This is a genomic window from Acidovorax soli (assembly GCF_900107605.1).
GTDB lineage: Bacteria > Pseudomonadota > Gammaproteobacteria > Burkholderiales > Burkholderiaceae_C > Acidovorax > Acidovorax soli.
Window position 1 is genome coordinate 1 of sequence record NZ_FNQJ01000012.1, and the last position, 55,242, is coordinate 55,242.

54 protein-coding genes and 1 tRNA gene (1 of these 55 only partly in view) are annotated in these 55,242 nt (G+C 66.6%); 28 read left to right on the top strand and 27 right to left on the bottom strand.

The features are described from left to right. Positions 1–321 precede the first annotated feature (321 nt). From BLW02_RS09900 to BLW02_RS09920, 6 genes are all read left to right on the top strand, one after another. Positions 322–3,930, top strand: a complete 3,609-nt coding sequence (locus BLW02_RS09900) for a class I SAM-dependent DNA methyltransferase (protein ID WP_092698129.1) — start codon at positions 322–324, stop codon at positions 3,928–3,930. Positions 3,931–3,992: 62 nt separating this feature from the next. Next, on the top strand, positions 3,993–4,769 hold the full coding sequence (locus BLW02_RS09905; protein ID WP_092698130.1) for a nuclease-related domain-containing protein: 777 nt from the start codon (positions 3,993–3,995) through the stop codon (positions 4,767–4,769). 129 nt (positions 4,770–4,898) lie between these two features. Further along, positions 4,899–5,201, top strand: coding sequence for a helix-turn-helix transcriptional regulator (locus BLW02_RS09910; RefSeq protein ID WP_092698131.1), 303 nt, complete (start codon positions 4,899–4,901; stop codon positions 5,199–5,201). 39 nt (positions 5,202–5,240) lie between these two features. Beyond that, complete coding sequence (locus BLW02_RS09915) at positions 5,241–6,572, top strand: type II toxin-antitoxin system HipA family toxin (protein ID WP_092698132.1); 1,332 nt, start codon at positions 5,241–5,243, stop codon at positions 6,570–6,572. Between the two features lie 19 nt (positions 6,573–6,591). After that, a complete protein-coding gene (locus tag BLW02_RS19620; RefSeq protein ID WP_139285349.1) occupies positions 6,592–6,816 on the top strand; it encodes a hypothetical protein in 225 nt (74 codons plus the stop codon). A gap of 88 nt (positions 6,817–6,904) precedes the next feature. Continuing rightward, on the top strand, positions 6,905–7,879 hold the full coding sequence (locus BLW02_RS09920; RefSeq protein WP_092698133.1) for a rhodanese-like domain-containing protein: 975 nt from the start codon (positions 6,905–6,907) through the stop codon (positions 7,877–7,879). 110 nt (positions 7,880–7,989) lie between these two features. Here the strand turns inward: BLW02_RS09920 and BLW02_RS09925 are convergent, their stop codons facing one another. Next, positions 7,990–8,700 (bottom strand): VIT1/CCC1 transporter family protein, encoded by a 711-nt coding sequence (locus BLW02_RS09925; protein ID WP_092698134.1) that lies wholly within the window; start codon positions 8,698–8,700, stop codon positions 7,990–7,992. Positions 8,701–8,929: 229 nt separating this feature from the next. Here BLW02_RS09925 and BLW02_RS09930 point away from each other — a divergent pair, with 229 nt between their 5' ends. Together BLW02_RS09930 and BLW02_RS09935 are read left to right on the top strand one after the other, a co-directional pair. Then, the gene (locus BLW02_RS09930; protein ID WP_092698249.1) at positions 8,930–9,316 is read left to right on the top strand and encodes a cupin domain-containing protein; all 387 of its coding nucleotides are present in this window, start codon (positions 8,930–8,932) and stop codon (positions 9,314–9,316) included. Between the two features lie 226 nt (positions 9,317–9,542). Further along, complete coding sequence (locus BLW02_RS09935; RefSeq protein ID WP_092698135.1) at positions 9,543–9,827, top strand: 7(1) septoil knot domain-containing protein; 285 nt, start codon at positions 9,543–9,545, stop codon at positions 9,825–9,827. 3 nt (positions 9,828–9,830) lie between these two features. Here BLW02_RS09935 and BLW02_RS09940 read toward each other — a convergent pair whose 3' ends face one another. Next, positions 9,831–10,676 carry a fumarylacetoacetate hydrolase family protein gene (locus BLW02_RS09940; RefSeq protein WP_092698136.1) on the bottom strand — a complete coding sequence of 282 codons (846 nt, stop codon included), beginning with the start codon at positions 10,674–10,676 and terminating at the stop codon, positions 9,831–9,833. 287 nt (positions 10,677–10,963) lie between these two features. Between BLW02_RS09940 and BLW02_RS09945 the strand changes: the two genes are divergently transcribed. Continuing rightward, the gene (locus tag BLW02_RS09945) at positions 10,964–11,554 is read left to right on the top strand and encodes a chromate transporter (RefSeq protein WP_092698137.1); all 591 of its coding nucleotides are present in this window, start codon (positions 10,964–10,966) and stop codon (positions 11,552–11,554) included. After that, positions 11,551–12,144: a chromate transporter gene (locus tag BLW02_RS09950; RefSeq protein WP_092698138.1), complete on the top strand. Its 594-nt coding sequence runs from the start codon at positions 11,551–11,553 to the stop codon at positions 12,142–12,144. Before BLW02_RS09945 ends, BLW02_RS09950 begins: the two co-directional genes overlap by 4 nt. Before the next feature lie 39 nt (positions 12,145–12,183). On the opposite strand, the gene BLW02_RS09955 is transcribed toward BLW02_RS09950, so the two are convergent. Together BLW02_RS09955 and BLW02_RS09960 are read right to left on the bottom strand one after the other, a co-directional pair. Then, positions 12,184–12,933 carry an SIR2 family NAD-dependent protein deacylase gene (locus BLW02_RS09955; protein WP_092698139.1) on the bottom strand — a complete coding sequence of 250 codons (750 nt, stop codon included), beginning with the start codon at positions 12,931–12,933 and terminating at the stop codon, positions 12,184–12,186. A 169-nt stretch (positions 12,934–13,102) separates the two neighbouring features. Continuing rightward, positions 13,103–13,705, bottom strand: coding sequence for a TetR/AcrR family transcriptional regulator (locus tag BLW02_RS09960; protein WP_051248663.1), 603 nt, complete (start codon positions 13,703–13,705; stop codon positions 13,103–13,105). Positions 13,706–13,912: 207 nt separating this feature from the next. Between BLW02_RS09960 and BLW02_RS09965 the strand changes: the two genes are divergently transcribed. The 6 genes from BLW02_RS09965 to BLW02_RS09990 all read left to right on the top strand — a co-directional run bounded on the left by BLW02_RS09965 (position 13,913) and on the right by BLW02_RS09990 (position 16,938). Continuing rightward, the gene (locus BLW02_RS09965; RefSeq protein WP_244273668.1) at positions 13,913–14,416 is read left to right on the top strand and encodes a VOC family protein; all 504 of its coding nucleotides are present in this window, start codon (positions 13,913–13,915) and stop codon (positions 14,414–14,416) included. Between the two features lie 37 nt (positions 14,417–14,453). Continuing rightward, entirely contained in the window at positions 14,454–14,891 is a 438-nt protein-coding gene (locus tag BLW02_RS09970) for a VOC family protein (protein WP_092698141.1), read from the top strand. A 16-nt stretch (positions 14,892–14,907) separates the two neighbouring features. After that, positions 14,908–15,354 (top strand): SRPBCC family protein, encoded by a 447-nt coding sequence (locus BLW02_RS09975; RefSeq protein ID WP_092698142.1) that lies wholly within the window; start codon positions 14,908–14,910, stop codon positions 15,352–15,354. 69 nt (positions 15,355–15,423) lie between these two features. Next, positions 15,424–16,086, top strand: coding sequence for a dihydrofolate reductase family protein (locus BLW02_RS09980; protein ID WP_092698143.1), 663 nt, complete (start codon positions 15,424–15,426; stop codon positions 16,084–16,086). Positions 16,087–16,111: 25 nt separating this feature from the next. Next, positions 16,112–16,522, top strand: coding sequence for an SRPBCC family protein (locus BLW02_RS09985; protein WP_092698253.1), 411 nt, complete (start codon positions 16,112–16,114; stop codon positions 16,520–16,522). A gap of 29 nt (positions 16,523–16,551) precedes the next feature. After that, a complete protein-coding gene (locus BLW02_RS09990; RefSeq protein ID WP_092698144.1) occupies positions 16,552–16,938 on the top strand; it encodes a VOC family protein in 387 nt (128 codons plus the stop codon). Positions 16,939–16,957: 19 nt separating this feature from the next. Here BLW02_RS09990 and rlmB read toward each other — a convergent pair whose 3' ends face one another. Continuing rightward, positions 16,958–17,707, bottom strand: coding sequence for a 23S rRNA (guanosine(2251)-2'-O)-methyltransferase RlmB (rlmB, locus tag BLW02_RS09995; protein WP_092698145.1), 750 nt, complete (start codon positions 17,705–17,707; stop codon positions 16,958–16,960). Between the two features lie 291 nt (positions 17,708–17,998). On the opposite strand from rlmB, the gene sstT reads away from it, so the two are divergent. Next, complete coding sequence (sstT, locus tag BLW02_RS10000) at positions 17,999–19,225, top strand: serine/threonine transporter SstT (RefSeq protein ID WP_092698255.1); 1,227 nt, start codon at positions 17,999–18,001, stop codon at positions 19,223–19,225. Between the two features lie 13 nt (positions 19,226–19,238). Here the strand turns inward: sstT and BLW02_RS10005 are convergent, their stop codons facing one another. Further along, complete coding sequence (locus BLW02_RS10005; RefSeq protein WP_092698146.1) at positions 19,239–19,931, bottom strand: ABC transporter ATP-binding protein; 693 nt, start codon at positions 19,929–19,931, stop codon at positions 19,239–19,241. Between the two features lie 15 nt (positions 19,932–19,946). On the opposite strand from BLW02_RS10005, the gene BLW02_RS10010 reads away from it, so the two are divergent. Continuing rightward, a complete protein-coding gene (locus BLW02_RS10010; RefSeq protein ID WP_092698148.1) occupies positions 19,947–20,627 on the top strand; it encodes an arylesterase in 681 nt (226 codons plus the stop codon). A 15-nt stretch (positions 20,628–20,642) separates the two neighbouring features. On the opposite strand, the gene BLW02_RS10015 is transcribed toward BLW02_RS10010, so the two are convergent. The 4 genes from BLW02_RS10015 to BLW02_RS10030 all read right to left on the bottom strand — a co-directional run bounded on the left by BLW02_RS10015 (position 20,643) and on the right by BLW02_RS10030 (position 23,648). Continuing rightward, a complete protein-coding gene (locus tag BLW02_RS10015) occupies positions 20,643–20,831 on the bottom strand; it encodes a hypothetical protein (protein WP_092698150.1) in 189 nt (62 codons plus the stop codon). Between the two features lie 55 nt (positions 20,832–20,886). After that, the gene (locus BLW02_RS10020; protein ID WP_092698152.1) at positions 20,887–21,684 is read right to left on the bottom strand and encodes a DUF2189 domain-containing protein; all 798 of its coding nucleotides are present in this window, start codon (positions 21,682–21,684) and stop codon (positions 20,887–20,889) included. 146 nt (positions 21,685–21,830) lie between these two features. After that, on the bottom strand, positions 21,831–23,078 hold the full coding sequence (locus BLW02_RS10025) for a PLP-dependent transferase (RefSeq protein WP_092698257.1): 1,248 nt from the start codon (positions 23,076–23,078) through the stop codon (positions 21,831–21,833). An 81-nt stretch (positions 23,079–23,159) separates the two neighbouring features. Continuing rightward, positions 23,160–23,648 carry a BON domain-containing protein gene (locus BLW02_RS10030; RefSeq protein ID WP_092698154.1) on the bottom strand — a complete coding sequence of 163 codons (489 nt, stop codon included), beginning with the start codon at positions 23,646–23,648 and terminating at the stop codon, positions 23,160–23,162. A gap of 169 nt (positions 23,649–23,817) precedes the next feature. Here BLW02_RS10030 and BLW02_RS10035 point away from each other — a divergent pair, with 169 nt between their 5' ends. Both BLW02_RS10035 and BLW02_RS10040 read left to right on the top strand, forming a co-directional pair. Next, on the top strand, positions 23,818–25,494 hold the full coding sequence (locus tag BLW02_RS10035) for a SulP family inorganic anion transporter (RefSeq protein WP_092698156.1): 1,677 nt from the start codon (positions 23,818–23,820) through the stop codon (positions 25,492–25,494). A gap of 209 nt (positions 25,495–25,703) precedes the next feature. Continuing rightward, positions 25,704–26,471 (top strand): sulfurtransferase, encoded by a 768-nt coding sequence (locus BLW02_RS10040; RefSeq protein WP_092698158.1) that lies wholly within the window; start codon positions 25,704–25,706, stop codon positions 26,469–26,471. 76 nt (positions 26,472–26,547) lie between these two features. Here BLW02_RS10040 and BLW02_RS10045 read toward each other — a convergent pair whose 3' ends face one another. From BLW02_RS10045 to BLW02_RS10065, 5 genes are all read right to left on the bottom strand, one after another. Continuing rightward, on the bottom strand, positions 26,548–27,477 hold the full coding sequence (locus BLW02_RS10045; protein ID WP_092698160.1) for a pirin family protein: 930 nt from the start codon (positions 27,475–27,477) through the stop codon (positions 26,548–26,550). Further along, positions 27,474–27,881 (bottom strand): OsmC family protein, encoded by a 408-nt coding sequence (locus tag BLW02_RS10050; protein WP_092698162.1) that lies wholly within the window; start codon positions 27,879–27,881, stop codon positions 27,474–27,476. The genes BLW02_RS10045 and BLW02_RS10050 overlap by 4 nt, the downstream gene beginning before the upstream one ends. A gap of 26 nt (positions 27,882–27,907) precedes the next feature. Further along, entirely contained in the window at positions 27,908–28,468 is a 561-nt protein-coding gene (locus tag BLW02_RS10055) for a flavodoxin family protein (protein WP_092698164.1), read from the bottom strand. A gap of 74 nt (positions 28,469–28,542) precedes the next feature. Continuing rightward, the gene (locus BLW02_RS10060) at positions 28,543–28,956 is read right to left on the bottom strand and encodes a DoxX family protein (protein ID WP_092698166.1); all 414 of its coding nucleotides are present in this window, start codon (positions 28,954–28,956) and stop codon (positions 28,543–28,545) included. A gap of 41 nt (positions 28,957–28,997) precedes the next feature. Continuing rightward, a complete protein-coding gene (locus BLW02_RS10065; RefSeq protein WP_092698168.1) occupies positions 28,998–29,699 on the bottom strand; it encodes a pirin family protein in 702 nt (233 codons plus the stop codon). Between the two features lie 105 nt (positions 29,700–29,804). Here BLW02_RS10065 and BLW02_RS10070 point away from each other — a divergent pair, with 105 nt between their 5' ends. The 4 genes from BLW02_RS10070 to trmB all read left to right on the top strand — a co-directional run bounded on the left by BLW02_RS10070 (position 29,805) and on the right by trmB (position 33,711). Beyond that, positions 29,805–30,743: a LysR family transcriptional regulator gene (locus BLW02_RS10070; RefSeq protein ID WP_092698170.1), complete on the top strand. Its 939-nt coding sequence runs from the start codon at positions 29,805–29,807 to the stop codon at positions 30,741–30,743. A 75-nt stretch (positions 30,744–30,818) separates the two neighbouring features. Next, positions 30,819–31,961 carry an NAD(P)/FAD-dependent oxidoreductase gene (locus BLW02_RS10075; RefSeq protein WP_139285350.1) on the top strand — a complete coding sequence of 381 codons (1,143 nt, stop codon included), beginning with the start codon at positions 30,819–30,821 and terminating at the stop codon, positions 31,959–31,961. Next, positions 31,958–32,956, top strand: coding sequence for a tRNA glutamyl-Q(34) synthetase GluQRS (gluQRS, locus tag BLW02_RS10080; RefSeq protein ID WP_092698174.1), 999 nt, complete (start codon positions 31,958–31,960; stop codon positions 32,954–32,956). Before BLW02_RS10075 ends, gluQRS begins: the two co-directional genes overlap by 4 nt. Further along, the gene (gene trmB, locus BLW02_RS10085; RefSeq protein WP_092698176.1) at positions 32,953–33,711 is read left to right on the top strand and encodes a tRNA (guanosine(46)-N7)-methyltransferase TrmB; all 759 of its coding nucleotides are present in this window, start codon (positions 32,953–32,955) and stop codon (positions 33,709–33,711) included. Before gluQRS ends, trmB begins: the two co-directional genes overlap by 4 nt. A 225-nt stretch (positions 33,712–33,936) precedes the next feature. On the opposite strand, the gene alaS is transcribed toward trmB, so the two are convergent. Both alaS and BLW02_RS10095 read right to left on the bottom strand, forming a co-directional pair. Continuing rightward, positions 33,937–36,558, bottom strand: a complete 2,622-nt coding sequence (gene alaS, locus BLW02_RS10090; protein ID WP_092698178.1) for an alanine--tRNA ligase — start codon at positions 36,556–36,558, stop codon at positions 33,937–33,939. A 125-nt stretch (positions 36,559–36,683) separates the two neighbouring features. Continuing rightward, positions 36,684–36,971: a PepSY domain-containing protein gene (locus BLW02_RS10095; RefSeq protein WP_026435120.1), complete on the bottom strand. Its 288-nt coding sequence runs from the start codon at positions 36,969–36,971 to the stop codon at positions 36,684–36,686. Between the two features lie 152 nt (positions 36,972–37,123). Here BLW02_RS10095 and BLW02_RS10100 point away from each other — a divergent pair, with 152 nt between their 5' ends. Both BLW02_RS10100 and BLW02_RS10105 read left to right on the top strand, forming a co-directional pair. Continuing rightward, on the top strand, positions 37,124–38,614 hold the full coding sequence (locus BLW02_RS10100) for an NAD-dependent succinate-semialdehyde dehydrogenase (RefSeq protein WP_092698180.1): 1,491 nt from the start codon (positions 37,124–37,126) through the stop codon (positions 38,612–38,614). A 178-nt stretch (positions 38,615–38,792) separates the two neighbouring features. After that, positions 38,793–38,866: transfer RNA gene (locus BLW02_RS10105), tRNA-Gly, on the top strand. A gap of 108 nt (positions 38,867–38,974) precedes the next feature. Here the strand turns inward: BLW02_RS10105 and BLW02_RS10110 are convergent. After that, the gene (locus BLW02_RS10110; RefSeq protein ID WP_092698182.1) at positions 38,975–39,889 is read right to left on the bottom strand and encodes a pseudouridine synthase; all 915 of its coding nucleotides are present in this window, start codon (positions 39,887–39,889) and stop codon (positions 38,975–38,977) included. Between the two features lie 102 nt (positions 39,890–39,991). On the opposite strand from BLW02_RS10110, the gene BLW02_RS10115 reads away from it, so the two are divergent. After that, positions 39,992–42,136 carry an AsmA family protein gene (locus BLW02_RS10115; protein ID WP_092698183.1) on the top strand — a complete coding sequence of 715 codons (2,145 nt, stop codon included), beginning with the start codon at positions 39,992–39,994 and terminating at the stop codon, positions 42,134–42,136. Positions 42,137–42,282: 146 nt separating this feature from the next. Here BLW02_RS10115 and BLW02_RS10120 read toward each other — a convergent pair whose 3' ends face one another. The 5 genes from BLW02_RS10120 to BLW02_RS10145 form a co-directional block, all read right to left on the bottom strand. Beyond that, positions 42,283–45,507 (bottom strand): error-prone DNA polymerase, encoded by a 3,225-nt coding sequence (locus BLW02_RS10120; protein ID WP_092698185.1) that lies wholly within the window; start codon positions 45,505–45,507, stop codon positions 42,283–42,285. A gap of 275 nt (positions 45,508–45,782) precedes the next feature. Next, complete coding sequence (locus tag BLW02_RS10125) at positions 45,783–47,303, bottom strand: Y-family DNA polymerase (protein WP_092698187.1); 1,521 nt, start codon at positions 47,301–47,303, stop codon at positions 45,783–45,785. After that, on the bottom strand, positions 47,266–48,123 hold the full coding sequence (gene imuA / locus BLW02_RS10130) for a translesion DNA synthesis-associated protein ImuA (protein ID WP_099049583.1): 858 nt from the start codon (positions 48,121–48,123) through the stop codon (positions 47,266–47,268). Before imuA ends, BLW02_RS10125 begins: the two co-directional genes overlap by 38 nt. Positions 48,124–48,546: 423 nt before the next feature. Beyond that, the gene (locus tag BLW02_RS10140) at positions 48,547–49,185 is read right to left on the bottom strand and encodes a 3-oxoacid CoA-transferase subunit B (RefSeq protein WP_092698189.1); all 639 of its coding nucleotides are present in this window, start codon (positions 49,183–49,185) and stop codon (positions 48,547–48,549) included. Positions 49,186–49,252: 67 nt separating this feature from the next. Further along, positions 49,253–49,954 carry a CoA transferase subunit A gene (locus BLW02_RS10145; RefSeq protein WP_092698261.1) on the bottom strand — a complete coding sequence of 234 codons (702 nt, stop codon included), beginning with the start codon at positions 49,952–49,954 and terminating at the stop codon, positions 49,253–49,255. 76 nt (positions 49,955–50,030) lie between these two features. On the opposite strand from BLW02_RS10145, the gene BLW02_RS10150 reads away from it, so the two are divergent. After that, positions 50,031–50,576, top strand: a complete 546-nt coding sequence (locus BLW02_RS10150; RefSeq protein ID WP_026435129.1) for a PAS and helix-turn-helix domain-containing protein — start codon at positions 50,031–50,033, stop codon at positions 50,574–50,576. A 109-nt stretch (positions 50,577–50,685) separates the two neighbouring features. Here BLW02_RS10150 and BLW02_RS10155 read toward each other — a convergent pair whose 3' ends face one another. The 4 genes from BLW02_RS10155 to BLW02_RS10170 form a co-directional block, all read right to left on the bottom strand. Further along, entirely contained in the window at positions 50,686–51,081 is a 396-nt protein-coding gene (locus BLW02_RS10155; protein WP_092698191.1) for a carboxymuconolactone decarboxylase family protein, read from the bottom strand. Between the two features lie 121 nt (positions 51,082–51,202). Beyond that, complete coding sequence (katG, locus tag BLW02_RS10160) at positions 51,203–53,356, bottom strand: catalase/peroxidase HPI (protein ID WP_092698193.1); 2,154 nt, start codon at positions 53,354–53,356, stop codon at positions 51,203–51,205. Between the two features lie 170 nt (positions 53,357–53,526). Then, positions 53,527–54,459: an SMP-30/gluconolactonase/LRE family protein gene (locus tag BLW02_RS10165; protein WP_092698263.1), complete on the bottom strand. Its 933-nt coding sequence runs from the start codon at positions 54,457–54,459 to the stop codon at positions 53,527–53,529. A 17-nt stretch (positions 54,460–54,476) separates the two neighbouring features. Beyond that, positions 54,477–55,242: the 3' portion of an amidohydrolase family protein gene (locus BLW02_RS10170; protein ID WP_092698195.1), read on the bottom strand. It continues 137 nt past the right edge of the window; 766 of the gene's 903 nt are visible here — the last part of the coding sequence; its start codon lies off the right edge, out of view; it ends in the stop codon at positions 54,477–54,479.

The following is a 55,242-nucleotide window of genomic DNA, read 5'->3' on the forward strand; positions in this document are numbered from 1 at the left end:
TGGAAGATGCCCTCAAGCTCGGCTGGCGTGACTGGCCCGGGAATGAGTTGCTCAAGCAGCTCGGCTGAGAATTGCGGCTGCGCCGCCTTGTCCGCCGCTGCGGTTGTCTTCGTCTTGCGTGGCATTCATGCTCCTTGTTGACATGCTATGCCTCACACACAAACTTTCTGACAGGCTCGAAGTGTACAAACAGAACGGGTCTAACGGGCTCCGCCCGGCTGCTTCTCTCCATCTGAAAGACGCCCGCACCTCTGCGTTACGACACGTATCGCATCGTTAGACTCCCCAGCGCATCCTGCCACGGCATTTGCCCCTCTACACATGACCTTTGCCCTCCCCGACGCCACCGCCGCCCAAGCCTTCATCCAGCGCTGGCAACACAACACTGCCAGCGAACTCGCCACCGCGCAGAGCTTTGTGATGGACCTGTGCGAACTGCTGGGCGTGGCCAAGCCCCACCCCACGCAGGAGCAGGACTACATGTTCGAGCGCCCCGTGATCTTTGCCCACGGCGACGGCAGCACCAGCGCCGGGCGCATCGACTGCTACCGGCGCGGTCACTTCGTGCTGGAGGCCAAAAAGCTCAAGGCCGGCAGCCACACCAAAGGCTTTGACGACGGCCTGCTGCGCGCCCGCAGCCAGGGCGAGGCCTACGCCCGCGCCCTGCCCGCTGGCGAAGGCCGCCCGCCCTTTGTGCTGGTGGTGGACGTGGGCACCGTCATCGAGGTCTATGCCGAATTCAGCCAGACCGGCGGCACCTACACCCCCTACCCCGACCCGCGCAGCCACCGCCTGGCACTCAGCGACCTGGCCCGCCCCGAGGTGCAAGACCGCCTGCGCCGCATCTGGACCGAGCCCGACAGCCTCAACCCCGCCCGCATCAGCGCGCAAGTCACCCGCGACGTGGCCGCGCTGCTGGCGCAGCTGGCCAAGTCGCTGGAGGGGGGCACAGGAGTTTCCAGGGCCGATGCGCAGATGAGCGGCCAGCGCACCAACCCACCCGTTCACCCTGAGCCTGTCGAAGGGCCGCGCACAGCCAGCGCCACGGCTTCGACAAGCTCAGCCCGAACGAACATGCCTGCAAGACCTGCAGCGCGCGCCACCCCTGAAGTGGTGGCCGCCTACCTCACCCGCTGCCTCTTTTCCATGTTTGCCGAAGACGTCGAGCTTCTGCCCAAAGGCGCCTTCCTCGGCCTGCTGCAAACCCACCGCAACGACCCCGCCACGCTGCAGCAAATGCTGCGCATTTTGTGGGCCGACATGGACCGGGGCGGCTTCAGCGCCGCGCTGGCCAAGCCTGTGCTGCACTTCAACGGCAAGCTCTTCAAGGGCGCGGGGCAAGACGGCTACAGCCTGTTGCTCACCCCCGCGCAGATTGATTTGCTGATTGCGGCCGCCCAGTCCAACTGGCGCGAGGTGGAGCCCGCCATCTTCGGCACCCTGCTGGAGCGCGCCCTCGACCCCACCGAGCGCCACGCCCTCGGCGCCCACTACACGCCCCGCGCCTATGTAGAGCGCCTGGTGCTGCCCACGGTGATAGAGCCCCTGCGCGCAGACTGGGCCAACGCCCAGGCCGCCGCCCTGGTGCTGGCCCACGAAGCCGCCGCGCTGGAGGGCAAGGCGCACGACGCCAAACTGGCCGAAGCCCGCACCGAGGTCAAAAAATTCCACCACCAGCTGTGCACCACCCGCGTGCTCGACCCCGCCTGCGGTAGCGCCAACTTCTTGTACGTAACGCTGGAACATTTGAAGCGCCTGGAGGGCGAAGTCGTCAACCAGTTGGAAGCGTTGGGCCATACGCAAGACCAGCTCGGCTTTGAAGGCGAAACCGTCACCCTGCAGCAACTGCGCGGCATCGAGCTGAACGAACGCGCCGCCGCCCTGGCCGAACTGGTGCTGTGGATTGGCTACCTGCAATGGCACATCCGCACCCGTGGCAACGCCGCCGTGGCCGAGCCCGTGGTACACAACTACGGCAACATCGAATGCCGCGACGCCGTGCTGGCCTGGGACGCGCAAGAGCTGGCCTATGACGACGCCGGCCAACTGCTCAGCCGCTGGGACGGCAGCAGCTTCAAGACGCACCCCGTGACGGGCGAACAAGTGCCCGACGAAGCCGCCCAGGTGCCCCAATGGCGCTACGTGGGCGCCCGGCAGGCGCAGTGGCCGCAGGCGGAATTCATTGTGGGGAACCCGCCGTTCATTGGCGCCGCCAGCATGCGCGCCGCCCTGGGCGACGGCTACGTGCAAGCCCTGCGCGGCGCCTGGCCCGAGGTGCCCGAAAGCGCCGACTTCGTGATGTTCTGGTGGCACCACGCCGCCGCGCAGGTGGCCGCAGGCCACACCCGGCGCATGGGCCTGATCACCACCAACAGCCTGCGCCAGACCTTTAACCGCCGCGTGGTGCAAGCCGCTTTGGACAAGGGCACACACCTGGAAATGGCCGTTGCCGACCATCCGTGGGTCGATGGCGCCAACGGTGCTGCCGTGCGGATTGCCATGACGGTGCTGGCGTCCGGTGCGGGCGAAGGCAGTGTGCAAACCGTGACCGACGAGCAGACCGGCGACTTTGGCGAAGTGGCGGTAACGCTGAATGAACGGCGCGGGCTGATACACGCGGATTTGAGCGCTGGGGCCAACGTGGCTGCAGCGAAACCCTTGCAAGCCATGGAGGACATTTCGTCGCCCGGCGTCAAGCTGCACGGAGCTGGCTTTCTGGTCACGCCCGCAGAGGCTGTTGCTCTTGGAAGCTCCGCACTTGTTCACGACTACCGCAACGGGCGTGACCTGACCGACAAGCCGAGAGGGGTTCGCATCATTGACGCCTTTGGTCTGGATGCCGAAACATTACGCGCTCAACACCCGGCGATATACCAATGGCTGCTGGAGCGGGTGAAACCAGAGCGCGACCAAAACAACCGGGCCACTTATCGCGACAACTGGTGGATTTTTGGTGAACCGCGCAGAGAACTGCGCCCTGCATTGGCTGGCCTGCCCCGCTACATCGCCACCGTCGAAACCTCCAAACACCGCACCTTCCAGTTCCTCGACGCCAGCATCCTGCCGGACAACATGCTGATCGCCATCGCCGTGGACGACGCCTTCGCCCTGGGCATCCTCTCCAGCCAGTTGCACATCGAATGGGCATTGGCAACGGGCGGCACGCTGGAAGACCGCCCGCGCTACAACAAATCCCGCTGCTTCGAAACCTTCCCCTTCCCCGACGAAGACACCGGCCTGACCCCGCCGCTGCGTGAGCGCATCGCCCACCTGGCCGAGCAGATCGACCAGCACCGCAAGCGCGTGCTGGCGCCCGAAGCGGGCCACACCGGCCTCACGCTCACCGGCATCTACAACGTGCTGGCGGCGCTGCGCGAAGGCCGCGCGCTCACCGCCAAAGAGAAAACCCAGCACACCCAGGGCCTGGTAGGGGTGCTGCGCGAGCTGCACGACGAGCTGGACGCTGCCGTGCTGGCGGCGTACGGCCTGCCCGCCACGGCCAGCACCGACGACATCCTGGCCCACCTGGTGCAGCTCAACACCCAGCGCGCGGCAGAAGAAGCCCAGGGCCGCGTGCGCTGGCTGCGGCCCGGGTTTCAAAACCCGCAAAATACGCTACCAAAACAAGAGCTTCTACCACAAGAAGAACAAGCGCCAGAGGCTGATTTTTATGGTGAAAAACCACTATCAAAACAAGAGCAAATCAAGCCCACCCAGCACCCCTGGCCCGCCACCCTGCCCGAGCAGGTGCGCGCCGTGGCCGCCGCCCTGGCCGCCAGCCCCGCGCCCCTCACATTGAGCGCCCTCGAAGCCCGCTTCAAAGGCCGCGGCCCCTGGAAGAAGGGCCTGCCCACCCTGCTGCAAACCCTGGAAGCCCTGGGCCGCGCGCAGGCGGTGTCGACCGAAAGTGGCGCGGCTTGGCGCGGTTAGCCCGCCCTGCGTTCAATCAAAGCCGGGCACCCCCTACAACAACGCACGCCACTGGAGGATCCATGAACAACGCCCTGCAACCCATCTTTGCCCTGTTGATGTCCACCCTATCGTGGTTGATCCCGCTCATGCTGGTGGTGTCGATCTTGCGCACACCATGGGCCAAGGGGCACATTGGCGAGTGGTTCGTTCGCTTCATGCTCAGGCTGCGCTTAGACAAGGCGGTGTACTTTCCGCTGCACAACGTCACCCTGGCCACGCCAGACGGCAGCACCCAAATCGACCATGTGATCGTGTCGCGCTTTGGCATCTTTGCCGTCGAAACCAAAAACATGCAGGGCTGGATCTTTGGCAGCGAACGGCAGGCCGAGTGGACGCAGAAGATCTACAAGCGGACCTTCAAGTTTCAGAACCCGCTGCGCCAGAACTACAAGCACACCAAGGCGCTGGAAGCCACGCTGCAGATGCCACCTGATACGGTTCACTCCGTCATCGTCTTTGTGGGTGGCAGCACTTTCAAGACCGAGATGCCGACCAGCGTGACCTATGGCGGCGGGTGCGCAAGGTTCATTTTGTCGTTCACGCAACCCGTGTTTGATGACCAGCAGGTGCAGGACCTGCTTCTAGCGCTACGTGCAGGCCGTATGGCACCGACCCGGGCGACGCATATGGCGCATGTGCAACAGCTCAAAGAGCGCCACACCCCAAACGCCGAGCGCAAATGCCCCCAGTGCGGCAGCGCCATGGCCCTGCGCACTGCCAAAGCAGGCGCCAATGCGGGCAAGCAGTTTTGGGGATGTTCAACGTTCCCCAAATGCCGGGTGATGCAAAAGATGTGAATGGCAGATCGCCCTAGTCGGAGGGGCGGCACGCCGGGTCGGGCAGCGCTGACAGAGCAATTGCTGGCCTCAGGGATAATAATGAGTAAAAAATTACTCTTTTTTTATAAAAAGAGTATAAATACACTCATGTCAACCGATCTCATCCCCACCCTCGCCGCTGCCCGCAAGGCCCACCAGATGACGCAGGCCCAGCTCGCCGAAAGTGCGGGCCTGAGCCGCATGACGGTGCAGCGCACCGAAGGCGGCGACCTGGACCCCCGCTACTCCACCCTGGCCGAGATGGCGCGCGTGCTGGGCATGGACATCATCGCCGTACCCAACAGCCTGCGGCCCAGCCTGGAGGCATTCATCCAGTCGGGCGGCAAGTTTCTGGGTCAGCCCGAAGGGGTGGATGCCCCGCCCTCTGTCGTAGATGGCCTGCGCCGCTGACCCTGGCGACGCCCCGCAAGTCCGACCGACCACCATGCCATGAGCACCGCCATCCGCTACCTGCGCCTGTACCTGCACCGCCCGCCGCAGGCGGACGGCAGCGCGGGCGGTCGCGAGGCCATTGGCTACCTCTCGCAATACGGCGACATCCTGCGGGTCTCGTTTGACGAGGGCTACATCCGCAACCCGCAGCGGCCCACCCTGTCGCTCAGCTACCGGGGTGCGGACGAGGCGGCCACGCAGCAGATCCTGGCGTCGGCGCGCGATGCGCGGCTGGTGCGCACCGATGGGCGCTGGCCCGTGTATTTTCAGAACCTGCTGCCTGAGGGCCACAACCGCGAGCGCCTTGCGCGCGAGCGCGGTTGTAGCCCTGATGACGAATTCGAGCTGCTGGCCGCCGCCGGTCACGACCTGATGGGCGCGCTGGAGGTGGAGCCCGTGCCCGCGCAAGACGGCATCCCCGATGTGGTGCGCCACTGGCACACCACCCAGGGCCTCGATGTGCTGGAGCCCGGTTTTGTCGAATACCCCGTGGAAGACGCAGCATCGCTGCCCGGCGTGGTCACCAAGTTCAGCGCCGTGCCGGACGGCCGCCGCTACACCGTGCACCGCCGGGGCACCGCGGGCAGTGTGATCCTCAAGCTGCCCACCACCGCCCACCCCGATCTGGTGGCCAACGAGTTCACCGGCTACCAGCTGTGCCAGGCGCTGGGCCTGAACGTAGCCGATGCGCGCGTCATCACCCGCGCCGAGGCCGACCTGCCCGACACCGTGCCCTTCAACGACATCCTGGCCGTGCAGCGCTTTGACCACCTGCCCGGCGGCGCCCGCGTGCACATGGAAGAGTTCAACCAGGTGCTGGGCTACACCCCGCGCCAGAAATACGGCAAAACCCATGGCAAAGGGGTGCTGCAAGACTGGGCCACCATGCTGCGCGTGCTCAACCGCCTGAGCAGCCAGCCCGTGCACGACACACGCGAGTTCCTGGCCCGCATGGTGGCCTTCATCCTCATGGGCAACACCGACGCCCATCTGAAGAACTGGGCCCTCATCTACCCCGACGGCCGCACGCCCCAGCTCGCCCCCGTGTACGACCCCGTCTGTGTGGCCGCCTTTTTTGACGGCCTGCCCGAGAGCCACTACGCCGTCAACCGCGCCATCGACCGCACCCTGCGCGCCTTCACCTGGCACGACATGGAAGCCCTGCTCAAAACTGCCGGCCTGCTGCGCGTGCCAAGGCACCTGGCATTGCTGCGCGATGTCGTGAGACTGGCCCGCGCCGACTGGCCGCAGCTGCTGCATACCGCCCCGCCCGCCATGCAGCGCACCGTGCTGCAACGCCTGCAAGGCGCCACCGCCCTGGGCCTCTGACCTTTGCCGCCCCCATTGCATGACCTCTAAAGTCACCGTCCCCACAGCCATCGACGCTACCGCCAGCGAGCTGGCCACTTTTCAGGGATCGCGGCAACAAGGGGTGTTCATTGGATCGATGGGCGGAACAGTAAAGCCGAAGATTGCCCACTACCGGCGCCGCTGTCCCGCGGGTAATATGATCGGCTTGGCCATTGCCAATGGTTTTCGTGCCCTACCGCGCGCGTGCACATTGCCGGCGTGAATGCCAAGGCGGTGCGACAGATCACCCGGAACAACCCTGGCATGACCGGCCGCACGGTGCGCATTGCACGCCAGCAAAAGATTTTTGAATGATCGACATCGCCGAAACCCTGCGCTCCCTGGTCGCCGAGCATGCGCTGGCCCTCCTGTTCCTCAATGTGCTGCTGGAGCAGGCCGGGCTGCCGATTCCGGCCTACCCCTCGCTGGTGGTGGCCGGAACGCTGACCGCGGTGCGCAGCGATATTCCGGTGGCCAGCGTGTTCACGCTGTCGGTGCTGGCCTGCCTGATCGCCGATACGGCCTGGTTTTGGGCCGGGCGGCGGCATGGCACCTGGCTGATGCGGGGCGTGTGCCGCGTGTCGCTGTCGCCCGACAGCTGCATCCGCAAGAGCACGCATTTCTATCGCCAGATCGGCCCGCGGGTGCTGCTGGTGGCCAAGTTTCTGCCGGGGGCGGGCGCGCTGACCACGCTGATGGCGGGTACGGCGGGCACCTCGCTGACGCGGTTTGTGCTGTTTGACGCGGCGGGCTCGGCCATCTGGGTGGCCTCGGCGCTGATGATGGGCATTTTGTTTGAAGACGCCGTGGGCGCCTTGCTGGCACTGCTGGCGGCCTATGTAGTGCCGGGCTTCATCGCCATACTGGCCTGTTTTGCGGCCTTTCTGGCCTGGAAATGGGCGCGCCGCATGCAGGTGGTGCGCCGCAGCCACCGGGTGCCGCGCCTGCGGGTGCAGGAGCTCAAGGCCATGCAGTCGCAAGGCGTGCCGCATGTGGTAGTGGACGTGCGGCCCGATCTGACGGGCAGCGAGGCCAGCATTCCGGGCGCTATCCGCCTGGGGCTGGATGCCGGGCCGCGCGAACTGGCGGCGCTGCCAACCGATGCATCGGTCATCGTTTATTGCGATTGCCCCAGCGAGGTATCGGCCGCCTACCTGGCCGAACGCATCCGCGCCGCCGGGCGCCCCCAGGTCTATGCCTTGCTGGGCGGCATCAGCGCCTGGACCGACGATGCACCGGGGCAAGCACCGGGTGATGCGGTGGCGCAGCCTGCGCGCGCGGCCTGAGTTTTCCGGGCGCTGTGCGGGGGAAATTGCTCTTTTTTTAGCAGCTTTCAGCGCTTATTCTGAAAGCGCCAGAGCCTGTCTTCATCCATATTTCGGGGCACCGCTCCGCATCACCCCACTGGTGCCCCGAACAGCGCCCCCACGCCCGCCGTGACGGCCATGGCCAGCGCACCCCAGAAAGTGACGCGCCAGGCGCCCACCAGCACGCCCGCACCGCCGGTGCGCGCTGCCAGCGCCCCCAGCAGGGCCAGAAACACCAGCGCGGTGCCGGCCACCCAATAAAGCAGGCTGCCGGCGGGCGCCACAGTGGCCACCAGCAGCGGCAAGGCGGCGCCAGCGGCAAAGGCGGCTGCCGATGTGAGCGCGGCCTGCACCGGGCGGGCCGCCATGGCGCTGGAGATTTCGAGTTCGTCGCGCGCATGGGCGCCCAGGGCGTCGTGCGCCATGAGCTGCTGCGCCACCTGCTGCGCCAGCGCGGGAGCAAGGCCCCGGCGCTCGTAGATGCTGGCCAGCTCGCGCTGCTCGGCCGGGAGGTCGGTGGCCAGCTCGTGGCGCTCACGATCGAGGTCGGCTTTTTCGGTGTCGGACTGCGAGTGCACCGAGACATATTCCCCCGCCGCCATCGACATGGCCCCGGCCACCAGCCCGGCCACCGCCGTCATCACAATGGTGGACTGGCTGGCTTGCGCCGCCGCCACGCCCACCACCAGGCTGGCGGTGGACACGATGCCGTCGTTGGCCCCCAGCACGGCGGCGCGCAGCCAGCCAATGCGATCGGTGCGGTGGCGCTCAGGGTGCAGGCGGCGTGTAGCGGAACTCATGGGGTGTCTTGGCGCGGGTGGTGAAGCTGGCAGGGTATGGGGCAATGAGGCAAAGAGTCAACCAGGCGTTGCATCGGCGATGCCCTATGCCCCTGCTGCCGCCAGCGCCATTGCGAAGCATTGCCTTTGCAGGTGCGCAAGCGTACCATGGCCATTCTCAAGGCCCCCAGCCATCCGCCGAGCTGGCTGGCGTGGCCGCGTGCCACGGCTCGGCATGGTGGAGGCTCTCATGATCCGCATTGTGTTGGGGCTGGTTTTTGCGTTACAGGTGGCTGGCGCAGGGGCGCAGAATGCCGTGGCCACCGATGGCGACAAATACAAGGTGATACTTGAAAACCCCTGCGTGCGTGTGCTCGACTACCGCGACCAGCCGGGCGATAAGACACACCAGCATCACCACCCAGGCTTCGTGCTGTATGCGCTGAGCGCTTTTGAGCGCATGCTCACGCTGCCCGACGGCAAGGTGCTCAGGCGCAGCTTCAAGGCGGGCGACGTGATGTGGTCCGACGCGCAGACGCATATCGGCGAAAACATTGGCACCACGCCCACGCATGTGGTGATCGTGGAGATGAAAAGCGCGCCAGTTGCAGGCTCCGGGGCATGTGTCGTTCGGTGATGGGCTGCGTAGTTTGCTTCGATTTTTTGTAGCTTATGGCGCTTTGTGGACAAGGGCCACAAGCACCAATGAGCCAACGCCCCTCATTGTGTGAGGGCCGCACGCACGGTGCGGGGGCGCGGGTAAACACCGCTGCGCGGCGCGGCGGGGTTGCGCACGCTGTATCCAGGTGTCCGGTCCGATAACATGCACCCGTTGGTTTTCGTCCTTTCGCAGGAGGTTGCGCATGGCAAAGATTCTGGTGGCAACGCTGGCAAGCAAGGCCGACGCGAGCGTGTTCGAAGTGCCTTTTGAGACCCAGGCCGACCTGTGCTGGTATGAGCTGCCCTACCACCAGCAGGCCGATGGCGACACCGAGTGGTGCTTCGTGAATTACGAGGCCGATGCCACGTTCAGGATCTTCCGGGTGAAATACGCCAGCCAGGCCGACCTCAAGACCTTCAAGGTCAAATACCGCGCCCAGGCGGGCTGGCGCAATGCCGGCCACAAGCTGCGCGGGCAGATCGGCTGATGTCTAGCCACCCACGCAGGTCTGGGTCTGCTCGCCCAGGCCCGTGGCCCCCAGCCGCATCACGTCGCCGGGCTTCAGAAACCATGGCGTGGGCTTCTGGCCCAGGCCCACGCCGGCGGGGGTGCCGGTCAGCACGATGTCGCCCGGCTCCAGCGCCATGAACTGGCTGATGTACGACACCACAGTGGGCACGCCAAAGATGAAGTTGCGCGTGCTGCCGTTTTGCACGCGCCGGCCGTTCACCTCCAGCCACAGGTCGATGGCGTGCGGGTCGGGCACCTCGTCGGCGGTCACCAGCCAGGGGCCGATGGGGGCAAAGCTGTCGTAGCTCTTGCCCTTGTCCCACTGGCCGCCGCGTTCTGTTTGCCAGGCGCGCTCGGACACGTCGTTGGCCAGCACATAGCCCGCCACATGCTGCAGCGCGGCGGCTTCGCTGACGTGGCTGGCGCGGGTGCCGATGACGATGCCCAGTTCGACCTCCCAGTCGGTCTTGCGCGCACCAGGGGGAATGCGCACCGCGTCATGAGGGCCGCTCAGGGCGGTGACGGCTTTCATGAACAGCACGGGCTCGGCGGGCGCCTGCATGCCGGCTTCGAGCGCGTGGTCGGCATAGTTCAGCCCCACGCAGATGATCTTGCCCACGCCCGCCACCGGGCAGCCCAGGCGGGGTGCGCCATACACGGCGGGCAGGCGCGCCACATCGAGCGCTGCCAGTGCCGACAGGGTGCGCGGGCCGAGCTGGCCGGGGCCCAGTTCGGGCAACAGCATCGACAGGTCGCGCAGCACGCCCTGTGCATCCACCACGCCGGGGCGCTCCGCGCCGGGTTGACCATAACGAACCAGTTTCATGGGGGTGTCCTTGTGTGTCGGGTTGCCGTGCCGCCGCAAGCGGACGGCACGCAACGCATCCTACTGCGCCGGCACCGACGGCCCGCTGCTGCCCGCCGCGCCAGCCATCAGCAATCATGATGCCCCTGTCGCCGTTGACGATGCCGCGGCCGCCCGGCCACCCAGGCTTGCGGCTTACCATGGAGCGTCCTGCCAAGGGCCCATTCAAGCCACCGGTAAACTCCTTATTTCATAGCTGCCAGCGATTATGGTTATTGCGCCAGAGGCATATTTCTCTACTATTCACCATGCCAGAGCCCCTGCCCTCTCCTGATGTCCCTGCATCGCGGCCGCTGCCGCGCAACCCGGCCGACCTGTTCTGGTCGTTCACTTGGCTGGCGCTGCAGGGTTTTGGCGGCGTGCTGGCGGTGGTGCAGCGCGAGCTGGTGGAAAAAAAACGCTGGATGACGAACGAGGAGTTCGTCGAAGACTGGGCCGTGGCCCAGATCATGCCGGGGCCCAACGTGGTCAATCTCGCGGTGATGATCGGTGACCGCCATTTCGGATTGCGCGGCGCGCTGGCGGCGATTGCAGGCATGCTCACCTTTCCCCTGCTGGTGGTGCTGGCGCTGGCGCTGGTGTATGCCCAATTTGCCAGCCACCCGGCGGTGGCGGGTGCGCTGCGCGGCATGGGCGCGGTGGCCGCCGGGCTGATTGCGGGCACGGGCCTCAAGCTGGCGGCGGCGCTGCGCAAACACCCTCTGGGCCCCTGGCTGTGCGCTGCCCTGGTCGCCCTCACCTTCGCCGGCATGGCGCTGCTGCGCTGGCCGCTGGCCTGGGTGCTGCCAGCGCTGGGCGGCATGGCCTGCGTGCTGACCTGGCGAAAGATGGCACCATGACCCACGCCATTGCGCTGCAGCCGCTCGACTGGCTGAACCTGTTCCTGTACTTCATCTCGATCTCGCTGCTGGCCGTGGGCGGCGCGATTGCCACCGCGCCCGACATGCACCGCTTTCTGGTGGAGCGCCAGGGCTGGCTGACCGAGCTGCAGTTCAACGCCTCCATTGCCATCGCCCAGGCGGCACCGGGGCCCAATGTGCTGTTCATTGCACTGCTGGGCTGGAACGTGGGCATCAATGCCGGTGGCGCCGGCACCGCAGGCTGGGCCAGCGGTGCCCTGGGCATGCTGCTGAGCATGGTCGGCATCATGCTGCCCAGCACCACGCTGACCTGGCTGGCCACGCGCTGGGGCCACCGCAACCGCGAGCGGCGCAGCGTGCGCGCCTTCAAGCAAGGCATGGCGCCGGTGGTGATCGGCCTGCTGCTGGCCACCGCCTGGCTGCTGGGCAGCGCCCATGGCAACCCCGCCGCCGACTGGCCCTTGTGGTTGCTCACGCTGGTGTGCACGCTGCTGGTGTGGCGCACCCGGCTGCATCTGCTGTGGCTGCTGGGGGCCGGGGCGCTGCTGGGGGCGCTGGGGCTGGTGTGATGCGGGCGGGTGCGATAGCGCCTGGATGGCAAACCCGCATCAGGCAGCCGCCAGCAAGACCGGCAACACGCTGGCGGCCGTGCCACGCAGCAGCACATGGGCCACATCGTCGAGGGCGCTGGCGGCCGGGTTGACGATAACCACGCGAGCACCCGCCTGGCGCGCCACTTGCGCCAACCCCGCCGCCGGGTACACGGCCCCCGCCGTGCCCACCACCAGCATCAGGTCGCAGGCACGGGCGGCCTGCTGAGCCGCCTCCAGCGTGGCGTACGGCAGGGCCTCGCCAAACCACACCACACCCGGGCGCAGCAGGTTGCCGCAGCGGCTGCAATACGGCGGGTGGCCGGTGGCAGCGTGGTCGATATGGCAGCAGTTGCGCGGGGTGTCGAGCCAGCGGTTGGCAAAAATGTCGCCATGCAGGCACAGCACGCCGGTGCTGCCCGCGCGCTGGTGCAGGCCGTCCACGTTCTGGGTGATGAGCGTCAGCCGGCCGGGGTAGTGGCGCTGAAAATCCGCCAGCGCCACATGCCCTGCATGGGGCTGCACACCCGCCAGCAGGTCGCGCCGGTGCTGGTACCAGTCCCACACGCGCCCCGGGTGGGCACGAAAGCCGGCCTCGGTCGCCATGTCTTCGGCGCGAAACTGCGCCCAGTAGCCGGTGGGTGTATCGCGAAAGGTGGGTACACCCGATTCGGCACTGATGCCGGCACCGGTCAGCACGGCAATGTGGCCTGCGCCCTGCAGCCATTGCCGCACCTCGCCAGCACCTGCAGGAAAAACGATGTTCATGCGCGCAGCTTATCAAGCCGGGACGGGCGGCGGCGATGGCCTCTGGCGGTGCGGGAGGGTGCCATGCGCGGACCGTTCCTTCGGATCCCTTCTCCCACGCACCGCCCGGCCATGGCTGACAGCGTTCACGCAGCGCAAGCGGTTGTTTTTCTGTCGCTGCCTGGAGCGCTCAGCCCGCCAGCCCCTGCTCCACCATCGCCACGGCGCGCTGGGCCATGGCTTCGGTCTGCGCGGCGCTCAGCGCGCGCAGCGGGCCGTCGAGCGCCAGCATGGCCAGGCCGTGCACTGCCGACCAGGCCAGAAACTCGGCGCCCGGGCGTTGTGCCGCGCCCAGTGCGCCGGCAGCCACCATGTCGTCGAGGGTGCCGCAGAGGATCTCGAACGGATCGCGCCCGCTGTCGCCGCGGAAGTCGTCGCGGCTGCCGTTGGCCACGTCGAAGGGCTGGGCTACGAATGCCGTGCGAAACAGCCCCGGCTCGGCCAGCGCAAAGCGCACGTAGCCCGTACCCACGGCCTTGAAGGCGGCACGCGCCCGAGCCACCGGTGCGCTCAGGTGGCGCGTGGCGCGGTCGATCTCGGCCTCCATGGCGCGTGCCATCAAGCCCAGTGCGGCGCCGCGCACGGCGTCAAGCAGCGCCGCGTGGCCGGCGAAGTGGCGGTAGGCGGCGTTGGGCACCACACCGGCGCGGCGTGTGGCCTCGCGCAATACCAGCGCCGCTGGCCCGCCCTCGCGCACCAGCGCAATGCCTGCGTCAAGCAGCGCGCGACGCAGGTCGCCATGGCGGTAGGTGGGCCGCCGCGCGGTCTGGCCCGCGGGTGCGGCAGGAGTGGGGGGAGTGAGAGGAACCGGAAGTGAAGCGCTCAAGATGGCATCCCTGTTCTGCGAAGGGTTTAATGTGGACTCTGTACATTTTACGGCAGAATGAAGTGGACGTCGTACACATATTGCTCCATTGGCCGTTTCACAAAGGAGACTCGCATGGATTCCAACCGCAGGATGACTCCACCCAAGAACACCATCTGCCTCTGGTACGACAACGATGCTGAAGCAGCAGCGCGGTTCTACGCCAGCACCTTTGCCGATTCGGCCGTCGGTGCCATCCACCGCGCGCCGGGTGACTATCCCGCAGGCAAGGCGGGCGACGTGCTGGTGGTCGAATTCACCGTGCTGGGCTTGCCCTGCATGGGCCTCAACGGTGGACCGGGCGTCCAGCACAGCGAGGCGTTCTCGTTCCAGGTGTCCACCGCCGACCAGGCCGAAACCGACCGCTACTGGAACGCCATCGTTGGCCACGGGGGCCAGGAAGTGGAATGCGGCTGGTGCCGCGACAAGTGGGGCATCTCCTGGCAGATTACACCGGTGGTGCTGGCCCAGGCCTGGACCCACCCCGACCGCGCGGCCGCCAAGCGCGCCTTCGACGCCATGATGACCATGAAGAAGATCGACGTCGCCGCTATCGAGGCCGCGGTGGCGGGCCGCTGACGCGCCGTACCTCAACCCTGTGCAACCCGGAGGCAGCATGCAATTCACCCCTTACCTCCATTTCGACGGCAACTGCCGCGAGGCTTTTGCCTTCTACAAGGATCTGTTCAAGGGCACCGTGGTGCACCAGAGCAGCTTCGGCGAGATGCCGCCGGACCCGCAGAACCCGCCGATCCCGCCCGAGGCGAAAGACCGCCTGATGCACGTGCACCTGCAGGTCGGCGCGCAGGCGCTGATGGGCTCCGACGCCATGCCCGGCGCCAGCGACGCGTGCGCTGGCGGCTATGCCAGACCGCAAGGCCTGTGGGTGTCGATCCAGGTGGCCGATGCAGTCGAGGGTCGGCGCGTGTTCGATGCGCTGGCGCAGGACGGCCAGGTGACCATGCCGTTCGACAAGACCTTCTGGTCGGCCGGCTTCGGCATGGTGACCGACCGCTTCGGCACGCCGTGGATGGTCAACGTGAACGCCACTTGAAACGGGAGAACCGATCATGCCCACTGGAACCATCCGCCTGCACCGCGTGCTGCGCACCACGCCCGACAAGGTCTACCGCGCCTTCACCTACGGCGCGGCCCTGGCCAAATGGCTGCCGCCCTACGGCTTCGTCTGCCACGTCCATCAGTTCGATGGCCAAGTGGGTGGCAGCTTCAGGATGTCGTTCGAGAACTTCTCCAGCGGCCACCGCCATTCGTTCGGTGGCGAATACCTGAAGCTGGTCCCCGGCGAGCTGGTGGAGTACACCGACCGCTTCGACGACCCCAACCTGCCCGGCCAGATGCACGTGACCGTGAAGCTGCGCGCCGTGTCGTGCGGCACCGAGCTGGACATCGAGCAGGCCGGAATCCCCGAGGCGATCCCGGTCGAGATGTGCTACCTGGGCTGGCAGGAATCGCTGCTGCAGCTGGCGGCGCTGGTCGAGCCGGACATTCCGGGTTGATGGCTGCCGCGCACCAGACCGAGGCTGCATGCCCGACGCCAATCAGGTGCCGAAACCGAGGAAAAAACGATGACAAGTGTTCGCGTGGAAAGCTTCACCCTCTCGCTCGACGGCTACGGCGCCGGCCCGGACCAGAGCCTTGATGATCCGCTCGGCATCGGTGGAACGGAACTGCACCAGTGGCTGCTGCCGACCCGCACGCTCCAGCGCACACTGTTCGGCCAGGACGGTGGCACCACGGGGGTGGACGATGATTTCGCCGCGCGCGGCTTTCAGAACGTCGGCGCCTGGATTCTGGGGCGCAACATGTTCGCCCCTTTCCGCGGCGACTGGCAGGACAAGACCTGGAAAGGCTGGTGGGGCGAGGACCCGCCCTACCACGTTCCGGTCTTCATCCTGACCCACCATGCACGGCCGCCGATCGAGATGGAAGGCGGCACGACTTTCCACTTCGTCACCGGCGGCATCCATGAGGCGCTCGACCGTGCGCGCGATGCCGCTGCCGGCAAGGACGTGCGGATCGGCGGCGGGGCCAACACCATCCGGCAGTACCTGCGTGAAGGCCTCATCGACGAACTGCACATCGCCATCGCGCCGGTCCTGCTCGGCCGGGGAGAGCCGCTGTTCCAGGGGCTCGACCTGCGGGCGCTGGGCTACGAATGCGTGCGGTTCGTGGCGTCGGACAAGGCCACGCATGCCGTCCTGCGGCGCCACGCTTATACAGGCGCCTGAGCAGGCGCCGTCGAAAGGCATGACCATGAAGATCACCATCGAAACCACTGTCCATGCGCCCATCGACCGCGTATGGGCCACCTGGAATGACCCGCGCGCCATCGAGCAGTGGAACGCGGCCTCGCCCGACTGGCACACGCCGCGCGCCAGCGTCGATCTGCGCGAAGGTGGCAAGTTCTGCGCGCGCATGCAGGCGCGGGACGGCAGCGTCGGCTTCGACTTCGAGGGCACCTACACCCTGGTCGCACCGCAGCGCCTGATCGAATACACCCTGGGCGACGGGCGCGCGGTGCGGGTCGAGTTCATTCCAGTGGCCAATGGCATCACGGTGCGCGAGTCCTTCGACGCCGAGGACAGCCACGGCGCCGAACAGCAGCGCCAGGGCTGGCAGGCCATTCTGGACAACTTTGCGCGGCACGTCGAGCACCGCGCCTGATTCACCCCCAGCAACGCAAGGAGCAACCCATGAAACCCAATCCCGTCGTCTGGTTCGAGATCCACGTGCAGGACATGGCCCGCGCTCGCAAGTTCTACGAAGCGGTGTTCCAGTGCCAGCTGGAGACGCTGAAATCACCCGCGGGCGAAGCCAGCGGCATGCAGATGCTGTCCTTCCCCGGCGACATGACCACCATGGGCGCCAGCGGCACGCTGGTCAAGATGGAAGGAGTGCCCTCTGGTGGTGGCGGCACGCTGGTCTACTTTGCCTGCGAGGATTGCGCTGTCGAACAAGGCCGGGCCGAGAAAGCCGGTGGCAAGGTGTTCAAGCCCAAATTTTCGATCGGTGAGTATGGCCACTGCGCCCTGGTGACCGACACCGAGGGCAACATGATCGGCCTGCATTCGATGCAATGACGCAGGCCGTACGGGCTTGCTAGCCGCCCCGCTGCCGCAGCGCTTCGTACAGGCACACGCCGCTGGCCACCGACACGTTGAGGCTCTCCACCGCGCCCTTCATGGGGATGCTGACCAGTTCGTCGCAGGTCTTGCGCGTGAGCTGGCGCATGCCGTCGCCCTCGGCGCCCAGCACCAGGGCCACGGGGCCTTTCAGATCGACCTGGTACACGGTTTTGGGCGCGTCGTCGCTGGTGCCGATGCACCAGATGTTGCGCTCCTTGAGCTCATTGAGGGTGCGCGAGAGATTGGTGACCATGAAGTACGGCATGGTCTCGGCCGCACCGCTGGCCACCTTGGCCACGGTGGCATTGATGCCCACGGCGTGGTCCTTGGGGGCAATGACGGCATGGGCACCCGCACCGTCCGCCACGCGCAGGCAGGCGCCCAGGTTGTGCGGGTCGGTCACGCCGTCGAGCACCAGCAGCAGGGGCTGCTCGATGCCGGCGGCTTCGAGGTTTTCCAGCAGTTCGTCGAGCGAGGCGACCTGGGCCACGGGCTCCACCCGCGCGGCCACGCCCTGGTGGCCGTGGCTGCCGGCCAGCTTGGCAATGCGCACGCTGTCGGCCTCGATCAGGCGCGCACCGGCCTCGCGGGCGCGGTCGAGAAACTGTCGCATGCGGGCGTCGCGCCGCGTGGCTTCGTAGTAAATCTCGATGATGGATTGCGGCGCGGTCTTCAGACGCACGCCCACGGCGTGAAAGCCGAAGAGAACTTTGGGGCTGGACATGGGGGGATTATCCGGGCATTGCCAGGTCCACAGGTTGACGCGCACCCGGTCACCGGCCAAACCACGGCATCTTGCGCTCGAAGGTCTTGCGCCAAGGGTTTGCCCTCGTGCGCCTAAAATCGCGCCTTTCCATTGCTCGATCCGCAGGCGGCGTTGCTCTCTTTTGCGCCGATTCCTGTGTGCCGGTGTGGCTTTGCGGGCTGGCATCACGCCAGCCCTTTCGATTGGGGGGCGGCTGTTTTTTGCATTTGTTGCCGCACCCACTGGCCTGTTTTACCTTTGCTCAACACCATGATTCTTCACCCGCTTCGCTGGGTACAGCGCACAAGCCTGGTCACGCAGATTGTGATAGCCCTGTTTGCAGGCATTGCTCTGGCCGTGTTCCTTCCGGCCGCCACACCCAAGGTGGCCATTCTGGGCACGCTGTTCATTTCTGCCCTCAAGGCCGTAGCCCCCGTGCTGGTGTTCAGCTTGGTGATTTCCGCCATCAGCAACCACAAGCCCGGCGAAGCCACCCACATGCGACCGGTGCTGTTTTTGTACCTGGTGGGCACGCTGGCGGCGTCCGTCGTGGGCGTCACGGCCAGCCTGTGGTTTCCGTCCACCCTGGCGCTGCAGGCGCCTGCGAATGCGGCCAATGGCCCAACGAACATCCAGGATGTGCTGCTGGCGCTGCTCATGAACGTGGTGGACAACCCCGTGCGGGCTCTGATGAATGCCAACTACATCGGCATCCTCGCCTGGGCGGTGGGCCTTGGCCTGGCCATGCGACACGCCAGCGCAGGCACGCGCGCCGTCATGCACGATGTGTCGGCCAGCATCTCCACCATCATCCAGGTCGTGATCCGCTTTGCGCCCCTGGGCATTCTGGGCCTGGTGGCCAGCACCTTCGCGGAAGCCGGCACGCAGGCGCTGTGGGGCTATGCGCACCTGCTGGCCGTGTTGCTGGGCTGCATGGTGTTTGTGGCGCTGGCGGTCAATCCGCTCATCGTCTTTCTGGCGCTGCGCGTCAATCCCTATCCGCTGGTATTCACCTGCCTGCGCGAAAGCGGCGTGACGGCGTTCTTCACGCGCAGCTCGGCGGCCAACATCCCCATCAACCTCGCGCTGGCCAAACGCCTGAACCTGAACGAAGACACCTACAGCATCGCCATTCCACTGGGCGCAACCATCAACATGGCCGGTGCGGCCATCACCATCAGCGTGCTGTCGCTGGCGGCAGCGCACACCCTGGGCATTGCGGTGGACGCACCGACCGCCCTGCTGCTGTGCGTGGTGGCGGCCGTGTGCGCCTGTGGCGCCTCGGGCGTGGCCGGCGGCTCGCTGCTGCTGATTCCGCTGGCGTGCAGCCTGTTCGGTATAAGCAACGATGTGGCCATGCAGGTCGTGGCCATCGGCTTCATCATCGGCATCCTGCAGGACTCGGCCGAGACAGCACTCAATTCATCCACCGATGTGCTGTTCACGGCCGTGGCCTGCCGCTGGGCAGATCCAGCGCACAAACACCCGGCCCCCTGAAGCGTCGGCGGGGTCAGGGACTGACCTGGCCGGCCACGATGCTGATGAGGCGGTCGCAGCGCTGGGCAATGGCACGATCGTGCGTGACCAGTACCAGCGTGGTGCCTTGCTCGCGGTTGAGGTCAAACATCAGCTGCATGATGGTCTCGCCGGTCGCGAAATCGAGGCTTCCGGTGGGCTCGTCGGCCAGCAGCACGGCCGGCCGCATCACGAAAGCGCGCGCCAGCGCCACGCGCTGTTGCTCCCCGCCGCTGAGCACCTTGGGGTAATGCCCCAGGCGCTGTCCCAGCCCGACATGCCTGAGCATCTCGGTGGCGGCCGCGCGGGCATCGCTGCGATTGGCCAGTTCGAGTGGCAGCATGACGTTTTCGAGCGCCGTGAGGTTGCCCATGAGCTGGAAACTCTGGAAAACGAAGCCCACTTTTTGCGCGCGCAGCGCGGCGCGGCCGTCTTCGCTCAGCGCAAACAGATCCTGGCCATCGAGCCGCACGGTGCCGCGCGTGGGGGTGTCAAGACCCGCAATGATGGACAGCAGGGTGCTTTTGCCCGAGCCTGACGCGCCAACAATCGCCACGGTTTCCCCAGGCGCCAGGCGGAAATCGATATCCCGCAGAATGTCCAGCGTGCCGGTGGAGTCGGTCACCGACTTGAATACATGCTCGACCGCAATAATGGGTGTGGCAGGCGTGGGGGAGGTTTCGGACATGAAAGGCTTTTTATTGTGATTTGCGATCTGCATCGACGCCACTTTATCCTGACAGCAGCAGCCGGCGCACTGGTGGGCCTTTGCACCCCTGTGGCCATGGCACAACCGGGCGGCAAGGTACAGACAGCCTCGGCGCGGCCCAAGGTCATCCTGGTGCTCGGTGACTCGCTCAGCGCCGAATACGGCCTGGCGCGCGGCACCGGCTGGGTGGCTTTGCTGGAAAAGCGCCTGGCGCAGGAAAAGATCGCAGCCACCGTGGTGAATGCCAGCGTGAGTGGAGAAACCACCTCCGGCGGGCGTTCGCGCCTGGCGGCGCTGCTGGCACAGCACCAGCCCAGCCAGGTGGTGATCGAGCTCGGCGGCAATGATGCCCTGCGGGGCCTGCCACTGAAAAATACCGAGGAAAACCTGGCGTGGATGGTGCAGGCAGCGCAGAAATCGGGAGCCAAGGTACTGCTGGTGGGAATGCAGGTGCCGCCCAACTACGGTACCGACTACGCCAACCGTTTTGCGTCCACCTTTGCGGCGGTAGCCAAGGCGCACAAGGCGGGTGTGGTGCCGTTTTTCCTCAAGGGCGTGGCCGATGGGCCCGACCCTACCCGGCTGTTCCAGCCAGACCGCATCCACCCGCGCGCCGAGGCGCATCCACAGATGCTGGCCAACGTGTGGCCGGAACTCCAGAAGCTCTTGCGTTAAGAGCCCTGGAAAAAATCAATGGCCGGCAGGCTCCGAAGGTTCGGCGGGTGCGGGAGAGGCAAACGCTGCAGGCCCGCCGACCGGCTGGTCTTGTTGCGGCTCATCGGGCCTGCGCTGGGTTTTGGCTTTGAGCTTCTCTTCCTTTTTTTGCTTTTTGGCGAGCTCGCGCTGGCGCTTTTCGTATCCGTAGTTGGGTGTTGCCAAGGTATTTGCTTCCTGAAGTAGGAGTCCACTTTAACAGTTTGCCCTCAGGGCGCCCTCAAACCGCCACGCGTGGCACAGAAGACACCGCCGCGCGATAGGCATGCCAGCTGGCATGGCCCAGCACCGGGCCAGCGAGCAGCAGGCCGCCCCCCCACAGCCACAGCGACACGGCGACGATCAGCGTGATCAACAGCCCCCACAACAGCATGACGGCGGAATTCTCCAGCACCACCCGCATGCTGGTGATGCCCGCGGTCAGCGCATCGGTGTCACGGTCCAGGATCATCGGAATGGAAACCACCGAAGTCGAGAAAACGAGCGCAGCAAAGGCACCGCCCACCACCAGATAAACGCCGACAAAGCCCCAGTTCTGGGGGTTGAAGATGGCCGCCATCACCCCGGTGGTGGAAGGCATGCCGGTATTGAAGAACACGGCAAACACCACCAGCGATGCCCTGCCCCACAGCAGCTCCAGCACCACCAGCACCAGCACCAGCATGCCCATGCTGCCCATGTGACTGTCCCAGCAGGTGATGGATTGCCCCAGATCGGACGGCTGGCCCGCCTCGCGGCGCCGGCTGGTGTCATACAGGCCCATCGCCAGAAATGGCCCCAGCAGCAGGCATCCGCTGGCCAGCGACATGGTGTATTCGGGCCGCGTGCGAAACACCCAGCCCAGCACCAGCGCCATGCCCCAGAAAAATGCGCCATAAAAAAGGGCAATGCCCGGGGCGGCGGCGACATCCTGCATGCCCTTGCGCAACCAGCGAAAAGGATCGGTCAGGCGCAGGGGGTTGAGCGTGATCGCCACGGCTGTGGCAGGCGAAACCTGGGCGGAGGGATGTGCGGACATGGCGGTAATGGCAACAAGTTGCGGAGACGGGCTGGGTCGGTGGGCGCAACGCCCGTTGATATATGTCAACACCCTAAGCCACCTGCCCGCTACGCGCCACTGAGGAAACTACCACCCCAGCGGCCAGCCCCCGTGCCATCAGGCCATCAGACCGCGCCGAAAGCCCGGGCCATGGCCTGCTGCAAATCCTGGCGGAGGTCTTCCACCTCCTCCAGCCCCACAGAAAAGCGCACCAGCGTGCCAGGCTGCAGGTGCGGCACAGGGCGGCTGCGCATGGACGCCAGCTGGTAGGGCACCACCAGGCTCATGGGGCCGCCCCAGCTGTAGCCCAGCTTGAACAGGCGCAGGCCGTCGCAGAACGCATCGACCTGGGCCTGGCTGTAGCGCGCATCGATCATCACGCTGAACAAGCCAGCCGCAGCGCCGTCGCCATGGTTGGCAGCGCCGCACAGGGCCCGCCAGTGGGCGTGGCCCGGGGCGCCGGGCAGTGCCGGGTGCAGCACCTGGGCCACGGCGCTCTGCTGCCGCATCCACAGCGCCAGCTGGCGTGCCGCCGCGTCGTGCGCGCGGTAACGCAAGCCTATGCTGGGCAGGGCGCGCAGCACGGCTTCTGCGTCGTTGGCGGCAATGCCCAGGCCCAGCCGCATGTGCGTGAGCTTGATTTTCATGTGCAGGGCCAGGTCGCGCGTGATGACACTGCCCATCAGCACATCGCCACCGCCGCTGGGGTATTTGGTGAGCGCATGGACCGATACATCGACCGCCAGGCTGCCGCTGCCATCCCCGCCCAGATCGAAGGGTGCAAACGCCAGGCCGGCGCCCCAGGTGTTGTCGAGTGCTGACATCACGCCCCGGGCACGGCAGATACGCACCTGTTCGCAGAGATCGGGAAACTCCATGGTCACCGACCCGGGTGCTTCCAGCCACACCAGCCGGGTTGCCGAAGTGATGCGCGCGGCCAGATCCGCGGGATCGAGGGGGTCATACAGTACGTGGCGAATGCCGAAACGGGCCAGCTCCCCGTTGGCCAGATCCTTGCTGGGGCCGTAGGCGTTGTCTGGAATCAGGACTTCATCCCCGGGCCGGAGCAAGGCCAGCGCCACGTTGGCAATCGCCGCCAGGCCGCTGGGAACCAGCACGCACTGCAGCCCGCCCTCCAGCGCGCACAGGCGCTCTTCCAGGATGAAGGTGGTGGGCGTGCCGTGCAGGCCATAGGTGTAGCCGCTCTTGTCTTTCCATTCGCGCGACCGCATCGCCGCCACGTTGGGAAAAATGACGGTGGAGGCCTTGAAAACGCCAGGCTGGGGTGCGACAAACCCGGCGGGAGGTGTGTAGGCGTGGTGGACGATGCGGGTGGCGGGGCCGAAAGCGGAGTCTTCATTCATGCCTGGCATGGTAGCGCGCGACAGCACCGTCCGACTGCCGCACGTCCGCGCCAAAGCGCATCCCCAGCGGCGCCCCCAGGATGCCGGATATCAGCTGGCGACCTTGAGGTTGTTGGTCACCGACATCACACCCTTGACGCCTTTGGCGATGGTTTCAGCACGCTCGCGGGCGCTTGCATTGGGTGCGGGGCCTGTGAGCGTGACGGCACCGGCACGGGTGTCCACATCGATCTTGAACGCACTCAGGTCGGGGTCCTTGGCCAGGCCGGCAGACACTTGCACCGTGATGGTGGCGTCATCCACGGCACCCATCGCGGCACTGCCCATTTCCTGAGCGCCCGACTGCACCTTGGCGGCACCTTCCTCCACCTTGGTTTCCGCATTCTTGAGTGCGCTTTCGGCCTTTGTCTGCGCCTCTGCGGCTGCCTGTTCGGTTTTCTGCACAGCGGAATCGAGCTTTTGTCCCACGGTGGGTTCCTCCTGCTTGCTGCAGGCGGCCAGCCCAAACGCCAGGGCACTGGCACCGAGAATGGTCCAGATGCGCTGCGAGCTGCTGTGCGGGAAATGGCGAATATTCATGTGCGACTCCTTAAAGATGGTGTGAATGTAGGCAAGCTACACACCCGCCAGGGTCGGAAAGCGCCGAATGGACTGTAGGACAACATCGCCAGTCACTACCCTCCCGCAGAGGGAGCGCGCAGCGCGGCGCGCAAGGCGCCGAGCCCGCACAACAGCGACAATAGTGGGGATGTCGATTCACCCTTTGTCCCGCTGGCTGCCTTTTCTGGCCTGGCCGCGCCCTGACCGCGCCTTGCTCAGGGGGGAGTTCTGGGCCGGCATGACCGTGGGCCTGATGCTGGTGCCGCAGGGCGTTGCCTACGCCGCCCTGGCGGGTATGCCGCTGGTAACAGGCATCTATGCCTCCCTCGTACCGGCGCTGGTGGCCGTGCTGTTCAGCGCTTCCACGCGCCTGGGAGTGGGGCCCACGGCCCTCACCAGCCTGTTGATCGGCGCGTCGCTCTCGGGCCTGGCCGAGCCCGGCAGCGCGCAGTGGGTGGCCATGGCCGCCTGGATGGCGATCCTGTCGGGCCTGCTGCAGCTGGTGATGGGACTGGCGCGCTTTGGCTGGCTGCTCAACCTCGTGACCTCGCCGGTGCTCAACGGCTTCACCCAGGCGGCGGCGCTGCTGATTCTGTCGTCTCAGCTCGGCGCGCTGACAGGTCTGCGCTCCGATCTGGGGGCCTTGTGGACGACCCCCTCGCTGGGCCACTTCGACCTGACCGCAGCAGCCTTCGGGCTGGGCAGCCTGGTGTTACTGATGCTGGCGCGCAGGCTGCGTCCGGGTTTTCCGGCCGCGATCGTGGTGCTGGGGGCGGCCGGGGCCCTCAGCTGGGCCCTGGGCTACGCCGAGGCCGACGGCGCAGTGGTGGGCGCCTTGCCTGCCGGCCTGCCCAGCCTTTACTGGCCGGGCGTCCTGCCCTGGTCCAGCTTTGCGGCCCTGGTGATGCCGGTGCTGGTGGTCACGCTGGTGAGCTTCCTGGAGACAGCGTCCAGTGCCAAGGTGGACAGCCAGCGCTCGGGCGAGCGCTGGAACGAGAACCAGGACCTGATCGGCCAAGGCCTGGCCAAGATCAGCAGCGGCCTGTGCGGCAGTTTCGCCACCAGCGCCTCGTTCTCGCGCTCGGCCATCAACCTGTATGCCGGGGCCCGCAGCGGCTGGGCCACCGTGTTTGCCATCGCGCTGGTGCTGGTGGTGCTGCTGTGGCTGACCCCAGCGCTCTACCATGTGCCGCAATCGGTGCTGGCAGCCGTGGTGGTGACAGCCGTCACCAGCCTGATCCAACCCGCCAGCTTCCTGCGGCTGTGGCGCATTTCCCGCGTCGAGGCGGTCATCTCCGGCATCACCTTTGGCCTGACGCTGGCCACGGCCCCCCGCATGTACTGGGGTGTGCTGGTGGGCCTGCTGATGAACCTGAGCCATTTCCTCTACCAGCGCCTGCACCCGCGCATCATCGAAGTGGGGCTGCATCCCGACGGCAGCCTGCGCGACCGGCACCTGTGGCAACTGCCGGCACTGGCGCCGCACCTGCTGGCCTTGCGCATGGACGCCGAACTCGACTTTGCCTCCGCCAGCGCACTCGAACGCCGGGTGATGGACCACCTGGCTGCACACCCCGATGTGGTGCATGTCTGCCTGCTGGCCCAGCCCATCAACCGCATTGACATGACCGGTGTGGAAACCTTCGCCAACCTGCTGGCCACCATGCGCACCCGAACAGGCACGCTGCATCTGAGCGGCCTCAAGCTTCCGGTGGAGCAGGTGCTGCGCCGCGCAGGGGTGCTGGCGCCCGGCGCGGGGCTGGCCATGTACCGCACCGATGCCGAGGCCCTGCGTGCACTGCAGCAACTGAAGGTTATGCAATGAGCGACGTGCTGCCCCCTTCATCCAGCCACCCAACCCCCTCCGTAGCGCCCACTGCAAAAGCGCTGCTGCGGACACCGGGCTGTGCCGCGTCACCGGCCCTTGCCCAGCTGGCCAGCAAGATCGAATCCCCGCTGCGGGTACCCAACGCCGGAGAGTGACCCCGGCGCAGTGCCCGGATGCGGGCAAGGTGCCATCGCGAAATTTCTGCCATGAATACTGTTCTGAACATCTCCTGCTACAAGTTCGTGCCCCTGCCGGATGCAGCGGCATTGCGCGATCTTCTGCACGAGCGCGCCCTGGCCGCTGCGCTCAAGGGCACCATCTTGCTGGCCCATGAAGGCATCAACATGTTTCTGGCGGGCCCGGCAGCGGCGGTGCACGGCTTTGTCGATGCCCTGCGCACCGACCCGCGCTTTGCCGACCTCGCCCCCAAGGAGAGCTGGTCAGACACCGTGCCGTTTCGCAAGATGCTCGTCAAGGTCAAGCGCGAGATCATCCGCATGGACCACCCCGCGATCCAGCCCTCCGAGGGCCGGGCGCCTGCCGTCACGCCGGCCACCCTGCGCCGCTGGCTGGAACAGGGCCATGACGACACGGGCCGCCCCGTGGTGACGCTGGACACGCGCAACGCCTTCGAGGTGGATGAAGGCACATTCGACAACGCCATCGACTGGCGTATCGACAAATTCACCGAGTTCCCCCCGGCGCTGCGGGCCCACAAGAGTGATCTGGCGGACAAGACGGTGGTGAGCTTTTGCACGGGCGGCATCCGCTGCGAAAAGGCCGCCATCCTGATGCGCGAAGAGGGCCTCACCCACGTGTACCAGCTCGAAGGCGGCATCCTGAAATATTTCGAGGAAACAGATGGCGCGCACTACCACGGCGGCTGTTTCGTGTTCGACGAGCGCCGCACGCTGGCCACCGACCTGTCCTCCGGCACCCTGCGCACCGCGCCTGAAAACGCTATTGAGAAGTGAGCAGAAAGCGCTTATCCCATAAGCGCTAGACCCTTATTTCATCAAAATACGCTCGCGCGCGGCCTGGCCACCGGCATCAGGGTTTGAAACGGCGCTCGGGCAATGGAATCCACTCCACCTCGCCCGGCACCTTGCCCATAGCCTGGTCTTCCCAGTCCTGCGCCGCCTGCACGATGCGCTCCTTGCGGCTGGAGACAAAGTTCCACCACATGTGGCGCGGCCCATCCAGCGGTGCACCACCGATGACCACGATGCGCGCACCAGCACCTGGAGGGGTCGGCGGGCTGGTCACGGCGTCTGCCGGGCAGCGCACCGTGGTGCCCTGCCCCTGGGGCAGAACGCCCAGGGTGAGCGCCGGCAGGGGCGCGGCCTCGCCGTCGAGCAACAGGTCGGCATTCACGCTGTAGATCGCCATTTCGGGGGCCAGCGCGGGCAGATCCAGAGCGGCACCAGCGGGCAGTTGCACGTCCAGGTACAGCGTGGGGGCGAAAGTAGCCACGGGGGAGGTCTGCCCAAAAGCGGTGCCAATGAGCACACGCACCACGGCGTCGCCCACGCGCACCTCGGGGATGGCCTCGGCGGGCGTGTGCACAAAGGCGGGCGCCACCTCCTCGTGCTCACGCGGCAGCGCAGCCCACAGCTGCACGCCATGGTTCACGTAGTCGCGACCGGCCAGGGTCTCGGGGCGGCGCTCGGAATGCACGATGCCACGCCCCGAGGTCATCCAGTTGATGGCGCCGGGCTCGATCTGCTGCAGGGAACCCAGGCTGTCGCGGTGCATCATCGCACCCTCGAACTGATACGTCACCGTGGCCAGGCCGATGTGTGGATGCGGGCGCACGTCGTACTCGTCCCGCGGGTGCACCGTGACGGGGCCAAAGTGGTCAAAGAACAGAAAAGGCCCTACGGTCCTGCGCTGCAGCGAAGGCAGCAGGCGGCGCACAGTGAAGCCACCGCCCAGATCCTTGTCGTGCCCCTTCAGCCGCAGGAGAGGTTCGCCGCTCATGCCATGCGCTCCACGGTGGTGGTGATTTCCGTGGTGACGGCCGTCATGAGCTTGTGCACCGGGCATTTGTGCGCCACGGCCTGCAGCTCCTGCAGCTGGGCGTCGCTGAGATCCCCGCTGATCTGCATGCGGGCCGCAAGGCGGTAGGTGCCCGCGCGTTCGGCCGACGCGTCGCGCTCGATCACCGTGCGCACGTCGGTCACCGGGATGCCCTTGCGGCGCGCATACCAGAGCACGGTAAGGGCCTTGCACGAACCCAGCGCCGCGTCATACAGGTCGTGCGGATTGGGGCCGGCGTCGTCTCCACCCTCTTCGGCAGTGCCATCGACCACCAGCGCGTGGCTGCGGATGGTCAGCGTCTGCGCCATGGGCGCGGATGTGATGCGATTGAGCTCAATGGCCATTTCGGACTCCAAAAGGGTTCAGTGGATCAGGAACCAAGCCGCGCCGCAACCGCTGCCACGCGCTGGCCCAGCCGCCGGCCGGTTTCCAGGTCGCCGGCAAACATCTCGGACGCAGAGGCATCGGAGGGCGACTGTGCCATGGCTCCGCTGAACGCACCCAGCCAGTTCACATCGCTGCGCGTGGCCGCTTTCGCATTGGCGGGCAGGGTCCCCGCGCCCACCCACAGGCCACCGTGCTGCATGGCCAGATGGAACAGATAGTCCAGCGTGATCTGCTTGTCGCCACTGGGGCTGGCGCTGTTGGTGAAGCCCGCAAACAGCTTGTCTTTCCAAGCCTGGTTGTACCAGGGCCTGGACGAGGCATCCGCAAATTTCTTGAACTGCCAGCTGGGGCCCGCCATGTAGGTCGGGGAACCCAGGATGATGGCCTGGGCGGCCAGCAGGGTGTCCCAGCCGCCTTCGGGCAGGTTGCCGTCGGCATCAATCGCGATGAGCTGGGCATCGGCACCGGCGCCGTCGGCCACGGCCTGCGCCAGGCGCTGGGTGTGGCCATAGCCCGAGTGATAAACCACTGCAATCAGGGACATGGAGGGTGGTGCTTTCTGCGTGGAAACAAGAACTCCGGACCCCGCCCAGGGGACGGGGGCCGGACCATCGAGGCTCAGCGGCCTTCGCGCTGGCCGTCAACGCTCCAGGCGCCGGCACCAAACGCCGTCAGCGCCAGCAAGCCACCCACCACGGCGATGTTCTTGAAGAACAGCAGCTGCGTGATCATTACTTGATCGGCTGGCACCGCCCAGTAGGGATGAAAGGAGAAGCTGGCCACCAGCGTGAAGAAGGCCAGAACCAGCGCGGCAAAGCGCGTGCCAAAGCCCACGATCAGCGCCAGGCTGCCCACCACCTCGACCACTGCGGCAACGGCCGCCGCCACGGTGGGCATGGGCAGCCCCACCGAAGAGATATAGCCCACCGTGCCGGCAAAGCCGGTGAACTTGCCAATGCCCGCGGGCAGAAACAGCACGGCGAACAGCAGGCGAGACACAAGGGCCAGGGGATTTTGCAGAGAAGAAAGCATGGTGGACTCCTGAAAAAGATGAAGGAAAAAAACTCAATAACTCAAGCGGCCAGATCAAACACCAACACCTCGGCGTCGTGGCCATCGGTCAACGCCAGGGAGGACTCGTTTTCAAGCAGCGCGGCATCGCCGCCGGCCAATGGCTGGCCATTGACACGCAGCGCACCGCGCACCAGGTGCACATAGGTCTTGCGAGCCGGGTTCAGGGGCTGGGTGACGGCCTCCAGGCCATCCAGCAGCCCGGCATACAGCGCGGCATCGGCATGCACCACGACCGAGCCCTGCGCACCATCGGGAGATGCCACCAGCCGCAGCACACCGCGCTTTTCAGCGTCGGCAAAAGTCTTTTGCTCGTAGCTGGGCGCAATGCCCCGCACGTTGGGCAGGATCCATATCTGCAGGAAATGCGTGGTCTGGCCGGCAGCATGGTTGAACTCGCTGTGCGTCACGCCAGTGCCGGCGCTCATGCGTTGGACATCGCCCGGGGGAATGCCCTTCACGTTGCCCATGCTGTCCTTGTGGGCCAATTCTCCCGACAGCACATAGCTGATGATTTCCATGTCGCGGTGGCTGTGGGTACCAAAGCCGGTGCCGGATGCAATGCGGTCTTCGTTGATGACGCGCAGGTTGCCAAAGCCCATATGGCGGGGATCGTAGTAACCCGCAAACGAGAAACTGTGGAAGGAATTGAGCCAGCCATGGTCGGCGTGGCCCCGGTCTTGCGATTTACGAACAGTCAGCATGGTGATTGCTCCTTTCAAGACTCCACTGTATTGGGCGGGCCGCCATCGCGGAGCCTGCAGGATTGTCGGAATCGTTCAAAATATCTGAACTAATATTTCCGCACCATGCCCCACCCCTACGATGTTCTCACGCCGGACAGCCTTGCCATGCTACAGGTGATTTCGGAAACCGGCAGCTTTGCTGCAGCGGCCCGGCACCTGGGCCTGGTCCCCAGCGCGCTGACCTACCGGGTGCGCCAGATCGAGGACGCCCTGGATGTGCTGCTCTTTGACCGCACGGCCCGCCAGGCACGGCCCACCGAAGCCGGCGCCGAGCTGCTGCGCGAGGGCGCACGGCTGCTGCGCGAGATCGATGCCGTGGCCAACCGCGTGCGCCGCGTGGCCACGGGCTGGGAACCCCAGTTCACGATTGCCGTGGACGGCGTGGTCTCGCCCCACACCCTGCTGGAGCTCGTGGATGCGTTCTACGCCATGGCCCCGCCCACGCACCTGAAGCTGCGCGACGGCATCATGACCGGCACCCTGGAAGCACTGACATCGGGCCATGCCGACCTGGCCATCGGCGTCTCGGTCGAGGGCTCCAACGTGGCCGGCCTGCAGCAGGGGCTGCTGGGCGAGCTTTTGTTCACTTACGTGGTGGCGCCCCACCACCCGCTGGCCTCGGTGCCCGAACCCATCACCGACGCCACCTTGCTGCAGCACCGCGCCGTGGCCGTGGCCGACTCTGCGCGGCGCGGTGGCGCCACCATGGGCCTGCTGGGCGGGCAGGACGTGCTCACCGTGGACACCATGCAGGCCAAGGTGCAAGCGCAGCTGCGCGGCCTGGGCGGCGGCTTTCTGCCCGAACCCATGGTGCGCCCCTACCTGGAAGCCGGCCACCTGGTGGCGCGCCGCGTGGCCCGCCCTGAGCGCAACATGCGCATCCACTACGCATGGGGTGGACCTGGCTTCACGGCGCCCGGGCGGGCACTGCAGTGGTGGCTGAACCAGCTGCAAAGCCCGACCACGCGCAGGGCCCTGCTGGAAAACCACCACCATTTCTGATGTCCGACCCCGCGCCGGGCGTGTAGAGTGGCCCTTGTCATATTTCTGTAGCCGACCGTCTCCGAAAGGCCTTCCATGACTTCACCTGTTTCCCGCCCCGCCAAACGGCCCCGACGCCCCGGCACCCAGGCATCAGCACCCGCACAACGCCCATCCGGCAAGGCCGGGAAGACAGCAAAGGCACCGCGCCATTTCGCCATCATTGGCGCCGGCATGGCGGGCGTGGCCTGCGCGCGCACGCTGGTGCAAGCGGGCCACCAGGTCACCATTTTTGAAAAATCGCCCCGGGCCGGCGGGCGCACCACCACCATCGATTCGCCGTTCGGCAGCTTCGATGCGGGCGCGCAATATTTCACCGTGCGGGACCCGCGCTTCGCCAAGGCGATCGAAACCGTGCCCGGTCTGTGCCGCCCCTGGAGCGCCAACGCCGTGCGCGTGCTCGACGCGGCAGGCCGCGTGGCAGCGGCGGGCCTGCCTACCCGCGAACCACACTGGGTGGCCAGTCCGGGCATGAACGCCCTCGTCACCACCTGGGCCGCCCCGCTGCTGCAGGCCGGCCAGCTCATCACCGACACCCGCGTGAGCAGCATCGAACGCGACCCCCTCAACAACGCCCACTGGCAGCTGCGTACCGAAGGATCCGGCGGCGCACAGCATGTCTACGCCGGCTTCGATGCGGTGCTGCTGGCCCAGCCCGCCACGCCCGCCCAGGCGCTGCTGGCGGCTTCAGCTCTGGACACCCCTCTGACGGCCGCCCTTTCCAGCGTGCACACCGCCCCCTGCTGGACATTGATGCTCGCCTATCCACAGGCCGTGCGCCCGGGCCTGACCACCCTGGGGCCGCAGTGGAACGCCGCGCGCAGCACCCACCACCGCATTGCATGGCTGGCACGCGAGTCGTCCAAACCCGGCCGCACCACCATCGAGCGCTGGACGGTGCAAGCCAGTCCGGCCTGGTCGGCAGAACACCTCGAAGACGATGTGGAGCGCGTGCAATCGAAGCTGCTCAAAGCCTTTGCCGAGGTGACCGGCATCCGTGCGCAACCCACCCATGCCGACACGCGCCGCTGGCGCTATGCGCAAACCACCCAGCCCCTGGGCCAGAGCCACCTGTGGGATGCCAGCCTGGCCCTGGGCGCCTGCGGCGACTGGTGCCTGGGCCACCGCCTGGAAGATGCCTTTGTGTCCGGTCTGGAGCTGGCACTCGCCGTGGCATGACGAATGGAGAAGGGGCCCAGCGGCAGACCGGCACCTACCAGGGCCGCTTTGCCCCCTCGCCCACCGGCCCGCTGCATGCGGGCTCCTTGGTCGCTGCGCTGGCCAGCTGGCTGGATGCGCGCGCCTGGAATGGCGGCCAAGGCGGGCGCTGGCTGGTGCGCATCGAGGACGTGGACACACCGCGCTGCATTCCTGGCGCTGCCGAGCTCATCCTGCAGCAGCTGGCCACCTGCGGGCTGGTGCCCGATGAACCACCGGTGTGGCAATCGACCCGCGGCGCGCTGTACCAGCAGGCGCTGGAGCAGCTCATCGTGCAAGGCCATGCCTACCCCTGTGCCTGCTCGCGCAAGGACATCGAAGACGCCCACGCGGCGCAAGGCCATGGCCGCGCGCGCCATGCCGCGTTGCCGTACCCCGGCACCTGCCGCCACGGCCTGCGCGGGCGGTCCGCGCGATCCTGGCGCTTCAACGCCACGGATTTCCTGAAAAATCAGCCGCTCGAACCTGTAGATAAGGCGCAAGCAGCAATATTTTCAATAGCCAATGACACGGTGCACTGGACGGACCGCCGCCTCGGCCTGCAGTCACAACAGGTGGCCAGTGCGGTCGGCGACTTTGTGCTGCGCCGCGCCGACGGCCTGTGGGCCTACCAGCTAGCCGTGGTGGTGGACGATGCGGCCCAGCACATCACGCACGTGGTACGCGGCGAAGACCTGGCCGACAACACGCCACGCCAGATTTTGCTGCAGCAGGCGCTGGGTGTTGCCACGCCCCGCTACCTGCACACCCCGCTGGTCTGCGGCGCCAATGGCGAAAAGCTTTCCAAGCAAAACGGCGCTGCAGCGCTCGATCTTCGCGACCCCTTGCAGGCCCTGGGCGAAGCCGCCCAGGTGCTGGGCCTGCCGGCGCTGGCGCCAGCGCACCAAAAATCACTGCCGCAGGCCCTGGAGATGTGGGTCAGCGCCTGGGCGCGAAACTACAATCGACAACCGTGATCGATCCCACCCTTGCCCCAGCCCCCGCGCACCCTGCAGCCACTGCAGCCGATGCGACCGCCGGCACACCACCTGCCGGTGTGGCCTATCCCAAAACCATCAAGAGCTTTGTGCGCCGTGCGGGCCGCACCACCACGGGCCAGGCCAAGGCCTTTGAAGACCTCGGGCCGCGCTTTGTACTGCCTTACAAGGCGGCGCCGCTCGACGCCGATGCCGCTTTTGGCCGCAGCGCCCCGCTGGTGCTCGAAATCGGCTTTGGCATGGGCGAGGCCACGGCCCATATCGCCCGCGTGCGCCCGAACGACAATTTCCTGTGCTGCGAAGTACACGAACCCGGTGTCGGCGCCCTGCTCAAGCGCATCGGCGAACAAGGCCTGACCAACATCCGCATCCTGCAGCACGATGCCGTCGAGGTGATCGACCACATGCTCGCGCCCGCGTGCCTGGACGGCATCCATATCTTCTTTCCCGATCCCTGGCACAAGAAAAAGCACAACAAGCGCCGCCTGATCCAGGCACCGCTGGTTGCCAAGCTGGCCGCGCGCCTCAAGCCCGGCGGCTACCTGCACTGCGCCACCGACTGGCAACCCTATGCCGAGCAGATGCTGCAGGTACTGGGCGCAGAGCCGCTGCTCGCCAACACCGCCCAGGGCTTTGCACCGCAACCCGAATACCGCCCCCTGACCAAGTTCGAAAACCGCGGCCTGCGGCTGGGGCACGGCGTCTGGGACGTGGTCTTCGTACGACGCCACTGAGTGCCTGCCCCCACCCGCACCGCGAGCCCCAGCAAAACTCCCCGGCCCTGCTCTGACGCCACCGACTCCAGGAGAACGGGCCGCGGCACCCGCGCCCCGGCCTATGGTGTCGGCAGGAATCGGGCTCTGGGACGGTGCCTCGGCAGGAATTCCTGCACCCGATCGTGGGCGCACCTGGTTACAGGCCACCCTGCGGTGTGGGTCAACGGCCCCAGCCGCTGACGATCACAGTTTCTGGGCAACCCAATCCTGCACCGAGGCCAGCGCTGCGGGCAACCTGGCCGCATCGGTGCCACCGGCCATGGCCATGTCGGGCTTGCCACCGCCCTTGCCACCCACCTGCTGGGCGACAAAGTTCACCAGCTCGCCGGCCTTGACCTTGCCCACGCTGTCGGCCGTCACGCCAGCGGCGATCTGCACCTTGTCGCCATCCACCGCGGCCAGCACGATGGCGGCGGTCTTGAGCTTGTCCTTGAGCTTGTCCATGGTGTCGCGCAAGGTCTTGGCGTCGGCACCCTGCAGGGCTGCGGCCAGCACCTTGAGGCCCTTGATATCGACAGCCTGCGTCACCAGCTCGTCGCCCTGGCTGGAAGCGAGCTTGCCCTTCAGTGCCGCCACTTCTTTTTCGAGCGCACGCGCATGGTCGAGCGCCTGGCCGATGCGGCCATTGAGCTCGGCCACGGGCGCCTTCAAGGTGCTGGCGGCCTGGTTCACCGTGTCTTCCAGGTTCTGCAGGTAAGCCAGCGCATTCGCGCCCGTCACGGCCTCGATGCGGCGCACGCCGGCGGCCACGCCGCCCTCGCCCACCACCTTGAACAGGCCGATGTCGCCCGTGCGCTGCACATGGGTTCCGCCGCACAGTTCGCGGCTGGTGCCGATGTCGAGCACGCGCACGGTCTCGCCGTACTTCTCGCCAAACAACATCATGGCGCCGGTCTTCTGGGCCGACTCGATGTCCATCACACGGGCCTGCGTGGGCTGGTTGGCCAGGATTTCCTCGTTCACGCGGCGCTCGATCTCGCGGATCTCGGCATCGGTCACCGCGGCGTTGTGGGCAAAGTCGAAACGGGTGCGGTCGGCATTGACCAGGCTGCCCTTTTGCTGCACATGGCTGCCCAGCACTTCACGCAGGGCCTTGTGCATGATGTGCGTGACCGAGTGATTGCGCATGGTGGCCGCGCGCACGGCGGTATTGACCTGCGCCTGCACCGTGTCGCCCACGTTCAGCGTGCCCTCTTCGAGCGTGCCGTGGTGGCCGAACACGTCGGCCTTGATCTTGAGCGTATCGCCCACCGCAAAGCGGGCCGAGCCGCTGGTGATGACGCCTTCGTCGCCCACCTGGCCGCCACTTTCGGCGTAGAACGGCGTGGTATCGAGCACCACCACACCGTTTTGACCGGCCTTCAGGACAGCAGCGCTGGTGCCATCGACGTAGATAGCTATGATTTTTGCAGTCTCTGCCAGATGATCGTAGCCCGTGAACTGGTTGGCGGCACCCGCGTATTCCAGCGCCTTGTCCATCTTGAACTTGCCAGCGGCACGGGCCTGGGCCTTCTGCTTTTCCATGGCCGTCTTGAAGCCGGTCTCGTCCACTTCCACATCGCGCTCGCGGCACACGTCGTTGGTCAGGTCGAGCGGGAAACCGTAGGTGTCGTGCAGCTTGAAGGCCACGTCGCCGGGCAGCACCTTGGCACCGCCGTCCAGCGCTGCATCGAGGATTTCCATGCCATTGGCCAGCGTTTCAAAAAAGCGCTCTTCCTCGGCCTTGAGCACGTCGGTGATGCGCTGCTCCTGCGCACGCAGCTTAGGGTAGGCATCGCCCATCACGCGCACCAGATCGGCCACCAGCTTGTGGAAGAACGGCGTCTTCTGGCCCAGCTTGTAGCCGTGGCGGATGGCGCGGCGCACGATGCGGCGCTGCACGTAGCCACGGCCTTCGTTGCTGGGGATCACGCCGTCGCTCACCAGGAAGGCGGTCGCGCGGATGTGGTCGGCGATCACGCGCAGACTCTTGTTGTTGAGGTCGGTCACGCCGGTTTCGCGCGCCGCGGCCTTGATGAGCGCCTCGAACAAGTCGATCTCGTAGTTGCTGTGCACGTGCTGCAGGATGGCAGCCAGGCGCTCCAGGCCCATGCCGGTGTCCACGCAGGGGGCGGGCAGCGGCGTGACGGCGCCGGTCTCGTCCATGTTGAACTGCATGAACACGTTGTTCCAGATCTCGATGAAGCGGTCGCCATCTTCATCGGGACTGCCCGGAGGGCCGCCGGGGATGTGGTCGCCGTGGTCGTAGAAGATTTCGCTGCACGGGCCGCAGGGGCCGGTGTCGGCCATCATCCAGAAGTTGTCGCTCTTGTAGCGGCCGCCCTTGTTGTCGCCGATGCGGATCACACGCTCCGGCGGCAAGCCGATCTCCTTGGTCCAGATGTCATAGGCCTCGTCGTCCTCCTGGTACACCGTGGCCAGCAGGCGGTCGGCGGGCAGCTTGTAGACCTCGGTCAGCAGCTCCCAGGCCCACTTGAGCGACTCGCGCTTGAAATAGTCGCCAAACGACCAGTTGCCCAGCATCTCGAAAAACGTGTGGTGGCGCGCGGTGTAGCCCACGTTTTCCAGGTCGTTGTGCTTGCCGCCCGCACGCAGGCAGGCCTGCACGGACACCGCCCGGTTGTAGGGGCGCTTGTCGGTGCCCAGAAACACGTCCTTGAACTGCACCATGCCCGAGTTGGTGAACATCAGCGTGGGATCGTTACCAGGCACCAGCGGGCTCGATGCCACGACGGTGTGGCCCTTGGAGGCAAAAAAGTCCAGAAAGGTCTTGCGGATGTCGGCAACGGTGAAAGTGGGAGTCATGGGCTTTTTCTTCACGAACAGAGATGCTGCGGCAGGCCTGCCCGCAGGCGAACAGGGGATTTTAGGGGGTTTCACGCACGCCCATCCCCACCCCTTCTGCCCAGCCCCCACCCTGAAACACGGCGTCAACCCTGCCGGGAGGTCATTTCGAGTTTCACGATGCGGCCGTCCACGGGATGGTGGACGATCTCGACGCGGTTGCCGTCCTTGTCCCAGCCATGCATCTTGTAGCAGTTGGCTTTGGTGGTGGCGAAACGCTCGATCGAGTAGCCGGCATCCACCAGCTTTTGCAGCATTTGCGCCTGCGTCAGCCGGGTGTCCTTCTGGGTCGCGGTGCACGATGGCGAATCGGCAAAGGCGGATGTACCAAGCAGCAGTGCAGCGGCTGCGGCGCAAAGGGTACGAGTCTTCATGATGATCTCCTGTTGGCATGCCGGATTGGCATGGAGGCCATTGTGAAAACGCCCCCTGAAGATCGCCTGAACACACCGCGCCCTGACCCTGCGCTGCGCCCGCTTTTGCCGGGTGCTACGCTCTGTCCTTTACCCACCCACACGAGACAGCCATGGACACCAAAGCCTCTCCCCTCGCCCAGCTCAACGACCCCAGCCTGCTCAAAACCGACGCGCTCATCAACGGCCAGTGGGTGGCGGGCGCCAGCCGCTTTGCCGTGCACGACCCGGCCACGGGCCTCCAGCTTGCCGACGTGGCCAACCTCGGCCCGCAGGATGCCGAAGCGGCCATTGCCGCCGCCAACGCCGCCTGGCCTGCCTGGCGTGCCAAGACGGCCAAGGAGCGCAGCATCATCCTGCGCAAGTGGTACGACCTGCTCATGGCCCACCAGGATGACCTGGGCCGCATCATGACCGCCGAGCAGGGCAAGCCGTTCCCCGAAGCCAAGGGCGAAGTGGCCTATGGCGCCAGCTTTGTGGAGTGGTTTGCCGAAGAGGCCAAGCGCGTCAACGGCGAGACCCTGCCCCAGTTCGACAACAACCGGCGCCTCTTGGTCCTGAAGCAGCCCATCGGCGTGTGCGCCGCCATCACGCCCTGGAACTTCCCCCTGGCCATGATCACGCGCAAGGTGGCCCCGGCCCTGGCCGCGGGCTGCCCGGTGGTCATCAAGCCGGCAGAGCTGACGCCGCTCACGGCCCTGGCCGCCGCCGAGCTGGCGGTGCGCGCAGGCATTCCGGCGGGCGTGCTCAACATCCTCTCGGCCGATGCCGCCAACTCGATTGCCATCGGCAAGGTGCTGTGCGCCAGCGACGTGGTGCGCCACATCAGCTTCACCGGCAGCACCGAGGTGGGCCGCATCCTGATGGCGCAGTCGGCCCCCACGGTCAAGAAGATGAGCCTGGAGCTGGGCGGCAACGCGCCCTTCATCGTGTTTGACGATGCCGATATCGACAGCGCCGTCGAAGGGGCGTTTGCCAGCAAATACCGCAACGCGGGCCAGACCTGCGTGTGCTCCAACCGCTTCTATGTGCAGGAAGGCGTGTACGACGCCTTCGTGGCCAAGTTCGCTGCCAGGGTGAAGACGGCCAAGGTGGGCAACGGCTTCGAGGATGGCGTGAACCAGGGCCCGCTGATCGAGGAAGCAGCCCTCGTGAAGGTACAGCGCCATGTGGACGACGCCATTGCCAAGGGTGGCCAGGTGGTCGCCGGGGGCCAGCGCCTGAAAAACCTGGGAAGTGGCCAGTTCTTCGAGCCCACGGTGGTGTCCAATGCCTCGGCCGACATGCTGTGCGCACGCGAGGAAACCTTCGGCCCCTTCGCCCCGGTGTTCAAGTTCAAGACCGAGCAGGAAGCCATAGCCGCGGCCAACGCCACCGAGTTTGGGCTGGCCAGCTATTTTTACAGCCGCGACGTGGGCCGCATCTTCCGCGTGAGCGAGGCGCTCGAATACGGCATGGTCGGCATCAACGTGGGCATCCTGGCCACCGAGCATGTACCGTTTGGCGGCGTCAAGCAGTCCGGCCTGGGCCGCGAGGGATCGCACCATGGCATGGATGACTATGTGGAGATCAAGTACCTGTGCATGGGCGATATCCAGAAATAGGCGAATTGCCTGGATAGCTCTGTTTTTTTATAGCTTGCAGCGCTTATTGCGTAAGCGCTGCATGCCAAAAATTTCCAAAACCGGCAGCTTCCCCTGGGCCAGGGATCTGCCGGTTTCCTCATCCCGGCGGCCGCGCAAGAAAATCAGCCCCGGGGAGCTGCCTATAATTCGCTGCTTCGCGGGTGTAGTTCAATGGTAGAACGGCAGCTTCCCAAGCTTCATACGAGGGTTCGATTCCCTTCACCCGCTCCAGTTTTCATGGCTTCCAGCACTCTCCCGGCAAGGGCTGCCAGCACATTTCGCTGAAAACTGCCCCCCTTCTCGTTTCCCGCAATTTCCCGCCGATGAGGCCGCTGTCGCTCAAGCCACGGGCAGCACCAGGCGCTGCTGGCTTTCGAACGCCCGCGGTTCTCCGGTGAGCGGATCGACAAACTCCAGCGAGCGCGCCAACAGCTGCAGCGGGCGCGAGTAGTCACCCTCGGGCGGATCGTTGACGACCGGGTAGAACGGGTCGTTGCGCAGCGGCAGGCCCAGGGCGGCCATGTGCACGCGCAGCTGATGGCGCTTGCCCGTGATGGGCGACAGGCGGTAGCGCGCCCAGCTACCCGCCACCTCCAGCAGCTGCATGTGGGTGTGGCTGTTGGGCTCGCCGGGCGCTTCCTGCATGCGAAAGAACTGAGGGCTTTCCTCCAGCCGGCTGGCGTGCTCGCGCGGGAAGACCAGGTCCGCCCGCCAGGGGGCAATCGCGTCGTAGTGCTTGGTGATCTGGCGGTCGCGAAACAGCGCCTGGTAGGCGCCGCGTGTGCGCTGCTGCACCGAGAGCAGCACCAGCCCGGCGGTGTCGCGGTCGATGCGGTGCAGCGGTGACAGCTGTGGCAGCCCGAGCTGGCGCTTGAGCCGCACCAGCAGCGTGGCGTGCAGATAGCGGCCCGAGGGCGTCACGGGCATGAAGTGCGGCTTGTCGGCCACCACCAGGTGCTCGTCCTGGTACAGCACCGTCTCGCTGAACGGCAGCACCGGCTCCGCGGGCAGGCTGCGGTAGTAATACAGGCGCAGGCCGCCTTCGAATGGCCGTTCTGGCGCCACCGCCTGCCCGCGCTCATCCACCACCTCGCCCGCCAGCATGCGCTGGCACCACGCATCGCGCGCCACCACCGGCAAGCGCTGGGCCAAAAAATCCAGCATGCTGCCCTGACCGCGCGAGGGCAGCACCACGCAACTGGGACTCACGCCGTCGCGCACGGGCAGTACATGGGGGTGGTGGGGGTTGTGCATGGCGTGCGGATTTTAGGAGGCTGTAGGACAACTGCGCCAATGGGCCCTTTGGCGCGCAAGATCGGCCAAAAACCGCGCGCTGCGGGCTAGCATGACGATTCCATGACAGAACTCCCGACGGATTCCCGCACCGCACAGTCCTTGTCAGCGCCCCCGCCACCGCATCGGCGCAGGCTGCGCACGGCAGTGGGCATGGCCGGTGCGTTGGTGGGCTTGCTGCTGATCGGCGCCATCGTGCTCGGCCAGTTGAACTGGAACCATGCCAAACCCTGGCTCAACCAGACGATCAGCGACGCCACGGGCCGGCACTTTGCCGTGGAAGGCGATCTCACCGCCTCCTGGCAATGGCCGCAGCCACTCGATACGGGCTGGCGCCGCTGGGTGCCAGGCATCACGCTGCAAGGCACGCAGCTGGTCATGCAAGACCCGCCCGGTTTTGCCCGCCCCGGCAAGGCCGCCGCCCCCCGGCCGATGGCCAGCGCCGAGATGGCACGGGCATCGCTGCGCCTTTGGCCCCTGCTGGCGCGCGAAGTGGCCATCGACACCCTTGAACTCACCGGGCCCGACATCGCCCTGGCCCGCCTCGGCGATGGCCGCAACAACTGGACCCTGGAGCGCCAGCGCGCACCCGACGACCTCACGCCGCGCTGGACGGTCCACATCGATCAGCTGGTGGTGCGCCAGGGGCAGCTGGCCTACACGGATGCCGGCAGGGGCCTGGACCTGCAAGCGCACATCGACACCATCGACGAAGCCGCACCGCCCCCCGAGGCCGGCGGCCCGGCAATGCCCGCCTCGGCCACCGCCCGCGCAGCCACCGCCCCGATCTACGGCGTGCGCTTTGACCTGAAAGGCACCCTGGGCAAGGCCCGCATCGCGGGCCAGGGCAAGGCAGGCCCCGTGCTCACGCTGCGCGACAAGGAGGTGAACTACCCGCTGCAATTCACCGCCAGGGCAGGCAGCGTGGAGACCGCCGTGCAAGGCATTCTGGCCAACCCCGGTGCGCTGTCGGGCATGGATCTGCAGGTGATGCTCAAGGGCGCCAGCATGGCCGACCTGTATGCGCTGACCGGCCTGGTGCTGCCGAACACGCCCGCATTTCAGACCCGGGGCCGGCTGCAGGGCAGCCTGCAACCAGGCCAGGCGGTATGGGACTACCGCGACTTCACCGGCACCTTGGGCCAGAGCGATCTGCATGGCAACCTGCGCTTTGTCTCGGGTACCCCGCGCGGCAAGCTGTCGGGCAGCGTCACCTCCCGGCAATTGCGCCTGGCGGATCTGGGACCGGTGCTCGGCACAGCCGCCACGCCTTCTTCCAAGGCGGGCCGCAGCGGCAAGGTGCTGCCCGATGCCGCGTTTGCCACCGACCGCTGGAGCGCCATGGACTTGGACCTGAAATTCTCGGGCCAGCGCGTGATCCGGCCTGACAGCCTGCCGCTCGAAGACCTCAGCGTGCATGCCCTGCTCAGCGATGCGGTGCTGCGCCTGGATCCCCTGCGTTTCGGCGTGGCCAGGGGCCAGATCAAATCCAGGGTGGTACTGGACAGCCGCAGCAAACCGCTGACCGCGCGCATGGACACGCGGGTGCAGAACCTGCGGCTGGCCGCGCTCTTTCCCGAGGTCGAGCTCACCAGAAAAAGCCTGGGCCAGCTCGATGGCGCCCTGGCGCTCAACGGTCAGGGCAACTCGGTGGCGCAATGGCTGGGCACCAGCAGCGGCGAGGCGCGCCTGTATGTGCGCGACGGCACCCTGAGCCGCGAACTGCTGAACCGCGCAGCGCTCAACGTGGGCAGCATTGTGGTGGGCAAACTGTTTGGCCAAGACAAGGAGGTGCAGCTGCGCTGCGCCGTGGCCGACCTGGCCGTGCGCGAAGGCGTGGCCACCGTGCGCACCGGCAAGCTCAGCACCAGCGAGGCCATCGTGGACGCCAGCGGCACCATCAACATGGCGCAGGAGCGCCTGAACCTGCACATCCAGCCCGAATCGCTGCAGTGGAAGTTCTTCTCGCTGCGCACCCCGCTCTATGTGCGCGGCAGCTTTGCCCAACCCGACGTGGGCGTGCAACCCGGCCCCCTGCTGCTGCGCGCAGGCGCCGCGCTTGCCGCCGTGGTGGCGGCCCCTGCGGCCCTGGCGCTGCTGCCCGTGACCGTGCCGGGCGCCGACGACGATGCGCAGTGCACGCCTTTGCTGGCGCAGGCCAGGCAGCCGGTGAAGGCGGGCCGGGCGGGCAGGCCGGCGGCGCGCTGAAAAGTGGCTGCGCTGCGGTGGTGCGGCAGTATTTGTGCGATCCGATCCCTCTTGTTTGGATCGTTCGAAGCGTTTTCTGCGGGAGCGCTCCATACCATTTCAACGCCATTTCCGTAAACGGAACGGCGCACCGCCGGTGGTCGGGTTCAATGGAAATCCCGGCTGCCCTGCAGCGCCTGCGCCATGCGGCCCAGCAGCGGTGTGAGGTCTTTGCAGCGCTGGGCCACCAAGTGGCGCACCACGGCCTGGCCGCCGGGGCCATGGGCGCTGCATTGCCACAGGCCCTCCACCGCCAGCAGTTGCGAGCCGAGCAGCGCCTGGCGCCAGGTCTCGACCAGCGCGGGCCAGACGATCACGTTGACCGGGCCGGTCTCGTCCTCCAGCGTGACAAACATCGTGCCCTTGGCCGTGCCGGGGCGCTGGCGCACGGTGACGATGCCACAGGCGCGCACCTTGCGACCGTGGGGGACGCTGTGCAATTGCAGAGCGGTCTGCAAACGCCAGCGCGCCAGGCGCGGACGCAGCAGGGCCAGCGGGTGGCGGCGCAGCGTGAGACCGGTGGCGGCGTAGTCGAACACAATTTCTTCGCCCTCGGGCGCGGCGGGCAGGGCCAGCGGCGCTTCGTGCACCGGTACCTCGCGCCACAGGGCGGGGGCGGTGTGCTGCGCGGCCGCCTCCCACATCTGCTGGCGCCGGTGGCCCGACAGGCTGGCCAGCGCATCGGCGGCGGCCAGGGCCTGCAGGTCTTGTGTACCCAGCTGGGCGCGCAGGGCCAGGTCTTCTGTGCTGGTGAACGGCGCAGCGGCACGGGCCTGCACCAGGCGCTGCGTGGCGCTGGCCTGCAGGCCGCCGACCAGGCGCAGGCCCAGGCGCACGGCCGGTTGCGGCAGCGGCGGCGTGGGCAGCCCCCTGGCGGGCCGCAGGCGTTCGGCCGGGCCTTCGAGCGTGCAATCGCTGTCGCTGCAGGTCACGTCGATGGGCAGCACGCGCACGCCGTGGCGGCGCGCGTCCTGCACCAGTTGCGAAGCGGTGTAAAAGCCCATGGGCAGCGCGTTGAGCAGCGCCGCCAGAAAACACGCGGGCTCGTGGCACTTGAGCCAGCTGCTGGCATAGGCCAGCAGGGCAAAGCTGTGGGCATGGCTTTCGGGAAAGCCGTATTCGCCAAAACCGAGCATCTGCTGGAAGATGGCTTGCGCAAACGCGGGGCGGTAGCCCTTGGCCAGCATGCCTTTCACCAGGGGTTCCTCGAACCGGTGCACGCCGCCCTTGCGCGTCCAGGCCGCCATGGAGCGGCGCAGGTCATCGGCCATGCCCGGCGTGAAGTCCGCCGCAATCATGGCGATCTGCATCACCTGCTCCTGGAAGATCGGCACGCCCAGCGTGCGCGCCAGGGCGGCTTCGAGCTCGGGCTTTTCGAGCTGCAGCGCCTCACCCCTGCGCCGGCGCTCACGCGCCTGCAGGTAGGGGTGCACCATGCCGCCCTGAATGGGCCCGGGCCGCACGATGGCCACTTCGACCACCAGGTCGTAGAACACGCGCGGCTGCAGGCGCGGCAGCATGCTCATCTGCGCGCGGCTCTCGATCTGGAACACGCCAACGGTGTCGGCGGCGCAAATCATGTCGTAGGTGGCGGCATCCTCGCGCGGGATGTCGGCCAGGCCCCAGCGTTCGCCGCGCAGCGCAGCACGCAGATCCAGGCAGCGGCGCAACGCGCTGAGCATGCCCAGCGCCAGCACATCGACCTTGAGCAGGCCCATGGCATCGAGGTCGTCCTTGTCCCACTGGATGACGCTGCGCCCTTCCATGCTGGCGGGCTCCACGGGCACCAGCCGCGTGAGCTTGCCCTGGGTGAGCACAAAGCCGCCCACATGCTGGCCCAGGTGGCGCGGAAAGCCCTTGAGCTGCGCGGCCAGCTCCAGCCACAGCGCGGCCTGGTGCGCCGACAGCGGCACGCCCCGGTCGCCAGCCAGCTGCTGCAGGCGGTCGGCGGCCATGTCTTCGTCAAACCAGTGGTGGTCTTTGGCAAAGGCATCGACCAGCACCGGTGCCACGCCCAGCGCCTTGCCCACGTCGCGCAGGGCGCTGCGCGTGCGGTAGCTGGTGACCACGGCGGTGATGGCGGCGCGCTCGCGGCCGTATTTGGCGTAGATGTACTGGATGACCTCTTCGCGCCGGTCGTGCTCGAAGTCCACATCGATGTCCGGCGGCTCGCTGCGCTCCTTGCTGATGAAGCGCTCGAACAGCAGGTGCGAATCCTCGGGGTTGACCGCCGTGATGCCCAGCACATAGCAGACCACCGAGTTGGCGGCCGAGCCCCGCCCCTGGCACAGGATGCCCCGGCTGCGCGCAAAGCGCACGATGTCGTGCACGGTCAGGAAGTACATCTCGTACTGGCAGTGCGCAATCAGCGCAAGCTCCTTGTCGATCTGCGCGGCAATCCAGTCGGGCACCCCCTGGGGATAGCGGCCTTGGGCCCCCTCTTGTGCCAGCCACGCCAATGCCTGGGCAGGCGTCATGCCGGCGGGCACGGTCTCTTGCGGGTAACGGTATTTGATTTCATCCAGGCTGAAGCTGCAGCGCGCGGCCACCGTGAGCGTGGCGGCCAGCAGTTCGGGCGGGTAGATGCCGGCCAGGCGCACGCGCTGGCGCAAATGGCGTTCGGCATTGGGCTGCAGCGCAAAGCCGCATTCGGCCACGCTGCAGCCCCGCCGCACGGCGGTGATCACGTCCTGCAACGGCTTGCGCGAACGGGCATGCATGTGCACATCGCCCGCTGCCACCAGCGGCAGGCCCAGCGCCGCGCCCGCGCGCTGCAGCGTGGCCAGCCACAGGCTGTCGTCGGGGGCCAGGTGCAGCTCTGCCGCCAGCCAGAGGTGGGCATCGAAATTTGAACAAAATTGACCTATAGCGCTTGATATGCAAGCGCTGAAAGCTACAAAATCAGAAGCATCAAAGCACTCGCGGCGGGGGACGAGCAGCAGCTCGCAGCCCTCCAGGAGGTTGAACGGGCTGCCCGGGCCGACCTGGTATTGCCCCTTGGGCACCGCCGCCCGCGCTGCGGTGATGAACTCGCACAGATTGCCCCAGCCCTCGCCATCCCGAGCCAGGGCCACCAGGCGCAGCTTTCCCCACGCAAACTCGCTGCCCACGATAAGGTGCAAGCCCCATTCCCTGGCGGCCTCCCAGGCGCGCACCACGCCTGCCACCGAGCATTCATCGGTCAGCGCCAGGGCCCGGTAGCCCAGTTGGGCAGCACGCGCCACCAGCTCTTTCGGATGGGAGGCGCCGCGCTGGAAACTGAAGTTGGACAGGCAATGCAGCTCGGCATAGCCCGGCAAGGGCGCAGGGGACGGCACTGTGACAGACGCCATGGCCTTAGAGACTGTTCTCGATCTCGCAGGGGATCGCGTTGGAGCGCAATCGGGATGAGTGGATGCTTCGGATGCGCCGCATGGGCTGGTGCCCATGCAAGCAGCCGGGGCGTCCAATCGCCCGATTTCGCTCCAACCCATCGGGCAGTGGTCTTTGCGGGCGGTCTGCGGCGTTGCGGCGCTTGTGGATAGCCGGGCTATCCACTGCACACCGCGCCTTGCATCCCATCCCGCAAAGACCGCTGCGCGACCCCTGGGAGATCGTGAACAGGCTCTTACCCATAGATGCCGTGCAGGAACCAGCGGTGCGGCTGCGCGGCCGTGAACGCGCTTTGCATCGCGCCCTCCTGCATCGCGCCGCCAGCGGGCGGCACCCACCGCTCGCGGAACACCCACACCAGCCCCGCCACATCGTTGTGCGCCACAAAATAATCGCGCAGCGCCAACCCCGCACAGGAATGGCCCGGGTCGCCAGCGCCCTCGCCTGCGGCCGACCACCAGCCCGCCTCGAACCGGTGCGGCCCCGCCAGCAGGCGCAGCAAGCCGTGGTGACAGGGACGGTTGCCCTGCACCGCCAGCCGCCGGGGTGGGCGCAGCAGCCAGGTGGGCCACAGGGTGGCGTCGGGGGCATGCGTGTCGGCGGCAGGGGTGCCGGGGTGGGCGCGGTCATGGTTCAGCACCTCGGTCGCCGGGCGCCATTGCTGCATGTGCTCGGGCCGGTGGTCGGCCTGCAGCACGGGGGCCACCACCTGGCTGGACCCCAGGCGGGCCGACAGGCGCTCCAGCAACTGGTGCAAGGCCTCGCCTGGCGCTGAAGCCGGGTCGTCACGGCCACCGCCCACAAGATCGCCGGGCGGCAGCAGGCTCGCGCTGCGGTGCGGCAATGGGGCCGACTCCAGCAGGCGCAGCGTGATCTGGTTGACCGGTGCCGCCAGGGCCGTGCGCGCCAGGTTTTCCGACAGCAGGCGCCGCAGGTGCGCCATGTCCTGCGTGGCCTGGGCGGTGCGCACCGGCAGGGCCTGCGTGGGGGCAATGGCCACACCGTCGATGCGCCGCAGGTCGTGGCGCCAGGCCAGCTCCAGCGCCACTGCGCCCTGCTGCCGCGCCTGCAGCCAGCCCTGCAGGGCCGCGAGGCAGCGGCTGGCACTCCAGAGCAGCGCATCGGCCGATTCGGCCAGTGCGGGCAGCTCGGCGGTCAGCACAAACTGCTCGGGCAGCTCCAGCCAGGCGTGGGCTTCGGGAGCGTCGCCCAAGGCCTGGTCCAGCACCCGCAACACCTGGCCACCAAAACGCCTGGCCACCCCGGCACGCGGCAGCGCCCGCAACGCCCCCCAGGTGCGACAACCCATGCGCTCCAGGCTGGCCACATGCGGGCGCAGTGCGGTCAGCGTGTGCAAGGGCAAGCCGTCCACACCCGGCTCCACGCCCTGCCCTGGTGGCACACGCCCCGCCTGCGCCATACGCAACCAGGCCTGCGCCACCAGGGCTGTCGGCCCGCAGCCCCACGCCGTCTGTGTGCCTGGTGGTTGCACCCGCACTTCCCGGGTGGCCGTGTGTGCAGGCGGTCCGCCAGATGCATCGGCCCAGGCCTGCAGCACCTGCGCCCGCAAGGCATCGCGCCCGCCCCAGAGCCGCTCGGTGGTGGACACCTCCAACAGCACGGCGTCGCCATCCACCAGGGCCACGCGCGGCGTAAAGCGCAAAGCCCACCAGCCCGCCGCCGCGGCTTGCACAGCGGCGCCCGGAGGTGCCGCAGGCTCATCGCACCATGGCAACGGCAGTGCGATCCAGTGCATGGCCCCTCCTCTCTGGCGCGCCCCGCCCAGGCGCCAGCACCGGACGCATAGTCAGCGCTGGCACCGCACTGTGACGCACCGCTGTTGCACCGGTCACCCCCTGCGCTGCGCGCCGCCGCGCGGCCTGCGCCGCCAGCACCTGGGCCAGACGGGGGTGGCAGCCCGGCAGATCCAGCCCCTGCACCAGGGGCGGCCCTCGGCGCTTGAGGATCTGCACCTGCATGCCAGGCGATAGGACGGCATCCCCTGGCAGGGCCAGCCCCTGCACCTGCAGCCGCAGCAAGGCCGGCGACGCCTGCGGTGCGGCACGGACCGGGCGAAACACCCACAGCAACTGCTGTTGTTGCGCCGCCGCCAGCTGCAAGCGGCGCAAGGCCGCAGGGAGTGCCTGCGGCAGCCAGGCCATGACGGCCAGCACATCGCGGCAGCGCAGCGCCTGCTCGGCCGCCCAGAGCGCCGCCTTGGCGTTGTCGGGCCGCACGACGCACAAGCGCTGTGCCGGCAACCCCTGCGCCCTGAGCGCCGGGCCAAAGGGCTCGCACGGTGGCGCCACCACCACCACGGCCCCCACGCGCCGAGCCACTGCCTGCGCCAGTGCAGGCAGCACCAGTTGCCATTCGTGCAGGCCCACCATGGGTTGCAATACCTCGCTCATCGCCCCCACGGGCCAGCCACCGCCCGGCAGTTGCGCATCCAGCAGCGCGTATCCGGTGGGCTGCGCGGACTGCGGGCCCGCGCCCAATGCGTCTGCATGCCAGACACCAGGCATGGCGGACGGCAAATCGAGCGCAACCCGCAAAGTGGAGCGTGGCGCAATCATGGTGGTGGCAAGGGTTCAGAAGACAGGAATACTGTGAATATACACAGTATTCCTGTCTTCCACCACCAACCACCCAGCCAGAAGAAAAGAGACGCTTTGGGGCCGCTACAACATGCGCATCACCCCATCGCACCAGTCGGCCACAGTGCTTCACGCCCACCAGAGCCACTTCGGCCAGGCCCACGGCCTCGCCTTGCCACTGTTCGAGCAGATCGCCCTGGTGCCCAGGGTGGGAGCCAGCCGGCCTCGATCAACGCCTTTTGCCATGCCTGCAGCCGGGTGTCGGCAAAGGCGAGCGCGCGGCCGGCCTCCTGCCTGGCGGAGGCCGGCAAGCTTGCCTGGACTGTTTCCACTGCGCAAAGGCGTCCGCCAGCAAAAGGCCCGCTTGCGCGGGCCCGTGCTATGGCAGGTCAAGCAGTGCCTTCAGGGCAGCAGCGTGACACCCGTCTTGGCCTGGAGGGCATCGAACGTGACGCCCGGCGCCAGCTCCACCACCTTGAGGCCCAGCGGCGTCACGTCCATCACGGCCAGGTCGGTGATGATGCGGTCGACCACGCCCACGCCCGTGAGGGGCAGCGTGCACCGGGGCAGGATTTTCAGGTCTTCGGTGCCGTCTTTCTTGCGCGCCACATGCTCCATGAGCACGATCACACGCTTGACGCCGGCCACCAGGTCCATGGCGCCGCCCATGCCCTTGACCATCTTGCCGGGGATCATCCAGTTGGCCAGGTCACCCTGCTCGCTGACCTGCATGGCGCCCAGGATGGACAGGTTGATCTTGCCGCCGCGGATCATCGCGAAGGACTGGTCCGAACTGAAGATGGACGAGCCGGGGATGGTGGTCACGGTCTGCTTGCCAGCGTTGATGAGGTCGGCATCCACCTTGTCCTCGGTGGGGAAGGCCCCGATGCCCAGCATGCCGTTCTCGGACTGCAGCCACACCTCCTTGTCACCGGTGAAGTTGGCCACCAGCGTGGGAATGCCGATGCCCAGGTTCACATAGAAGCCGTCTTCGAGTTCTTGGGCCGCACGGGCGGCCATCTGGTCTTGGGTCCAGGACATGTTCAAGCCTTTCTAATCGATTGAGGACAGGGCTTGCCGATTCGCGGCTGCGGCCTGTCCCGCAAGGTTATTTCGTTTCGGTGATGGTTCTTTTCTCGATGCGCTTTTCAGGGTGGGCGTTGAGCACGATGCGGTGCACATAGATGCCGGGCAGGTGAATCTGGTCGGGGTCGATCGCGCCCGTCTCCACCACCTCTTCCACCTCCACGATGCAGATCTTGCCGGCCATGGCGGCGGCCGGGTTGAAGTTGCGTGCCGTCAGGCGAAACTGCAGGTTGCCCGACTGGTCGGCGCGCCAGGCCTTGACCAGCGACACTTCGGGCACCAGCGAGCGCTCCATCACATAGGTTTCGCCATCGAACTCGCGCAGCTCCTTGCCCTCGGCCACGATGGTGCCCACGCCGGTCTTGGTGAAGAAGGCCGGGATGCCCGCGCCGCCCGCGCGCAGCTTCTCGGCCAGCGTACCCTGGGGCGTGAATTCCAGCTCCAGTTCGCCCGCCAGGAACTGGCGCTCGAATTCCTTGTTCTCGCCTACATAGGACGAGATCATCTTCTTGATCTGGTGCGTTTCGAGCAGCTTGCCCAGGCCAAAGCCGTCCACGCCCGCGTTGTTGGAGATCACGGTGAGGTTCTTCGCCCCCGAATCGCGCAGCGCATCGATGAGTGCCTCGGGAATACCGCACAGGCCGAAGCCGCCCACGGCCAGCAACTGGCCATCGGCCACCACGCCTTCAAGGGCCTTGGCTGCGGAAGGAAATAACTTTTTCACCACGATCTCCTTGATAGTTTTGATGCGCTACGATACTACGTAGATGGATAAGTAGTACCCCGTAAAGATTTGCACTATGGACGTTGATTACAGACTGGCTTTCGAATTTGCCCCCGTGGGTCTGGTGCTCTCGCGCAACCGCACCATGATGGACTGCAACCGGCTGGTCTGTGAAATGTTCGGCGCCTCGCGCGAAGTGTTGATCGGGCAATCGTTCGAGGTGCTCTACCCCAGCACCGACGAGTACGAACGCCTGGGGGCGCACATGGAACCCATTTTGAACGCCAAGGGCCACTATGCCGACAGCCGCATCATGAAGCGGGCCAACGGCGAAGTGTTCTGGTGCCACGTGTCGGGCCGCGCCCTCAATCGCGAAGCCCCCCACGAATCGGGCATCTGGAGCTTTGAAGACCTCAGCTCGCAGCGCACCGTCAAGGCCGAACTCACGGGGCGCGAACGCGAAGTGGCCGCCAAGCTGCTGGAAGGCCTGACCTCCAAGGAAATCGGCAAGACCCTGGAGATCAGCCACCGCACCGTGGAAATCTACCGTGCCCGCCTGATGCGCAAGTACAACGCCTCCACCGCGGCCGATCTGGTGCACAAGCTGGTGGCGGGAGCATAGGCTCCCCCTGAGTCGTTTCGCGCCTTCCCCCTGAGGGGGACACTACCACTGGCCTGGCCAAGCCAGTTCTACGGGCGACAGGAAGCAGTCCAAGCGCAAGAGCGCACCGTCAGCCCTTTCCATGACCGTCCACCACCTCGGACGCTGTGCGAAAAGCCTCCACCGCGGCCGGCAGGCCGCAGTAGATGCTGGCATGCAGCAGCACTTCCTGAAGCTCCTGGGCCGTGGCGCCATTGTTGAGCGCACCGCGCACATGGCCCTTGAGCTCGTGCTGCCGGCCCAGTGCCGTGAGAAATGCCACCGTGATCAGGCTGCGCGTTTTCATTTCCAACCCCGGGCGCTGCCACACATCGCCCCAGGCATTGCGGGTGATGAACTCCTGGATGGGCTGGGTGAACGCCGTGGCATTGCCAAAGGCCTTGGCCACGAAGTCCTCGCCCATGACCTGCTTGCGCGTGGCCAATCCTTGGTCGAAATCTTTGGTGGATGGGGGTTGCTGCGTCATGCGGGCACTCCTGTTCGATTGGGAGAGCCATGGTATCCGCCTCCATCATGCGCAAAAAGAAACACCCCCTGCGGCATCCATCAGGACTCGCAGGGGGCGTGGACCATTCGCTCAGGCCTTGTCAGGGTTGGATCAGCGCCAGATCAAAACGGTCCAGGTTCATCACCTTGGTCCAGGCTGCAACGAAGTCCCGAACGAACTTGTCGTGCGCGTCGGCACTGGCATACACCTCGGCCAGGGCACGCAGCACCGAGTTGGAGCCAAACACGAGATCGTTGCGGGTAGCGGTGTATTTCACCGCGCCGCTCCTGCGGTCCCGGCCCTCGAACCGCTCTGCGCTGCTGTCCGACGCTTTCCAGACGGTGCCCATGTCCAGCAAGTTGACGAAGAAGTCATTGCTGAGCACCCCCACCTTGTCGGTGAACACGCCATGCTGGCTGCCATCGTGGTTGACGCCCAGCACGCGCAGGCCACCAATGAGCGCCGTCAGCTCAGGCGCCGTGAGCGTGAGCTGCTGGGCCTTGTCGATCAGCAGTTCTTCTGTGGTGGTGCTGCTGGCAATGCGGCGGTAGTTGCGGAAACCGTCAGCCACCGGCTCCATCAGGGCGAAAGAATCGGCATCGGTCTGGTCCTGGCGCGCATCCACCCGGCCCGGGGCAAACGGCACCTCGACCGCCACACCCGCAGCCCGCACAGCCTGCTCCACGCCCACCACGCCGGCCAGCACGATCACGTCAGCCAGCGAGGCCTTGCCCGATGCCTGCGCAATGGCTTGCAGCCGGGGCAGCACGCTCGCGGCGACGGCGTTCACCGCCCAGTCCTTTTGCGGGGCCAGCGCCAGGCGCGCACCGTTGGCCCCGCCGCGCTTGTCGCCGCCGCGGAACGTCGAGGCCGAAGCCCAGGCCACGGACACCAGCTCGCTGACCGACAGGCCCGAGGCCGCGATCTGCGCCTTCAGCTCGGCAATGTCTGCGGCCGTGGGCTTGTGCAGCGGCGCGGGCAGCGGGTCTTGCCAGACCAGCTCTTCCTTCGGTACTTCAGGGCCCAGGTAGCGCGCCTTGGGGCCCATGTCGCGGTGGGTGAGCTTGAACCAGGCGCGCGCAAAGGCTTCGTTGAAGGCCTGCGGGTCGTTCAGGAAACGGCGCGAGATCTTCTCGAACCCGGGGTCGAAGCGCAGCGTCAGGTCGGTGACCAGCATCGTGGGCTTGCGCTTCTTGGCGGGATCGAAGGGGTCGGGAATGATTTCGGGCGCATCCTTGGCCTCGAACTGGATGGCCCCGGCCGGGCTGCGCGTCTGCACCCACTCGTACTTGAACAGGTTCTCGAAAAAGTGGTTGCTCCACTGCGTGGGTGTCTGGGTCCACACCACTTCCAGGCCGGACGTGATGGCATCGCTTCCACTGCCGCTGCCATAGCTGCTGGTCCAGCCCAGCCCCATCTGCTCGATGGCTGCGGCCTCGGGATCGGCGCCCACATGGCTGGCGGAACTGGCGCCATGGGTCTTGCCCAGCGTGTGGCCACCGGCGATCAGCGCCACGATTTCCTCATCGTCCATGGCCATGTTGCCAAAGGTGGCGCGGATGGCTGCGGCGGCCGATGCGGGGTCGCCGCTGGCGTTGGGGCCTTCGGGGTTCACATAGATCAGCCCCATCTCGGTGGCGGCCAGGGGGTTCTTGGCCAAGGTCTCGGGGCTGCGGTGGGTGAGCCAGGCCTTCTCGTCGCCCCAGTTCACGTCCATGTCGGGCTCCCACACGTCTTCGCGGCCGGCACCAAAGCCAAAGGTGCGAAAGCCGGAGTTTTCCAGCGCCACATTGCCGGCCAGGATGATCAGGTCGGCCCAGGAGATCTTCTGTCCGTATTTTTGCTTGATGGGCCACAGCAGGCGGCGCGCCTTGTCCAGGCTCACGTTGTCCGGCCAGCTGTTGAGCGGCGCAAAGCGCTGCTGGCCACGCCCGGCACCGCCACGGCCATCCACCGTGCGGTAGGTACCCGCGCTGTGCCAGGCCATGCGGATGAACAGGCCAGCGTAGGTGCCCCAGTCGGCGGGCCACCAGTCCTGCGAATCGGTGAGGAGCGCCTTGAGGTCGGCCTTGAGCGCGGAGTAGTCGAGTTTCTTGAATTCTTCGGCGTAGTTGAACTTCCCGCCCAGGGGGTTGGAGCGCTCGGAGTGCTGGTTCAGCAAATCCACGCGCAACTGGTTCGGCCACCAGTCACGGCTGGTCCGGCTGCTGCTTGCGCCGGCGGCATGGAATGGGCATTTGGATTCTTCGGTCATGGAGCGCTCCTTGTCTTGCGTGTGAGGCCATTATGGCGAGTTGCAAGCCAAATGATAGGCAGTGACCTCCGAATCAAAAAGTCAATTAATACAAATTTACCGATAGTTTTTATTAACCCACTCCCTAAGAAGATAGCCAGAAAGAGCGCGGCAGTACGCCCGTGATTGCACTATTTTCGATAGCCGCCTGCGGCCTTATCCGTTTGCAGGCCCGGTGTGCCCAGGTCCGCTTGCAGGATATGGCCGTGGGTCGAGTCGGTGACGTACACCACCCTGCGCCCTTCTCCGCCGAAAGCCAGATTGGTGGTGGAGGCCCCGGCGGGTCCGCGCAACACGCATTCCGGCTCGGCCCGGTGGTTCAACACCCACACATAGCCCAGGCCCGGGTTGGCCACCAGCAGGCGCCCTGCCCCATCCACCGCCAACCCATCGGGGCCACTGGGGCCGTAGGAGGTGAAGAACTGGCCCACCTTGGCCACGCTGCCGTCGGGCAGCAGCGGCACGCGCCACACGCAGTTGCCGCGCGTCACGGCCAGGTAGAGCACGCGGCCGTCGGGCGACAGGGCCACGCCGTTGGGGCTGGGCACATTGGCCAGCAGCAGGTCCAGCTGGCCGCTGGGGCGCAGGCGGTACAGGCGGCCGCTCGGATCGTGCAAGCCGCTCTGGCCCTGGTCGGTGAAGTAGAGGTTGCCTTCGGCGTCGAAGATCAGGTCGTTCACGCCCTTGAAGCGCTCGCTGTTGCGGCGCAGCAGGTAGGGCGCGACCTGGCCCGTGGCCACGTCGAGCTGCATCAGGCCGTTCTTGTAGTCGGTGATGAGCAGCGTGCCGGGCTTCAGGAACTTCATGCCGTTGGGCTCGCCGTCGTACTCAGCCACCAGCGCCCATTCGCCTTGCGGGTTGATGCAGAAGATGCGCCCCCAGGGAATGTCGCTCACATACAGGTGGCCCGTGTCGTCGAACACCGGGCCTTCGAGGAAGGAATCGGTGATGGCGCCGCCCCGGTTGGCGTCAGCCCAGTCGCTGCGCTCGCGGCGACGAAAGTGCTCGGGCATCGTGGTGAACACATCGAGTTCACGAACCTGGGGGGCTTGCAGCAGAAACATGGTGGGGTCTTTCGTGTTCAAGGAAGGGCATCGAAACCATACAGCCGCGCCGGGTTGTCGACCAGGATGCCATCCATGGCCGCGTCGCTGCCGGCCCAGACCTGCAGCAGGTCCACCAGATCGGCATCGTTCACGGTGCCGGGCGTCTCGGTGGTGTGCGGCCAGTCGCTGCCCCACACCAGGCGGTCGGGCGCAGCTTGCACCAAGGCCTGGCCCAGCGGCAGCGTGTCGGCATAGCTCGGGCCATGCACGGTCGAGCGCATGTAGGCGCCCGAGAGCTTGACCCAGGTGTTGCCCCCATCAAGCAAGCCGCGCACCACGCCATAGGCCTCCGCGGCCGGTCCTTGGGCCGGGTCGATGCGGCCCAGGTGGTCGATGACCAGGGGCACAGGCAAGGTGTGCAGCTGCGGCGCGAGCGCGATGAGTTGCTCCGGGTGCGCAAAGATCTGGATGTGCCAGCCCGCGCAGGCCGGGTGCTCCGCCACCTTGCGGGCCAGCGTGGCCAGCATGGCGGGCGTGGTGGTGCCCCACGATTGGGGCGAGACAAAGTTGACCCGCAGCCCGCGCACGCGGCGCGCAGCCAGGCGGGCCAGCTCGTCGGCGCTCACGTCCTCGCCCACCACGGCCACGCCGCGCGCAGCATCGCCCAGTGGGTCCAGCGCATCGAGCGTGCAGGCATTGTCGGTGCCGTAGGTCGATGGCGTGACCAACACCGTGCGTGTGGTGCCCAGGCGTGCCTGCAGCTGCCGGTATGCCGCCACGGGCGCCACCGGCGGTGTGCGC

Excerpts from the sequence above, each read along its gene's own strand:
- BLW02_RS19620 (WP_139285349.1), top strand. The coding sequence starts at position 6,592 with ATGACCTCTAAAGTCACCGTCCCCACAGCCATCGACGCTACCGCCAGC.
- BLW02_RS09925 (WP_092698134.1), bottom strand. The coding sequence starts at position 8,700 with ATGAGTTCCGCTACACGCCGCCTGCACCCTGAGCGCCACCGCACCGAT.
- sstT (WP_092698255.1), top strand. The coding sequence starts at position 17,999 with ATGATTCTTCACCCGCTTCGCTGGGTACAGCGCACAAGCCTGGTCACG.
- BLW02_RS09985 (WP_092698253.1), top strand. The coding sequence starts at position 16,112 with ATGAAGATCACCATCGAAACCACTGTCCATGCGCCCATCGACCGCGTA.
- BLW02_RS10040 (WP_092698158.1), top strand. The coding sequence starts at position 25,704 with ATGAATACTGTTCTGAACATCTCCTGCTACAAGTTCGTGCCCCTGCCG.
- BLW02_RS10070 (WP_092698170.1), top strand. The coding sequence starts at position 29,805 with ATGCCCCACCCCTACGATGTTCTCACGCCGGACAGCCTTGCCATGCTA.
- BLW02_RS10140 (WP_092698189.1), bottom strand. The coding sequence starts at position 49,185 with ATGTCCTGGACCCAAGACCAGATGGCCGCCCGTGCGGCCCAAGAACTC.
- BLW02_RS09975 (WP_092698142.1), top strand. The coding sequence starts at position 14,908 with ATGCCCACTGGAACCATCCGCCTGCACCGCGTGCTGCGCACCACGCCC.
- BLW02_RS09930 (WP_092698249.1), top strand. The coding sequence starts at position 8,930 with ATGATCCGCATTGTGTTGGGGCTGGTTTTTGCGTTACAGGTGGCTGGC.
- BLW02_RS10030 (WP_092698154.1), bottom strand. The coding sequence starts at position 23,648 with ATGAATATTCGCCATTTCCCGCACAGCAGCTCGCAGCGCATCTGGACC.
- BLW02_RS09950 (WP_092698138.1), top strand. The coding sequence starts at position 11,551 with ATGACCCACGCCATTGCGCTGCAGCCGCTCGACTGGCTGAACCTGTTC.
- BLW02_RS09970 (WP_092698141.1), top strand. The coding sequence starts at position 14,454 with ATGCAATTCACCCCTTACCTCCATTTCGACGGCAACTGCCGCGAGGCT.
- BLW02_RS10100 (WP_092698180.1), top strand. The coding sequence starts at position 37,124 with ATGGACACCAAAGCCTCTCCCCTCGCCCAGCTCAACGACCCCAGCCTG.
- imuA (WP_099049583.1), bottom strand. The coding sequence starts at position 48,123 with ATGATTGCGCCACGCTCCACTTTGCGGGTTGCGCTCGATTTGCCGTCC.
- BLW02_RS09920 (WP_092698133.1), top strand. The coding sequence starts at position 6,905 with ATGATCGACATCGCCGAAACCCTGCGCTCCCTGGTCGCCGAGCATGCG.
- BLW02_RS09955 (WP_092698139.1), bottom strand. The coding sequence starts at position 12,933 with ATGAACATCGTTTTTCCTGCAGGTGCTGGCGAGGTGCGGCAATGGCTG.
- BLW02_RS10095 (WP_026435120.1), bottom strand. The coding sequence starts at position 36,971 with ATGAAGACTCGTACCCTTTGCGCCGCAGCCGCTGCACTGCTGCTTGGT.
- BLW02_RS10125 (WP_092698187.1), bottom strand. The coding sequence starts at position 47,303 with ATGCACTGGATCGCACTGCCGTTGCCATGGTGCGATGAGCCTGCGGCA.
- BLW02_RS10025 (WP_092698257.1), bottom strand. The coding sequence starts at position 23,078 with ATGCCAGGCATGAATGAAGACTCCGCTTTCGGCCCCGCCACCCGCATC.
- BLW02_RS09910 (WP_092698131.1), top strand. The coding sequence starts at position 4,899 with ATGTCAACCGATCTCATCCCCACCCTCGCCGCTGCCCGCAAGGCCCAC.
- BLW02_RS09915 (WP_092698132.1), top strand. The coding sequence starts at position 5,241 with ATGAGCACCGCCATCCGCTACCTGCGCCTGTACCTGCACCGCCCGCCG.
- BLW02_RS10155 (WP_092698191.1), bottom strand. The coding sequence starts at position 51,081 with ATGACGCAGCAACCCCCATCCACCAAAGATTTCGACCAAGGATTGGCC.
- BLW02_RS10005 (WP_092698146.1), bottom strand. The coding sequence starts at position 19,931 with ATGTCCGAAACCTCCCCCACGCCTGCCACACCCATTATTGCGGTCGAG.
- BLW02_RS10035 (WP_092698156.1), top strand. The coding sequence starts at position 23,818 with ATGTCGATTCACCCTTTGTCCCGCTGGCTGCCTTTTCTGGCCTGGCCG.
- BLW02_RS10110 (WP_092698182.1), bottom strand. The coding sequence starts at position 39,889 with ATGCACAACCCCCACCACCCCCATGTACTGCCCGTGCGCGACGGCGTG.
- BLW02_RS10060 (WP_092698166.1), bottom strand. The coding sequence starts at position 28,956 with ATGCTTTCTTCTCTGCAAAATCCCCTGGCCCTTGTGTCTCGCCTGCTG.
- BLW02_RS09905 (WP_092698130.1), top strand. The coding sequence starts at position 3,993 with ATGAACAACGCCCTGCAACCCATCTTTGCCCTGTTGATGTCCACCCTA.
- rlmB (WP_092698145.1), bottom strand. The coding sequence starts at position 17,707 with ATGTCCAGCCCCAAAGTTCTCTTCGGCTTTCACGCCGTGGGCGTGCGT.
- BLW02_RS10165 (WP_092698263.1), bottom strand. The coding sequence starts at position 54,459 with ATGTTTCTGCTGCAAGCCCCCCAGGTTCGTGAACTCGATGTGTTCACC.
- BLW02_RS09935 (WP_092698135.1), top strand. The coding sequence starts at position 9,543 with ATGGCAAAGATTCTGGTGGCAACGCTGGCAAGCAAGGCCGACGCGAGC.
- BLW02_RS10120 (WP_092698185.1), bottom strand. The coding sequence starts at position 45,507 with ATGGCGTCTGTCACAGTGCCGTCCCCTGCGCCCTTGCCGGGCTATGCC.
- gluQRS (WP_092698174.1), top strand. The coding sequence starts at position 31,958 with ATGACGAATGGAGAAGGGGCCCAGCGGCAGACCGGCACCTACCAGGGC.
- alaS (WP_092698178.1), bottom strand. The coding sequence starts at position 36,558 with ATGACTCCCACTTTCACCGTTGCCGACATCCGCAAGACCTTTCTGGAC.
- BLW02_RS09900 (WP_092698129.1), top strand. The coding sequence starts at position 322 with ATGACCTTTGCCCTCCCCGACGCCACCGCCGCCCAAGCCTTCATCCAG.
- BLW02_RS10075 (WP_139285350.1), top strand. The coding sequence starts at position 30,819 with ATGACTTCACCTGTTTCCCGCCCCGCCAAACGGCCCCGACGCCCCGGC.
- BLW02_RS10065 (WP_092698168.1), bottom strand. The coding sequence starts at position 29,699 with ATGCTGACTGTTCGTAAATCGCAAGACCGGGGCCACGCCGACCATGGC.
- BLW02_RS09945 (WP_092698137.1), top strand. The coding sequence starts at position 10,964 with ATGCCAGAGCCCCTGCCCTCTCCTGATGTCCCTGCATCGCGGCCGCTG.
- BLW02_RS09940 (WP_092698136.1), bottom strand. The coding sequence starts at position 10,676 with ATGAAACTGGTTCGTTATGGTCAACCCGGCGCGGAGCGCCCCGGCGTG.
- BLW02_RS09990 (WP_092698144.1), top strand. The coding sequence starts at position 16,552 with ATGAAACCCAATCCCGTCGTCTGGTTCGAGATCCACGTGCAGGACATG.
- katG (WP_092698193.1), bottom strand. The coding sequence starts at position 53,356 with ATGACCGAAGAATCCAAATGCCCATTCCATGCCGCCGGCGCAAGCAGC.
- BLW02_RS10020 (WP_092698152.1), bottom strand. The coding sequence starts at position 21,684 with ATGTCCGCACATCCCTCCGCCCAGGTTTCGCCTGCCACAGCCGTGGCG.
- BLW02_RS10050 (WP_092698162.1), bottom strand. The coding sequence starts at position 27,881 with ATGGCCATTGAGCTCAATCGCATCACATCCGCGCCCATGGCGCAGACG.
- BLW02_RS10150 (WP_026435129.1), top strand. The coding sequence starts at position 50,031 with ATGGACGTTGATTACAGACTGGCTTTCGAATTTGCCCCCGTGGGTCTG.
- BLW02_RS10045 (WP_092698160.1), bottom strand. The coding sequence starts at position 27,477 with ATGAGCGGCGAACCTCTCCTGCGGCTGAAGGGGCACGACAAGGATCTG.
- BLW02_RS09965 (WP_244273668.1), top strand. The coding sequence starts at position 13,913 with ATGGATTCCAACCGCAGGATGACTCCACCCAAGAACACCATCTGCCTC.
- BLW02_RS10115 (WP_092698183.1), top strand. The coding sequence starts at position 39,992 with ATGACAGAACTCCCGACGGATTCCCGCACCGCACAGTCCTTGTCAGCG.
- BLW02_RS09980 (WP_092698143.1), top strand. The coding sequence starts at position 15,424 with ATGACAAGTGTTCGCGTGGAAAGCTTCACCCTCTCGCTCGACGGCTAC.
- BLW02_RS10055 (WP_092698164.1), bottom strand. The coding sequence starts at position 28,468 with ATGTCCCTGATTGCAGTGGTTTATCACTCGGGCTATGGCCACACCCAG.